Origin of the sequence: Kluyvera genomosp. 1, from assembly GCF_001266615.1 — a bacterium.
Taxonomy (GTDB): Bacteria; Pseudomonadota; Gammaproteobacteria; order Enterobacterales; family Enterobacteriaceae; genus Kluyvera; species Kluyvera cryocrescens_A.
Genome location: NZ_LGHZ01000004.1, coordinates 1 through 57,106, shown reverse-complemented (window position 1 = coordinate 57,106; position 57,106 = coordinate 1). Strand labels below are relative to the sequence as shown.

The window sequence follows — 57,106 nt, the reverse complement described above, 5'->3', positions numbered from 1 at the left end:
AAGCCCAGCGTCGCGGTTACGAACTCCACTATATGGAGATGAACGACCTGTATCTGGAGAACGGCGTGTCTTACGCCCGCACCCGTCTGCTGAGCGTTGAGCAGAACTACGACAAGTGGTACGAGTTTGGCAGCGAACAAGAGATTAAGCTCGCCGATCTCGATGTCGTTTTGATGCGTAAAGATCCGCCATTCGATACTGAATTTATCTACGCGACCTATATTCTTGAGCGCGCAGAAGAACAAGGCACGCTCATCGTTAACAAACCGCAGAGCCTGCGCGACTGTAATGAGAAGCTGTTTACCGCCTGGTTCTCCGACCTGACGCCGGAAACGCTGGTCACCCGTAATAAGGCACAGCTGAAAGCCTTCTGGCAAAAACACGGCGACATCATCATGAAACCGCTGGACGGCATGGGCGGCGCATCGATCTTCCGCGTGAAGGAAGGCGATCCGAACATTGGCGTCATTGCCGAAACGCTGACCGAGCTGGGTAGCCGCTACTGCATGGCGCAAAACTACCTGCCAGCTATCAAAGATGGCGACAAACGCGTGCTGGTGATTGACGGTGAACCGGTACCTTACTGCCTGGCGCGTATCCCACAGGGCGGCGAAACGCGCGGGAATCTGGCCGCAGGCGGCCGCGGTGAACCGCGCCCATTAAGCGAAAGCGATTGGGCTATCGCCCGTAAAGTCGGACCAACGCTGAAAGCAAAAGGTCTGATCTTCGTTGGCCTCGATATCATCGGCGACCGTCTGACTGAAATTAACGTCACCAGCCCAACCTGCGTGCGAGAAATCGAAGCGGAATATCCGATTTCCATCACCGGCATGTTGATGGACGCTATCGAAAAACGTCTGCAAAAATAAGACGTTGTCTTTAAACGGCGGGAGGGAACCCGCCGCCAGCCAGGTTTCTCGCCTGTCCTGCAAGTGGGCAAGCCTGGTGACAGCAGTGCGCTTTCCCCTCATACTGGGCGCTGCTGCTTTTTGAAACAGGACAGAACCTCTGATAATGAATTTACAGCATCATTTCCTCATTGCTATGCCAACCCTTCAGGATCCTATCTTCCGTCGTTCCGTGGTCTACATCTGCGAATATAACGATGACGGCGCGATGGGGATCATCATCAATAAACCACTGGATAATTTGCAGATCGAGGGGATCCTCGAAAAGCTAAAGATCACGCCTGAACCTCGCGATCCCGCCATTCGCCTGGATAAACCGGTGATGTTGGGTGGTCCACTGGCCGAAGATCGTGGTTTTATCGTGCATACGCCTCCATCTTCATTCTCGTCCAGTATCCGCATTTCCGACAACACCATCGTCACCACGTCACGCGACGTGCTGGAGACGCTGGGCACTGAACGCCAGCCGTCGGACGTACTGGTTGCTCTGGGATACGCATCCTGGGAAAAAGGCCAGCTTGAGCAAGAGATCCTCGATAACGCCTGGCTGACTGCCCCGGCCGATCTTAATATCCTGTTCAAAACCCCGATTAGCGATCGCTGGAAAGAAGCAGCTAAGCTTATCGGTATCAATATCCTGACCATGTCAGGCACTGCGGGGCACGCATAATGAGTGGAACACTGCTGGCATTTGATTTTGGCACTCGCAGCATTGGTGTGGCCATCGGCCAGCGTATCACCGGTACCGCTCGCCCGCTGACGGCCATTAAAGCGCAGGACGGCACGCCAGACTGGAATATTATTGGCCGTCTGCTCAAGGAGTGGCAGCCGGAAGCGGTGATTGTGGGTCTGCCGCTGAATATGGACGGCACCGAGCAGCCGTTAACCGCCCGAGCACGTAATTTTGCTAATAAGATCCACGGCCGCTTTGGCGTGGCAATTACGCTGCATGACGAAAGATTAAGTACTGTGGAAGCGCGTGCGGGGTTGTTTGAGCGCGGCGGATTCCGCGCGCTAAATAAAGGCAGCGTAGACTCAGCGTCTGCGGTGGTCATTCTGGAAAGCTTTTTCGAGCAGGGTTTCTAGTCTGGCTGCCCCCGGGAATGACTTCCCGGGAGCTCGCCACAATCGCGATACTCGCCCTGCTTCTGATTGCAAGTCACTTGGCGATACTAGTTTACCCAACTCACTGATTTAAATTAGTCTCATCAGGATTATCTCGCGTATCACCGTCCTACAACACGCATTATTCAGAGCATGACTTATCGATTAGTGACGTAGATTTTCGTTCGCCCAGCTCACCGCCTGGGTTCTGTTTTTCACGCTCAGTTTGCGGAAAACATTATACAGATGAGTACGTACGGTATTTTCACTAATGAACAAAGCTCGTGCAATATCCATATTGGTGGCACCGTGGCGCAGTTCATTCAGAATTTCACACTCACGTTCGGTCAGCGGTACGCTATCATTGGTATCAGGAGTTTGCTCAACCGCATACATTGCCGGGTGCATCACGCTCAATTCAGCCGTCTGCTCGCCGTTTAAGACCGCTTTGACGCCCTCAATTAAGCGCGATTCTTCGTCGTCGTGACGGAATACGCCGTACAATGCTGGCCACTGTGCCATTTCGTATAATTCATACTTCTGTGCGCTGTTAATAATCAACAGACGCGGGGAGTCAAACTGTGTACGAATAATATCGCGCCAAATACCGTTGAGTTTTTTGTTGGAAACAGCAATATCGAACAATACCACAGAGCCCTTACTCAGGCGCTGTACCAGTGGCTTGTTGATGTTATGAACATCGACAGAAACTGAAAGCAAATCAGTAAGGTAGTTTGCAAACGCGTTTGCTTGCACGGACGGATGGGTGATTAAAATAATTTTACGGGAATTAGATACACTCTCTGTCACTTCAAACATTTTGAAACTCTCCATAGTTCATATCCACCATCATGGTGATTAAATAAGTCAAAGCAAAGGCAAACCTAATACCATTAATAATAAGAACTTCTCAATATGTGAAACTTTATTTCATAAGATTAGTCCTAATTACACAAATAGGATAGAACGAAGACCTTGGAAGTGTCAAAAGAATATCAACCTTTTTTTGTAAGCCTACGCAACATAATGTAATTAGTTAATGACATTAATCTCATCCATATGGTTTAGCTCACCATAACCCTATTAGAATAAATGTCGTAGGAAGTTTTGTTTCCGCCTAATAAAAAATCACTCTATAATTACAAAAAAATACATTCACGCAACAGTGATAAAAATAAAGTTTACAACTTTTAGTTAATATTTGGATTATTAATTCAATATTAACGCCAAAACAAAACGCTCATCACATTACTTACCGATTCGATATGCTAGCACCAAATTCATCATAGTGAACCGATGTTTCAATATTATACATGACAGATTCGCCTGAAATTTAAACGCTACCTGACTTTCGCAACATGCCCGCCTTTATACGCTGCTGATAGCTTTGACTAAACGTCTGCATCCCGGATTGTAGACCCGTCTGCATCACGCCGGTCAGCTGGTGCGTTTTACCTTCCCGAATGAGGTTACCTACCGCCGGTGTGTTTACCAGCATTTCAAATAGCGCCAGCCGCCGCCCCTCACCATCAGGCTGCAGCTTTTGCGCCACTACCGCCGTCAAGCAATTGGCCAGTTGGTTACGCACCGGTTCTTTCTCCTGAGCGGGAAACACATCGACCAAACGCTCGATAGCCTGCGCCGCGTCGCGAGTATGCAGGGTAGCCAACACCAAATGCCCGGTCTCTGCCGCCGTCAGCGCAAGACGAATAGTTTCGCTGTCACGCAGCTCACCAAGCAGTATCACATCAGGATCCTGACGCAGAGCTACCCGCAGCGCCTGTGCAAATGACGAGGCATGCTGGCCGACTTCACGCTGCGAAATGAGGCAGCTCTGGCTGTTATGGATAAACTCCACCGGATCTTCAAGCGTCAAAATGTGCCCACAGAGATGTTGATTGAGGTAATCCACCATCGCCGCCAGCGTTGTCGATTTCCCGCTTCCCGTCGCTCCGGTCACCAGAATCAACCCACTTTCTTCATGTAATAACTCCACCAGCGCAACCGGCGTGTGCAGCTCGGCAAGCGTTGGGCAGCGCGTCGGCAACAGTCTTAGCACCAGCGATACGCCACCTGTGTGCGCATAGGCACTGGCACGCAGACGCGGACATGCCTCAAGGGACAGGGAAAAATCCAGCTGTCGGCATTGCAGCCACTCCTGCTGCTGCGCATCAGTTAGCCATATAGACAATAATGTCTCCGGCTCCGGCGTCGTAAACGGTGCCGTTTCCAGACTCCCCACTCGACGCCAGCGCGCAGCTCCGCCGCTACACAGGTGTAGATCCGAGACGTTATGCTTTACACTAAGCGCCACGATTTCTTGTATATCCATAGACCCACCAGAACATATGAACGATATTGCGCATAACCTGGCACAGGTCAGGGAAAAAATCTCAGCAGCGGCAACACGTTGCGGCCGGGGTTCAGAAGAAGTTACGCTACTTGCCGTGAGTAAAACTAAACCTGCGAGCGCCGTCGAAGACGCGATAGCCGCAGGCCAAACGGCATTTGGTGAAAACTATGTCCAGGAAGGGGTGGAAAAAATCCTCCACTTTCGTGAAAAGGGCGAGACGGGGCTGCAGTGGCACTTTATTGGCCCGCTGCAGTCGAATAAAAGTCGCCTGGTTGCCGAGCATTTTGACTGGTGCCATACCGTCGACCGCCTGAAGATTGCGGCACGGCTCAGCGAACAGCGACCGTCGGATATGCCGCCACTTAACGTGCTGATTCAAATCAACATCAGCGATGAGCAGAGTAAATCGGGTATTGCGCCAGAAGAGCTGGATACCCTGGCGGCCGAAGTCTCGGCATTGCCAAACCTGTGCCTGCGCGGCCTGATGGCCATACCGGCACCGGAGCATGAGTACGACAGGCAGTTTGCCGTGGCTAGCCAAATGGCGGTAGCATTTGCGCGGCTCAAAGCAGACTACCCAACCGTAGACACCCTCTCTTTGGGCATGTCTGACGACATGGAAGCCGCGATTGCGGCAGGTAGTACAATGGTACGCATCGGCACCGCGATTTTCGGTGCGCGTGATTACACAAAAAAATAAGGGACCTCAAGAAACGCCATGAAGACGTTGACCTTCCTGCTCTCGACAGTCTTAGAACTGTACACAATGGTGCTACTGCTGCGCGTCTGGATGCAGTGGGCTCGCTGCGATTTTTACAACCCGTTCTCACAGTTCGTGGTGAAGATTACCCAGCCGATCGTCGGGCCACTGCGTCGTATTATTCCGCCAATGGGGCCGCTGGATAGCGCCTCGCTGCTGCTGGCCTTCATTCTGTGCGTGGCAAAAGCCATCGTGCTGTTTATGGTCATCACTTTCCAGCCGATTATCTGGATCTCCGCCGTTCTTATCCTGCTTAAAACCATCGGCCTGCTGATCTTCTGGGTGCTGCTGCTGATGGCAATTATGAGCTGGGTCAGCCAGGGCCGCAGCCCGGTTGAGTTTGTGCTGATGCAGCTGGCCGAGCCGCTGCTGCGCCCAATCCGCCGTCTGCTGCCATCGATGGGCGGCATCGACTTCTCACCGATGGTTCTGGTTCTGCTGCTGTATGTCATTAATATGGGCATCGCCGAGGTGCTTCAGGCCACCGGCAATATGCTGCTGCCGGGGCTGTGGATGGCGCTATGAGTGCCGTCACTCCCTGTGATGATGGGCTGGTTCTGCGGCTGTATATTCAGCCAAAGGCCAGCCGTGATGCGATTGTCGGGGTACATGGCGACGAGCTTAAAGTCGCCATCACCGCTCCACCCGTTGATGGGCAGGCAAATGCCCATCTGGTGAAGTTTCTTGCCAAACAGTTTAAGGTCGCCAAAAGCCAGGTCATCATTGAGAAAGGTGAACTGGGGCGACATAAACAGGTTAAAATTATTCATCCGCAACAGATCCCATCGGGCGTCGACGCCCTGACAAATTAGGATATCCCATGCAAAAAGTTGTCCTCGCTACCGGTAACGCCGGTAAAGTGCGCGAGCTCGCCTCGCTGCTCGCCGATTTCGGTCTGGATATCGTCGCCCAGACCGAGCTTGGCGTTGAGTCCGCTGAGGAAACCGGACTGACCTTTATTGAAAATGCCATTCTGAAAGCACGTCATGCCGCTCAGATGACCGGCCTGCCGGCGATTGCCGATGACTCCGGCCTTGCGGTCGATGTACTCGGCGGCGCCCCGGGAATTTACTCCGCGCGTTATTCCGGCGAAGACGCGAGCGACCAACAAAATCTTGAGAAGCTGCTGAATGCTCTGAAAGATGTACCAGACGAACAGCGTCAGGCGCAGTTCCACTGCGTGCTGGTCTATCTGCGCCATGCTGAAGATCCAACACCGCTGGTGTGCCACGGTAGCTGGCCTGGTGTCATCGCTCGCAGCGCCGCGGGCACCGGTGGCTTTGGCTACGACCCTATCTTCTTCGTGCCGTCTGAAGGTAAAACGGCAGCCGAATTGACGCGTGAAGAGAAGATTGCCATCTCTCACCGCGGGCAGGCGCTGAAGCTGTTACTGGAAGCCTTACGTAATGGTTAATCTACCGCCGCTGAGTCTCTACATTCATATTCCGTGGTGCGTGCAGAAATGCCCGTACTGCGACTTCAATTCGCACGCGCTGAAAGGTGAAGTACCGCACGACGACTACGTGCAGCATCTACTAAGCGATCTGGATGCTGATGTCGCCTACGCACAGGGACGTGAAGTGAAGACCATTTTTATCGGTGGTGGGACGCCGAGCCTGTTATCCGGCCCGGCGATGCAAACCCTGCTGGACGGCGTGCGTGCGCGCCTGACGCTGGCTGACGATGCGGAAATTACCATGGAAGCCAACCCGGGAACGGTGGAAGCGGACCGCTTCGTGGAGTATCAACGCGCGGGCGTTAATCGCATTTCCATTGGCGTACAAAGTTTCAGCGAAGCTAAGCTCAAGCGTCTGGGTCGCATCCATGGCCCAGAAGAAGCCAAACGCGCCGCGCGGCTGGCAACCGGCCTGGGACTGCGTAGCTTTAACCTTGATTTGATGCACGGGCTGCCGGATCAGTCGCTGGAAGAGGCGCTGGACGACCTGCGTCAGGCTATTGAACTGGCGCCGCCGCATCTCTCCTGGTATCAGTTGACCATTGAGCCGAACACTCTGTTTGGTTCGCGCCCGCCAGTTTTACCTGACGATGACGACCTGTGGGATATCTTTGAACAGGGCCATCGGTTACTGACTGCCGCAGGCTATCAGCAGTATGAAACCTCAGCCTACGCCAAGCCCGGTTACCAGTGCCAACACAACCTCAACTACTGGCGGTTTGGCGATTACCTCGGTATCGGCTGTGGTGCACACGGTAAAGTGACGTTCCCAGACGGCCGTATTCTGCGTACGGCGAAAACTCGCCACCCTCGCGGCTATATGGAAGGGCGCTATCTGGAACGCCAGCATGACGTGGAAAACAGCGATAAGCCATTTGAGTTCTTTATGAACCGTTTCCGCCTGCTGGAACCGGCACCTCGCGCCGAATTTAGCCTGTATACCGGCCTTGATGAAAGCGTTATCCGCCCACAGCTTGATGAGGCGCTGGCACAAAACTATCTCACCGAGTGCGAGCAGTACTGGCAGATAACCGAACACGGTAAGCTGTTTTTAAACTCCCTGCTGGAGTTATTTCTCAGCGAATAAACCTTAATAATAATTCGCTATTACCGAATAATAGTAATAGCGGACTATATCACTCGACTATCCCGAATCATTCCCAACACTCTTTTCGAATAATAACCAATAAAACATTTCATTTAAATATTAATAGCCAATTACGCATGAGCTATTAATATAACCCAGCGCACAAAAACCACATTAATTACGCAGATAATGCAAAAATGCACGCCTGACTGCGTAAAGTTGTCGGACAACCAGGTTAATATGTCATACAGAAAAACAAATTACTTCGATAGATATATACCGCGATCATCAATGTGCATGGAGCCTATTAATGAAACCTCTCTCTTTTACAAAATCTCTGGTTTGTGCGTCCCTTCTCGCTTTGCTATCAACCGGCACCTCTGCGGCAGAAAAAGTCACACTGAAACTGGCCCATAACCTCGAGCGCAGCCACGTGGTGCACCAGGCGTTTGAGGCGATGGCCAAAGAAGTTAAACAGCTTTCCGACGGCAAAATGACGATTCGAATTTATCCCAGCAGCCAAATGGGCAGCGCGCGTGAAACCATGGAATTATTACAAAATGGGGCGCTGGATATGACTAAAGGCTCTGCCAGCGATCTTGAGTCTTTCGATAATGTCTACGCAATATATAATTTACCGTTTCTATTCAAAGACCAGAATCACTTTAATAACGTAGTATTTGGTGCGGTCGGTAAAGAAATTATGGACTCAACAAAAGAGAAAGGTTTCTTTGCGCTTTCAGCCTATGTTGCTGGCACCCGGAGTTTTTACGCGAAAAAACCGATTACGAAACCTGAGGATTTAAAAGGTTTAAAAATTCGCGTTCAGCCAAGCCCGACCACAATTAAAATGATTGAATTAATGGGGGGTTCTCCAACGCCTATTTCATTTGGTGAGGTTTATACCGCCATGCAGCAGGGCGTGGTCGATGGTGCGGAAAATAACGTCCCATCATGGGTTCAAACCCGCCATATTGAAATCGCCAAAGTTTTCTCCGAAGATGAACACGCCTCTATCCCCGACTTCCTGGTTATCTCGACCAAAACTTGGGACAAACTGACCCCAGAGCAGCAGCAAATCCTCGCGAAAGCGGCGACCGCATCAGAAGCCTATCAGCAGACGCTGTGGGATAAAATTGACGCCGACACCCGCGCCCAAGCCAAAGCGATGGGTGGCGAAATCATCAAAGTTGATAAAGCACCGTTCCGTGCGGCCGTCCAACCGCTGTTCGATGATTTCAGCAAAGATCCTAAACAGGCCGCGCTGCTGGCCAAATTTGAAGCTGTCGCCCAGTAAAACCTTTTCGGGCCAGCTTTTGGCCCGCTTTCACCAGGATATCTCATGAGACTTTTTTCCCGCATTAAACAGGCGGTGGACCGCCTGATCGCCGCATTCTCGGTGGCGGTGATGGTCGCGCTGGTCGTCTGCGTTGTGTGGCAGGTTTTCAGCCGCTACGTCTTAAACCAGCCCAGCACGCTCACTGATGAGCTGGCGCGCTTTCTGATGATCTGGGTAGGTCTGCTCGGCGCAGCCTATACCGTCGGTGCACAGCGTCATCTGGCTATCGACCTCTTGGCTATGTCGATTACGCCACGCAAACAGCAGATGCTAGCGGTAGTGATTAACCTGCTGATTTTCATCTTCTCCGGCGCGGTGATTGTCACCGGCGGCGTGAAGCTGATTGCCAAAACGCTGGCCACTTCCCAGGTCTCCGCCGCGATGCAGATCCCGATGGGCTACGTCTACCTGATCCTGCCGCTAACCGGTCTCATCATGATGTTTTACGCATTATGGTTTATCACCAACGGCTTACGTAGCCTGAAACAGCCCGAAGGAGCTTGCTGATGGACGGGTATATTGCATTAACGCTTTTTGGTTCGTTTTTCGTGCTGGTGTTTATCGGCGTGCCTATCTCCTTTTCTATCGGTATCGCCACCGTCGCCTCAATGCTGCTGATGTTCCCCTGGGATATCGCGGCGATTACCGTAGCCCAACGTTTGGCCAACGGGCTCGATAACTTTGCCCTGCTGGCAATCCCGTTCTTTATCTTTGCCGGCACGCTAATGAACAGCGGCGGTATTGCGATACGCCTGATAAACCTGGCACAGGTGATGGTCGGCCGCGTGCCCGGCTCGCTCGGCCACGTGAATGTGCTGGCTAATATGATGTTTGGTTCCATTTCCGGCTCGGCTGTTGCCGCCGCTGCGGCGGTCGGCGGCACCCTGCACCCGATTCAGACTAAAAAAGGCTATGACCCGGCGTTCTCCACGGCGGTCAACGTGTCGTCATGCATCACCGGGTTGCTGATCCCACCGTCTAACGTGCTGATTGTCTTCTCTCTCACCGCAGGCGGCGTGTCCGTGGCATCGCTGTTTATGGCCGGGTATCTGCCGGGGATTCTGATGGGGCTGGCGATAATGATTGTCTGCGCCATTATCGCCAAACGTCGTGGCTATCCAGTCTCCGAACGCCCGACCTGCGCGCAGGCGGCAAAAGCGTTCTTCGACGCGCTGCCAAGTCTGCTGCTGGTGATTATCGTCATGGGAGGGATCTTAGGCGGCATCTTTACCGCTACCGAAGCGTCCGCTATCGCGGTGGTCTACACCTTCATTCTGTCCGTTATTATCTACCGGGAAGTGAAGTGGCGTGATCTGCCTAAGCTGATTCTGGAGTCGGTAGTCACTACCTCTATAGTCCTGCTGCTGATCGGTTTCTCCGTCGGAATGTCGTGGGCGATGACCAATGCAGACATTCCTTACATGATAAGCGACACGCTGATGGCGATCTCTGAGAATCCAATCATCATTCTGCTGCTTATCAACATCGTGCTGCTGATTGTCGGCATCTTCATGGACATGACGCCAGCAGTGCTGATTTTCACGCCAATCTTCCTGCCGATGGCCGAAGAACTGGGCATGAATCCGGTACATTTCGGCATCATGATGGTCGCCAACTTGTGTATCGGCCTGCTAACGCCGCCGGTCGGCAGCGCGCTGTTTGTTGGCTGCTCGATTTCCGGCGTGAAGATCCAACAGCTGATTAAACCGCTGCTGCCGTTCTACTTCGCCTTGTTGGTGGCGCTGATGATGATTGCCTACATCCCGCAGATTTCACTGTTTATTCCGCAGCTGCTGGGGCTGATGTAATCCAGCTGAAGGAAGGTGATTTTGGCTACCTGTAGAACACAGGTAGCCGATAAGAGCTTATTTCAGGGTACCCACCAGCGCTTTACGGCTGTCTTCGAGCGACACCACGCGGCTGCAGACATCCTTACCGAAGGCCTGGAAATCCGCTTCCTGGTTTTTCCACTCGTTTTGAATGGCGGTTTGCAGGCCGCCTAAGCTGCCCAGTACGCCCTGCAGCGGGTTACCGCCGCCTTTGAGCACCGCTTTAGCACCCATTTCATTGATGCTGTCCTGCAGGATACCGCCCATCGCCTGGTTCACCAGCTGCTGCCCATCGGCGCGCACCTGATCGATAGCTTTGTAGTGGAAGGTTAAGCCATCGGTACGATGTTCGATAATACGATTCATCTGCTGTTTGAGCTGGGCATCAAGCTTGGTCAAACGACCGCGCATGTTGCTGCTTTCACCCACCTCTTTGGCGATAATTTTATCCAGCGCCACGCGACCTTTTTCGACGCGATTACGGGCACCTTCGTCAATCCACGGCAGCGCACTGCGCAGCTCCGTTTGATAATCTTTCGCCTGCTCGCGCTGGGCGGCGGTGAGCGTGTAGGCCTTACCGTTGAAGGTAACGTCACCGTTTGGGGTAATGACCAGATTGCCGTTCTCGCCCTTCACCTGCACCGTTTGCGGGTTGAGGACAACATCATCACGGGGGGTGACGCTGCACTGGTAGTCAGCATGGGCGGCCATCGTCGTGAACGTGAGAACTGCCGTGAGCAGCGTTTTGCGCATCATTACTTTCCCTCAAGACAAATCGGGCCAGCAAATGCTGGCCCCGTATAGGCTATTAGTCCCACCAAACGTCGAAAAGTTCGCTGGTGCGTACTTCTTCGAACTTGTGGTCTTCCAGCCATTTACGTACCTGAGCCTGGTGCTCCTCGGTACACTTGCCGATTTCCTGGGTGCAAATCAGACCTTCCCATGCCAGGTAGCCACTGCCGTCAAACGCCAGTTTGTTCGGCTCGATAACTTCATCGATGAACTGATCAACGGTCTGGTCGATCTGCTCTTCGCTGGTCCCTTCCGGGAAACGCCATGCTACGGAGAAACCGATCTCCTGGAATTCATCGATGTGCATTTTTTTACGCAAACGACGGCTACGATTCTTTGCCATTTATTTCACCCTCTCGAACATTAAGTCCCATACGCCGTGGCCAAGACGATGGCCACGCTGTTCAAATTTGGTTACCGGGCGCGATTCCGGGCGCGGTACATAATCCTTACTCTCAGACAGGTTCAGATATCCGTCCAGCGAGGACATCACTTCCAGCATGTGCTCCGCGTAGGCTTCCCAGTCGGTCGCCATGTGGAACACGCCGCCCAGCTTCAGTTTGCTTTTCACTAGCTCAGCAAACGGAACCTGAACGATACGGCGTTTATTATGACGCGCTTTATGCCATGGGTCAGGGAAAAAGAGCTGAACCATGTTCAGAGAGTTGTCAGGGATCATCTTATGCAGCACTTCAACCGCATCGTGGCACATCACGCGCAGGTTATCGACACCCTCTTCATGGGCCGATGCAAGGCAAGCGCCAACCCCAGGGGAGTGCACTTCAATGCCGAGGAAGTTTTGATCCGGGCGCGCTTTCGCCATCGCCACCAGCGATGCCCCCATACCGAAACCGATCTCCAGCGTCGTCGGCGCATCACGGCCAAACAGCGCAGCAAAATCGACAGGTTCTTCGCTGAACTCAACGCCCATCACCGGCCAGTAGTTTTCCAGCGCGTGTTCCTGCCCTTTGGTCAGTCGCCCCTGGCGACGAACAAAACTACGAATACGGCGCTGTGGGCGGCCGTTCTCATCAAATTCCGGTGAAATGACGTCGTTCTTCATAAAAATAAGTCTGCTTGTGAGAGTGTTCGGGAAACGGGCATTATCCAAAGTTAGTTGCCGGATGCAAGCACCGGAAAGTTCCTGTTTACAGCATAGTGCCGCTGTGCTGCAATTTGGCCCCTCATTAGAACGATGGTGGAATCCCTGCTTTGACCATGCAAGCCGCGCAATTCTCAGCCCAGGTGCTGGACTGGTACGACAAATACGGGCGTAAAACTCTGCCCTGGCAAATTGAAAAGACGCCTTACAAAGTATGGCTGTCTGAGGTCATGTTGCAACAAACGCAGGTTGCCACAGTTATCCCCTATTTTGAACGGTTCATGTCACGCTTTCCTACCGTCACCGATCTGGCCAACGCGCCGTTAGATGACGTACTGCATCTGTGGACGGGGCTTGGCTACTATGCCCGCGCGCGTAACCTGCATAAAGCCGCGCAGCAGGTCGCCACGCTGCACCATGGGCGCTTCCCGGAAACCTTCGAGGAAGTGGCGGCACTACCTGGCGTAGGCCGTTCTACCGCGGGGGCGATATTGTCACTCTCGCTCGGTAAACATTTCCCGATCCTCGACGGCAACGTTAAGCGCGTGCTGGCCCGCTGTTATGCGGTGGACGGCTGGCCGGGGAAAAAAGAGGTCGAGAAAAAGCTATGGGAATTAAGCGAACAGGTGACGCCAGCCGAAGGCGTCTCGCGCTTTAACCAGGCGATGATGGATCTGGGCGCGATGGTCTGCACCCGCTCAAAACCTAAGTGTACGCTGTGTCCACTGGACAACGGCTGCATTTCATCGGCGAACGGTAGCTGGGCGCAATATCCGGGTAAAAAGCCAAAGCAGACTATCCCAGAGCGTACCGGCTATTTTCTGATGATGCAGCAGGGTCGCGAGGTGTTTTTACAGCAGCGTCCGCCAAGCGGTCTGTGGGGCGGTCTATACTGTTTCCCGCAGTTTGCCGATGAGCAAGCGTTACGCGACTGGTTGAGCGAACGACAGATCCCCGCCGATAAGCTGACCCAACTTACCGCGTTTCGCCATACGTTTAGCCATTTCCATCTGGATATTGTGCCAATGTGGCTTAGCGTGTCCTCATTTACGTCATGCATGGATGAAGGCAGCGCTCTCTGGTATAACTTAGCCCAGCCACCCGCCGTCGGGCTGGCCGCACCGGTTGAGCGCCTGTTGCAGCAGTTACGCGCCGATTCACTCGTGTAGAGTTTGGCGCCATAAGAGGATTGATTATGAGCAGAACGATTTTTTGTACTTACCTGCAACAAGAAGCCGAAGGGCAGGATTTTCAGCTGTACCCAGGCGAACTGGGCAAACGTATTTATAACGAGATCTCGAAAGAGGCCTGGAAACAGTGGCAGCACAAGCAAACCATGCTCATCAATGAAAAGAAACTCAATATGATGAACGTGGAACATCGCAAACTGCTGGAAGAGGAAATGGTCAATTTCCTGTTTGAGGGTAAAGATGTGCACATTGAAGGCTACACGCCACCTGAAAAACAGTAAGGCCTGACGGCCTTTCTAAGACCACAACAACACGCGCTCCCGGAATGATGAAAAAACTATTTGCTCTGGCGTTGATAGCGCCGCTGCTTGTCTCCTGCTCCTCGAATAAAAAGGGTGATACCTATAACGAGGCGTGGGTAAAAGACACCAACGGTTTTGATATTTTGATGGGGCAGTTCGCCCATAATATTGAAAACATTTGGGGCTTTAACGAGGTTCTGATAGCCGGTCCGAAGGACTACGTAAAGTATACCGACGGCTACCAGACGCGCAGCCACATTAACTTCGACGACGGTACGATTACCGTTGAGACCATCGCCGGCACTGAACCTGCTGCGCGTCTGCGTCAGGCCATTATCACCACGTTGTTAATGGGTGACGATCCGGGTTCAGTTGACCTCTACTCCGACGCCGACGATATCCAAATCTCCAAAGAGCCGTTCCTCTACGGTCAGGTCGTGGATAACAACGGCGAAGCCATTCGCTGGCAGTGGCGCGCAGAGCGCTTTGCGGATTATCTGCTGCAAACGCGGCTGAAAAAACGCAGCAGCGGCCTGCACATTATCTACAGCGTAACCATCAACCTGGTCCCCAACCACCTCGATAAGCGTGCGCATAAATATTTAGGTATGGTGCGTCAGGCGTCGCGTAAGTATGGCATTGATGAATCGCTGATTCTGGCCATTATGCAAACCGAATCCTCATTCAACCCATATGCGGTGAGTCGTTCCGATGCGATGGGTCTGATGCAGGTCGTCCAGCACACCGCCGGGAAAGATGTATTCCGCTCGCAGGGCAAATCCGGTACGCCGAGCCGAAGCTTCCTGTTCGATCCGGCCAGCAACATCGACACCGGTACGGCCTATTTGGCAATCCTCAATAACATCTACCTGGGTGGTATCGATAACCCAACCTCACGCCGATACGCGGTCATCACCGCCTACAACGGCGGCGCGGGTAGCGTGCTGCGCGTCTTCTCCAACGATAAGGTACAGGCGGCGAATATCATCAACAGCATGGCACCGGGCGACGTCTACCAGACGCTGACCACCCGCCATCCGTCGGCTGAATCGCGCCGCTACCTCTACAAGGTGAACTCCGCCCAGAAGGGCTATCGCCGCAAGTAACCATTGCCACAATGCAGACCATCTGACCTCTAATTATCTGGAGGGAAGATGGTCTTCCCCACCTTTTCCGCGCAAAAATGTTACGTTTGTCACTATTTCGTTGTGCAAAGTGAAAATAATTGCAATTTTATGCGGTGCTTAACAATGTCCCCTCACACCCATTGCTAGAATCGCCACAAACACCACCTCTTAATGTTATTAAAAAAACATAATCCCGCCATTCTTGTGAGGAAAACAACATGAATTTAAAGCTGCAGCTTAAGATATTGTCGTTTCTGCAGTTCTGCCTTTGGGGGAGCTGGCTGACAACGCTAGGTTCATACATGTTTGTGACGCTGAAGTTCGACGGGGCTTCTATCGGTGCAGTTTATAGCTCACTGGGGATTGCCGCCGTCTTTATGCCTACACTTTTAGGCATCGTCGCGGATAAATGGATCAGCGCCAAATGGGTCTATGCCATCTGCCACCTGGTCGGTGCCGGAACGCTATTTATGGCTGCCGAGGTCACCACGCCAAGCGCCATGTTTATGGTTATCTTGCTGAACTCATTGGCCTATATGCCAACGCTCGGCCTGATTAACACCATCTCCTACTACCGCCTGAAATCAGCCGGTATGGACATCGTGACCGACTTCCCACCGATTCGTATCTGGGGCACCATCGGCTTTATTCTGGCAATGTGGGCCGTGAGCTTTGCCGGTTTCGAACTGAGCCACATGCAGCTGTATATCGGTGCTGCGCTCTCCGTGGTGCTGGCGCTGTTCACGCTGACGCTGCCGCATATTCCGGTCTCAAATCAGCAGGCAAAACAGAGCTGGAGCAGCATGCTGGGTCTGGATGCCTTCGCGCTGTTTAAAAACAAGCGTATGGCGATCTTCTTTGTCTTCTCCATGCTGTTAGGCGCGGAGCTGCAGATCACCAATATGTTCGGCAACACCTTCCTGCACAGCTTCGATAAAGATCCGCTGTTCGCAACCAGCTTTATCGTGCAGCACGCCTCGGTGATGATGTCGATTTCACAGATCTCCGAAACACTGTTCATCCTGACCATTCCGTTCTTCCTGAGCCGTTATGGCATTAAGAACGTGATGCTGATCAGTATCTTCGCGTGGATGCTGCGCTTTGGTCTCTTTGCTTATGGCGACCCGTCAGCTTTCGGCACCGTACTGCTGGTGCTGTCGATGATTGTTTACGGCTGTGCCTTTGACTTCTTCAATATCTCCGGTTCCGTGTTCGTGGAGAAAGAAGTGAAACCGGAAATCCGCGCCAGTGCGCAGGGTATGTTCCTGATGATGACTAACGGCTTCGGCTGCATCCTCGGCGGTATGGTCAGCGGAAAAGTGGTTGAGATGTATACCGTTGACGGTATTACTGACTGGCAGAGCGTGTGGCTGATTTTCGCCGGCTACTCTCTGGTTCTGGCCGTAGCGTTTGTTGGTCTGTTCAAATACAAACACGAGCGTGTCGCTCCTGGTGCGGTGCCGGTCACGCACTAAGGCGTCCGTCCCCTCTCCCTGCAGGGGAGAGGGGGAAAGACATCACGCTACTGTTAAATACCGTACCTGGCAGTACCTTCTCCCCCACGGGGAGGACAACATTCGATATATTACAGTTCAAAAACGCACCTGACTGTCCCCTCTCCCCTTCGGGGAGAGGGTTAGGGTGAGGGGGGGATGCCCGACAGCACCCATCCCACCGACAGCAAATCCGCGCTGCCGCCGGGGCTTAAATTCCGCTCAATTAGCGCCTCATCCATCGCTGCTAAATCTCGTTCATCCCAACCCTGAGCCAACAACCGCTGGGCGTACCCTTGCACATAACGTAGCCCACTCATACCGCCGCGCGACACCAAATTACTGTCTGGATTCACGGCCATTAAGCGCAGCAACAGCGTATGTAGGCCACGGCGATTCCAGTTGGGCAACACGCGCCGCACCGTGGCAAAGCCGCTCTGGGCCTCACCACGCGCACCGGTCAGGCCAAACTGATGAAACTGGCGCTCCCCGGCCGTTGCCCGCGAGCGTTGTGTCGCCAATTCTCGAGCCACCAGCCCATCACAGATAGCACTCACTTCGCGGCATAGACTCGACTGGCTCACTTCCTCCAACCGCCCGGCCGCAAAGCACAAGAGTCCCAGCGCAAAAATGCCGCCTTTATGCGTATTCACACCGTTTGTTGCCCGGTACATGGCCTGTTCACAGGCCATACCCATCGGCCGGATAAGCCGTAGCTGCTGGTCTACCGGCAAATGAGCGTTGCTCTCACCCAGCTCGGCAAAGCGTCGAAACCACGGGCTAATCGCCTGAATACTGCGGACGAACAGCGCGTGATCCATATCCCGGTGCGCACCGTTGTTGAGCTTATCCACCAACCCCGGTTTTGGCGTCAGCTCCAGTTCCTGCCACAGCGCCTCTTCCGCCAGTGCCGGGACATCAACCGTGCGGGGTTTAATCGCGATTAAACCAGTCATCAATCATCTTCTCCACGCAGGCCACCACCTCATCAACCGGATGCTTACGCGAGCGGGAGCAGGCGTGCGCAGGTTCATCGCAAATCAGGCAGCGCCGCAGATGTCGCCCGAGGGACAATCGCCCAATGTGACCCGCCTGCGGGCAAATCACATCCAGATCCCACAGACGCCCCAGCGGATGCGTCTGCTCTAGCGCCGCACAGTGCGCTTTTATCTCTGGTGCCTGATGCGCCACGCACCACATCGCTTCCGGCCCGGTAGGCAGCCACAAGACCTGGCGATCACGCACCGACCAGCCGTTTTGCCACAGCATTTGATCGCACATTTGCAGCGCCACGCCCATCGTATTGCGATAGCGCGGGCTGTTTTTAATCGCTCCCGGCGTCACCAGGGTGAGTGAAATTACCGGTTGTTGATAGTGGGTTAACCAGTCAGCCTGACGCGCCGCGCGGTTCTCTTTTGCCGCCAGTAGCGCATCAAGGCTGACACCCATTTTCACGGGTGTCATTGTCGTCATCACGTTACTCCTTCACCTGCCGTACGGTATCAATCACGCTACCATCGCGGTAACGAACGACGCCGACGATTTTATCGGTGAACTCAATCGGTTTAGGCATACCGGTCAGCGAGACCGCACGGGCATACAGCGCTTCGATATCGACGATTTTCAGCCCTGCCGCGACCAGCCGTTCACGGATTTCCGGGCGTGCCGGGTTGACCGCGATCCCGTGGTCGGTAACCAGCACATCGATACTTTCCCCCGGAGTCAGCCGCGTCGTCACGCGTTTGACCACCGTCGGAATACGGCTGCGTAGCAGCGGCGCGACCACGATGGTCAGGTTAGCGGCGGCCGCCACGTCACAGTGGCCACCGGATGCACCGCGCATCACGCCGTCGGAGCCGGTAATCACGTTCACGTTGAAATCGACATCAATTTCCAGCGCGCTGAGGATCACCACATCAAGCCGGTCACAGCTCGCCGCTTTGCTCCCCGGATTGGCGTAGACATTGGTAGAGATCTCCACGTGATTGGGGTTACGCGCCAGCGATGCCGCCGCCTGCCCGTCAAAACATTGGGTATCGAGCAGTTTGCCGATCAGCCCTTTTTCATGCAGATCCACCAGCCCGCCGGTAATACCGCCCAGCGCGAAGCTTGCCGTCACGCCGCTGCGCTCCATTTTCTCTTCCATAAAGCGCGTACAGGCGGTTGCCGCCGCGCCGGAGCCGGTCTGCATCGAGAAACCAGGAACAAAGTAGCCGGAGTGTTCAATCACATCTGCCGCATAGCGGGCGATCATCAGCTCGCGTGGGTTGCTGGTCACACGTGCCGCGCCGACGCTGATTTTTGCCGGGTCGCCAACGCTCTCAACCTGCACGATATAGTCCACCTGATCCTGCACCAGGCTGGCGGGCATATTGGGGAACGGCACCAGTTCTTCGGTGAGCAACACGACCTTGCGGGCAAAGTGGGCATCCACCATCGCGTAGCCCAGCGAACCGCAGCACGATTTGCCGTGCGTGCCGTTGGCATTACCAAATTCATCGCTGCACGGTACGCCCAGAAATGCCACATCGATATTCAGCTCGCCGTCCTGGAGTAGCTTCACGCGGCCTCCGTGGGAGTGAATTTGTACCGGCTCATCCATCAACCCATGGGAGATCGCATCCGCCAGCTTGCCACGCATACCGGAGGTGTAGATGCGGGTAATCACACCACTTTCGATATGCTCAATCAGCGCATCGTTACAGGTCATTAGCGAGCTGGACGCCAGGGTCAGATTTTTGAATCCCATCTGCGCAAGCTTCGCCACCACACTATTGATCACCCGGTCTCCTTCGCGGAACGCGTGGTGAAACGAGATAGTCATTCCATTTTTCAGTCCGCAGCGTTCAACCGCCTGTTCAACGGTGTCGCAGAGCTTACGATGATATTTCGCGTCCAGATCGGACAGCCACGGGGTGGCATGATGAGCCGAGTCAAATGGCTTAAGTTCCCGTAAATGGGGAAAATTGAGGTGCAGAAGTTCAGTCTGATTCATTGTTTTTATCCTTAACGACGTACGCCAGAAGCCGCCGCGCGTTCAAGTACCCTTTGCGCGTGGTCAATGATTGGCGCATCCACCATTTTTCCGTTGAGCGATACCACGCCCAAACCGATACGCGCGCCCTCTTCCGCCGCTTCAATCACCCGCTGGGCGTGGTCGACTTCCTGTTGAGTTGGCGCGTAGGCGTTGTGGAGCAAATCAATCTGGCGCGGGTTAATCAGCGATTTGCCGTTGAAGCCCATCTTGCGGATCAATTCCACTTCGCGCAGGAATCCGGCTTCGTCATTAACGTCGGACCACACTACGTCGAAGGCATCGATACCGGCCGCGCGAGCCGCGTGCAGCACCGCACAGCGCGCGTAGAACAACTCGGTGCCGTCACCGCGTTCGGTCTGCATATCCATCACGTAGTCAAACGCCGCTAGCGCGATACCGATGAGGCGCGGTGAGCTGCGGGCAATCGCCACGGCGTTAATCACGCCAATCGCCGATTCAATGGCCGCCATCACGCGGGTAGAGCCCACCTCGCGGCCGCACTCTCGCTCAATACGCGCAAGATGTCCTTCCAGCTCGTCGATATCTTCCGGGGTGTCGGTTTTTGGCAGACGGATAACATCAACACCGCCGCGCACCGCTGCTTCCAGGTCGAGCAGGCCAAACGGCGTATTCAGCGGGTTAATGCGAACAACGGTTTCAATATCCTGATACATCGGGTGCTGCAACGCGTGGAAGACCAGCAGGCGGGCGCTGTCTTTTTCACGCAGCGCCACCGCATCTTCTAAATCGAACATGATGGAGTCCGGACGGTAGATGAACGCGGTTGAAAGCATGGCGGCGTTGGCCCCCGGCAGGAACAGCATACTGCGGCGAAGCGTACTCATTGCAGCGCCTCCCACGTTATCTGTTGGGTCTCAGCTGCGCGCAGAACCGCGCTTTGCAAACGGGCGCGAATCACACAGTCCAGAGCGCCCTTATCTTCGACAATAATCAGCCCCTGATGTACTGCCATCGCCTGCAATGTCTCTTCCACCACCTGGCGGATTTGTTCACCAAACTGCTTCATCACTTCACTGTGGATGACAATCTCCAGCTCGCCGTCGGCGGGGGCGATTTTCACCATCAGGTCGCTGGACTCCTGCGTTCCGGCCAGCGCCTCCCTTACGATTTTCATGATAATGTCCTGATAGTTATGCAACTTCTGCGCTGTAATGCATTTCGAGATGCGCGAAAGTCGATTCCGGGACAATGTCCCGAATACGAGAAAACTGCTGTGTTTTAAGTAAGCGGCGGACTTCCGATGCCGAAATGGCGCTCCCCATCATTTTGATGCGCGGAATTTCCACCACAGCCACGCTGCCGGCCAGCAGCGCGTGCAGCGTCTGGTTGTACTGATGAGTGACGGCGCAAAACGGCTCTGAGCCAATAAAGCGGTTGGTGATCCCCAGCGCTGGCGCGATGTAATTGCGGAAAATCAGCACGTCGATTTCGCTCCACGCCTGCTGCACCTTGCCGGACTCTTTGAGGAAATAGGCCGGGAAAGTGGCGCGAGAAATGATGTATTGCGACCCTTCATGCACGGTGACGTTGCGCAGATGCGCGACGCCAGCACGAACCATCTCCAGCCGTGCACGAAATGGGAAGAACGACGCGTCTTCCCGCACCACGAACAGGTGCAGCCAGTCACATTGGCTTGCGGCCTGCTCCACCAGGTGACGATGACCGAGGGTGAACGGGTTGGCGTTCATCACAATGGACCCGACGATGTTTCCCGGCTGGCGTTTCATGCCCAGCATGCGGCAATAGCGTTCGATACCCTGCGGGGTGTTTTCCATCAGTACCGCGTTATTCCCACTTTGCGCAATTGGCCAGAAACCACTGCGGCCAAAGCGCTCTTTATTACAAGGGCGAGTGCAGAGAAAGAGATGGAAATCGCCGCGCGCCAACGCGACGTTTTCCACTTCCGCCAGCAGGCGTGCGCTCAGATTGGCGCCGCGCAGACGCTCATCCACCGCGACGCATTTAATGACGTTAGCCGCCAGCCCCGCGCATCCCACCAGCGCCGTATCGGCCCAGGCTTCCACAAACAGCGTGATATCGCTGTCCATCCCCAGCCCGCTATCCACCAGCAGTGAACGAATCTGTGCGAGCCGTTCCGGGTGTTTCGCCACCAGAGTGACTCGAAAGTCGATTGGGAGTTGCGTGTGCATCGTGCCGCCTTACTTAGTGCGCTGCCGTCAGCGTGTTCGCTGGCGCTTCCATGATGATGTTGCTGAGATGGCCGATGTGCTCAATCTCCACTTCAATCCGGTCCCCTTCCTGCATAAACAGCGGCGGGTTACGCTTTTTACCGACGCCACCAGGCGAGCCGGTAATAATGACGTCGCCCGGGCTTAAGCGCGTGAAGGTGCTGATGTACTCAATCAGCTCAGCCACTTTGTGGATCATGCTGCTGGTGTTATCGTCCTGCACCATTCGCCCGTTAAGCCATGTGCGGATAGCCAGCTGGTGCGGGTCGGGGATTTCATCGGCGGTCGCCATCCACGGGCCAAAGGCCCCGGTCTGACGCCAGTTTTTGCCCGCGGTAAACCACGTGTGCTGCCAGTCGCGCGCCGAGCCGTCCATGTAGCAGCTATAGCCCGCCACATGACGCAGCGCCTCTTCGCGGCTGATGTTCTCACCGCCCTTACCGATAATCACCGCCAGCTCGCCTTCATAGTCAAACTCGCGAGAGTGGCGCGGCTTGAGTACCGGTGCGTTATGCGCCGTCTGCGAGTCCGGGAAGCGGACAAACAGCGTGGGCGCCGGGTTATGCTGGTCAAACTCTTTGCGTTTTTCGGCGTAGTTCATGCCCACGCAGAGGATTTTTTCCGGGTGCTCAATCACCGGTAAAAAGGTCACCGCGTCCATTGGCACATCAGCCGCGTCATGGAGATAACGGGTGGCATCCGCCAGCCCGTTGCCCTGTAACAGCGCCTTAAGGTCGCTGTAGCGGTCGCCAAGACGGCGACCTAAATCAATCATCCCTTCCGCATTCACGATGCCGTAGCTGCGAACGCCCTGATAGATAAAGCTTGCGAGTTTCATTGTTAATCCTGAATACCATGTTTAAACAAGGAAGTTGCCCAGCACCAGAAGCGAGATGGAGACATTAATCGCCCCACCGATACGGGTGGCAATCTGCGCGAACGGCATCAGACTCATACGGTTGCCGGCGGTCAGAATCGCCACGTCACCGGTACCGCCCTGGCCGCTCTGGCAGCAGGAGACAATGGCGACATCAATCGGGTGCATACCGATTTTTTTACCGACGAAGAAGCCGGTCGCCACCAGTGCAGAAACGGTGCTGACGATGACCAGCAGGTTGCTGAGGGTGAAAGCGTTAACCAGTTCTTGCCATGGGGTGATAGCCACGCCGACGGCGAACAGAATCGGGTAGGTCACCGAGGTCTGGAAGAATTTGTAAACGACCTGCGAGCCTTCAAGCAGACGTGGAGAAGCGCCGTTGCACAGTTTCACCAGCACCGCCATAAACAGCATGCCAACCGGTGCAGGCAGGCCAATCAGCTTGTGGCCCAGCATCCCCAGCATGTACAGCAGGACCGCCAGCAGTGCACCAGAAGCAATCGTGGTGACGTCAGTTTTGCCAGAGAACGCGGGCTGCGAAGATTGGCTATCCGCGTTGTTACGGTTTGGCATCAGTTGACCTTCACCGGTCAGATGAGGGAAACGCTTACCGAGCTGGTTCAGGCAGCCGGAGATAATGATGGCGGTGAGGCCGCCGAGCATGACCATCGGCAGAACACGACCCAGCGCAACGCCCTGATCCATATGCAATATCGTGGCGTAACCGATCGACAGCGGGATCGCCCCCTCTCCCACACCACCCGCCATGATCGGCAGAATGATAAAGAAGAAGATCTGGAATGGTTCGAGGCCCAGCGCCATACCGACGCCCATACCGACAATCATGCCGACGATTTCACCGCATAACATCGGGAAGAAAATGCGCAGGAAGCCCTGAATCAACACGGTACGGTTCATGCTCATGATGCTGCCGACGATGATGCAGCAGATGTAGAGATAAAGAATGTTGGTCGATTTGTAGAACTTGGTGGTCGACTCGACAACGACATCCGGCAACAGGCCGTAATAGACCATCGCGGAGGGGATAAAGGTGGCGCAGATGGCCGCCGCCCCCAGCTTGCCAACAATCGGCAAACGTTTGCCGAATTCACCACAGGCAAAACCAAAGAACGCCAGCGTTGCCACCATCACCACGATATCGCTCGGCAACTTGCCGCCCAGACAATCAATGGCGATCAGCGCCCCCGCTAACACAAACAGCGGCAGAGGAATAATACCAACTTTCCACGTATCCATAATATGCCACCAGCGCTCTTTGAGTGCCGGGCGTTGAATTTCGATCGGTTCATGGGTTACAGAGAATGAATCATCAGTCGTGCTCATAATGAAGCCCTTTAGTTATTTTGTGGTTTTAGCTTAAGGGCCTAAAGGCTTACTTTATGTGAGTGAAAGCATATTAAAACCGAAGTTTTAATGGTACCTATGGTTTTAATGGTTTCTTTTATTTAATGTGATTAACGCCTTATTTATAAGCGTGGTTTTTATGGTTTCTTTTCTAAATTGAACAAATAAATAACATTTATTAATTTAACCTTAATTGAACCTGTTTTTCAGAAAAATCTCTTTCTAAACCTTGCTGTGCAAGGGATCACAAGTTTCCGGCAAACCGGAAGCCCCAGAAGAAAAAGATGATATATTGCTAGCTTCCGTTGCTGCCGTGCGTGAGAGTAATGAAAGTATCATTTCAAATAAAACTATTTATTTCACTGGTTCTCTTTTTCTCCGTGCTGTTTGCTTTGCTCGGTAGCTATTATTATATCGATGTGGGTAAACAGCTATATCAGGAGATGAGCGGACGGGCAAAAATACAGGCAGAAGAAATAGCCATCATCCCTAGCCTACGTAAACAGGTAGCGGATAAAAACATCCCTGCAATCCATGATTTTATGCAGAAATTAGCCGCCCGCAGCGACGCCAGCTTTATCGTGATTGGCGATAATAAAGGTCTGCACCTCTATCATTCCGTATTTGACGATCGGGTGGGTAAAACGTTGGTTGGCGGGGATAACGCGGAAGTGCTGCAGGGAAAAAGCACCACCACGATTCGCCAGGGCGGTCTTGGCATTTCGCTACGCAGCAAAGCGCCTATCTTCAATGACAGTGGCCAGGTGGTGGGCATTGTCTCAGTCGGCTATCTCACCAGCTATCTCGATACCATTACCGTCAGTAAAGTGGTCAATATCCTGATTGCCGCCGTGCTTCTACTCGTCGCGCTGTTTATTTTCTCGTGGTTTTTCACCCGCAGTATTAAAAAGCAGATTTTTTCCCTCGAACCCCGTGAAATCGGCCTGTTGGTACGACAGCAAAAAGCGATGATGGAGTCAATTTACGAAGGGGTCATCGCCATTGACGATAATCTGCGTATAGAGGTGATAAACCAGGCGGCGAGAAAGCTGCTCGGGCTTAGCCTGCCCGCACGCGAACTGCGCGGGCAATTGATCGATGAAGTGATAGCACCTGTGCCCTTTTTCTCCCGCGGGACCATGCTACGACAGGATACCCACGATGAGATCTGCCACTTTAACGATCTGACGGTGATCGCCAGCCGCGTGCGGATCATGTTGGAAGATTCTCTGCAGGGCTGGGTCATCACTTTCCGCGATCGCAACGAAATAGATTCGCTCAGCGCGCAGCTAAGCCAGGTCAAACGCTACGCCGATAACCTGCGCATTATGCGCCACGAACAGCTGAACCGGATGACGACGCTTTCAGGTTTATTGCACATGGGCCGCTATGATGAGGCGATTCGCTATATTCAGGCGCAGTCTGAGCACGCCCAGGAATTGCTGGACTTTATCTCCTCGCGCTTTAGCTCGCCGACACTGTGCGGCCTGCTGCTAGGGAAAGCCGCCCGCGCCCGCGAGAAAGGCGTGGCGCTGCGCTTCGACCCGGGTTGTTCGATGAGAGAGGCGTTTACGCCGCTGGCGGAATCTGAGGTCATTTCGATTATTGGTAATCTGCTGGATAACGCCATCGAAGCCACGCAGCGGGCGCCGCTGCCCCATGAGCCGGTAGAGGTGTTGATCCTGCTGAATGAAAGAGAGCTGATCATCGAAGTGGCGGATCAGGGGATTGGCATTAAACCGGAGATCCGCGAGCGGATCTTTGAGCGCGGTGTGACCACCAAAACACAGGGCGATCACGGTATCGGGCTGTATCTTATCGAAAGTTACGTCACCCAGGCTGGCGGTCTGATTGAAGTGGCCGATAACACCCCCCATGGCACCATTTTCTCACTGTTTATTCCCGTCACGGGAGATGCCCGGTGTACCTCACAGGAACTGGAAGATATCGACTATGCAACATGAACTTATCGATGTACTGATCGTAGAAGATGAAAACGAACTGGCGGCGCTGCACGCGGAGCTTATCAGCAAACACCCGCGTCTGCGGCTGGTGGGGATTGCCGCGTCGCTTGCTGACGCCCAGTCGCAGCTGGAAAGTAAACAGCCGCAGCTGATGCTGTTGGATAACTATTTGCCGGACGGTAAGGGGATTACGCTTATCAGCAATCCAATGTTGCTGCGCGCCAACTGTTCGGTCATTTTCATCACCGCAGCCAGCGATATGGACACCTGTAGCCAGGCCATTCGCAACGGTGCGTTTGATTACATCTTAAAACCAGTGTCGTGGAAACGCCTTAGCCAGTCGCTGGAACGTTTCGTCCAGTTCGCCGAGCAGCAGCGGGTATGGAAAATAGTCGATCAGCAAAACGTCGACTCACTCTACCAGCTACAGGCAAAAAACTATCGCCAGGACAACGGCAGCAAAGGGATTGAGGAAAATACGCTGGCGCGGGTCCAGAAGCTGTTTAACGATAAAGTGACGCACTGTTTTTCAGTGGATGAGGTGGTCAGTGAAACCGGGCTCAGCAAGACCACCACTCGCCGATATCTGGAGCACTGCGTAGAGGCCGGTTTTCTCAGCGTCGAGATGCTGTACGGTAAAATTGGCCACCCGCGCAGAATGTATCGCCGCAACGACGCATAATCCCCCATCCCCAGCGGATGGGGGAAACCGCACGGGTTACTTCAGCACGTAGCCAAACAGCCGCATAATGCCGTCAGCATCTTTCTCACTGTACACACCCTGTAGCTCCGGCGAGAAGCCGGGCAGCAGGTTGACGCCCTCTTCCAGCGCCAGGAAGTAGCGCTGCACCGCGCCACCCCACACTTCACCCGGCACCACGCACAGCACGCCCGGCGGGTACGGCAGCGCGCCCTCGGCGGCGATACGCCCTTCTGCGTCGCTGATTCGCACCAGCTCAACGTTGCCGCGAATAAACTCGCTATTGGCATCCTGTGGGTTCATCGCTACCGCTGGCAGGCTCTCTTTGCGGAACATCGCTTTTTGCAGATCTTTCACGTCAAAACTGACGTACAGATCGTGCATCTCCTGGCACAGTTGACGCAGGGTGTAATCACGATAGCGCACTGGATATTTGTTGTAGATAGTCGGCAGCACATCCGCCAGCGGCGTGTCATCTTCAATATGCTGCTCAAACTGGCCCAGCATCGCCACCAGCTGCGCCAGTTTTTCCGGATTTTCGGCCGGGGTCAGCAGGAAGAGAATCGAGTTCAGATCGCACTTCTCCGGGACAATACCGTTCTCGCGCAGATAGTGGGCCAAAATGGTCGCCGGAATCCCGAATTCGGTATAGCGCCCGGTTTGGGCGTCGATCCCCGGCGTAGTCAGCAGTAGTTTGCACGGGTCGACAAAGTACTGATCCTGCGCGTAGCCGTCAAAGCCGTGCCAATGTGCACCCGGTGCAAAGCTAAAGAAGCGGCGTTCGCGGGCGATCGTTTGAGTGGGATGATCCTGCCACGGACGACCATCAACGATCGGCGGGATAAACGGCTGGATCATTTTACAGTTCGCCACAATAGCCTTGCGCGCGTCGACCCCTAATTCCACACACTCCGCCCACAGCCGGCGGCCGCTTTCACCCTGATGAATTTTGGCGTTGATATCCAGCGCCGCGAACAGCGGGTAAAACGGGCTGGTTGAGGCGTGCAGCATAAAAGCGTTGTTCAGCCGCTTATGCGGGCAAAAACGTGCCTGACCGCGAATATGGTTATCTTTTTTGTGGATCTGCGAGGTCTGCGAGAATCCGGCCTGCTGCTTGTGTACGGACTGCGTCACAAAAATGCCCGGATCGTTTTCATTCAGATCCAGCAGCAGCGGCGAGGTATCCGCCATCATGTCGATAAACTGCTCGTAGCCTACCCATGCGGAGTCAAAAAGGATGTAGTCACACAGATGGCCGATTTTGTCCACCACCTGACGCGCGTTGTAGATGGTGCCGTCGTAGGTGCCCAGTTGAATAATTGCCAGCCGGAATGGCCGTGGTGCATCGGCCTTTTGCGGCGCCACTTCACGGATAAGTTCACGCAGATAACCATCGTCAAAACAGTGCTCGTCAATCCCGCCGATAAATCCGAACGGATTACGCGCAGCCTCCAGATAGACCGGCGTCGCCCCAGCCTGAATCAGTGCACCGTGGTGGTTGGACTTATGATTGTTGCGGTCAAACAGCACCAGATCGCCACGGGTCAGCAGCGCGTTAGTCACCACTTTGTTGGCCGCCGAGGTGCCGTTGAGCACAAAGTAAGTTTTGTCAGCATTGAACACCTTCGCTGCAAACTTTTGTGCGTGCTTGGCCGAGCCTTCGTGGATCAGCAGATCGCCCAACTTAACGTCGGCATTACACATGTCGGCACGAAAAACGTTCTCACCGAAAAATTCAAAAAACTGACGGCCAGCCGGGTGTTTTTTAAAGAATGCGCCGTGCTGATGCCCTGGGCAGGCAAAAGTACTGTTGCCCATCTCAACATATTGGGTCAGCGTGTCGAAGAACGGCGGTAACAGCGCGTCTTCATAACGGCAGGCCGCGGCTTCCAGCTCGAGCCACTCTTGCTCTTTACCGGTAATGACCGCATCAACCCCTTCTGGGGCCGCGATACTGTCCGTCGTCAGCACGAATACCGGCAGATGAAAACCGGTACGTTTGAGAAGTGCCAGAATGCCGCTGTGGCTATCGGCCACCGTAATGACGACTGCTGCCACATCGGTAAAGTCGGTGCTATCCAGCGCCACTACGCCGCGGTGGGTGGAGAGACGAGAGACCAGTTCACGACTGGCAGCAATATTCATTGATTTCATAAGCGCAACGACCCGTAGAGGGTGAATAAAAGCCCCGGGCAAAGCCTCAAGCTTTGCCCCACGAAGCGTCTGGGTGCAGCTGAATACAGCTCCGACCGCCAGACATCAGTAAAAGCAGACGTCGTCTAATCTTACTGTTGTCCTGCAGTGAGCGTGCGTTGCCGTCACCGCATGGTGAGCGGAGAATTCAGCACAAAGGAACGGGAGAGCCTTCGCAAGCCAGCGAAGCGGCATTGGCGATGTAATGGCAAGAATGTCATTGCAGGCTGCCCCCTATCAGGAAAGGAGAAAATTCGCGCAATCATTGCACCTTTATTCAGAGGGTGCAAGACGAAATCTTTATGCATTTACTTCAAGGAAAATAGCCACTGAACCGATTAATCAGTCCATAATAATGCAGGATTCAGCGATAAATAACAGGAGTGAATGTGGTTATTGGACCTTTTATCAATGCAGGCGCGGTGCTGGTGGGCGGGCTTCTCGGCGCGCTGCTGAGCCAGCGGTTACCGGAACGAGTCCGCGTTTCCATGACCTCTATTTTTGGTCTGGCCTCGCTGGGTATTGGTCTGCTGCTGGTGATCAAATGTGCAAACATGCCGGTGATGGTGCTGGCAACGCTGGTCGGCGCGCTGATTGGCGAGTTTTGTTTCCTGGAAAAAGGCATTAACAACGCTGTCTCTCGCGTACAAAAGCGGATGAGTAAACCCGGGCAAAGTAGCCAACAAGAGAACTTTATTCAGAGCTTCGTTGCCATCATCGTGCTGTTTTGCGCCAGCGGCACCGGGATTTTTGGTTCGATGCATGAAGGCATGACCGGTGACCCCACGATTCTGATTGCCAAATCCTTCCTCGATTTCTTTACCGCGATGATTTTTGCCTGCTCGCTGGGTTTTGCCGTCTGCGCCATCAGCGTGCCGATGCTGATTATCCAGCTCTCTTTGGCATTCTGCGCTTTCCTGATACTACCGCTCACCACCCCGGCGATGATGGCCGATTTTACCGCCGTTGGCGGGCTGTTACTGCTGGCAACCGGCCTGCGCATCTGCGGCATCAAGATGTTTGCAGTGGTCAACATGCTGCCCGCGCTCCTGCTGGCTATGCCGATTTCCGCCGCCTGGACGGCATTTTTTGCCTGAAAAGTAGTGCTAACTGCGTGAAGTGGTGATAGATTGTGCAACTCGCCGCAAATTTTATAAATTTCGTTGACGAGTCGAGGCGATTACGGTTTAATGCGCCCCGTTGCCCGGATAGCTCAGTCGGTAGAGCAGGGGATTGAAAATCCCCGTGTCCTTGGTTCGATTCCGAGTCCGGGCACCACTATTTAGAAGCCCCAAAATCGTGAGTTTGAGATTGAGAGACCCGGCGTTTCCCCTAATCGCTTTGATTAAGTAAATGGTGTTCGCCATTCAAGACACCAGGGAAAATAGCGACTTACAGCATAATCAATACGTTAAATACCTGGCTGATAATTTTAAGCCGAAAAATGAAAAAGCCCCAGCGATAAAACACCGGGGCTTTTAAGATACTTTCAAATTAAGGTTTAACATTAATCAACTTAGTTATTTGATTCTACTGCTAAAGATGTAGATATTTACAGGATATTTCAGCACTTCAGATATTGCTAGCCTCCTGAAATCCTATTAGAAAAATTTCTATCCTGTTTTTTTTATTAAGAATTATCATTACGATTTTTCTCAATAAATACATCACCCGCGCGATATATACTCTTTGATGCGTTGCCTTACTATCTTCGCCGTTTTGAGATGCCGTATCGGCCATCAACCCAACCGCGAAATAACCATCAACAACAAGGCGTTACATCATCGCGCCATCGTCCACATTATGCGATTGTAGAGCTTTACTACATGGCCTTAAAACCTCTTCGCACAGAGACTCAATTTTCTGCTCAATGCTGAAGAACCCAAACAAAAGACATTTCATGGCCTTTATCGCATCTTACTTTGCCTCGTAAAGGCATATCGGTTAGGAACACTTAACTTAATTCCTTACTCCCGATAAGGCCAATCTACTCGTTATAAACCGCCTGTCAATACTGTATTTAAGTACAGTATAAATCATGTTATCCCTGCCTGTATTACACGTAATAATAACGACTTACTGACTTTTTGTTTTACGCATACGGGTAAAGATTATTTGTATTAACCTGGGTCAAATCAGACTCGTGTTTTGATAATTACTGTGTCCCCGATTCAATTATTCGCCGCGCAGCAACTCATCGCCAAAACTAGTGCGCGATATGAATTCGCTTCTTAATATCCTTCAAAAAAAGTGTGATGGTAAACGTCATCATCACCAACATTGACCACGCGCCCCATTTCCCCACATGCACGGTCGCCCACGCTCCTATCTGATTCGGATACTGCCAGACACCAAACAGCGTACCGAGATTTTCAGCGAGCCAAATAAAGAAGCCAATCAGAATAAAAGCCACCAGTAACGGCATACGGTAAGGTCTGTCATACGGTGTAAAAATAACGCTGGAGCGAGCATAAAGCCCTACGGCCACGCAGGCGATATACCAGCGATAATCACCGATGAAGTGGTGAGAAAAGAAATTGACGTAGATAGCCAGGGAGAGCAGAACGGCGAAGAGAATAGGAGGATGGTGGCGAATCTTCAGATCGAAAAGACGCCAGCATTGAATAATGTAGCTGCCAACGGCGGCGTACATAAACCCGCTGAATAATGGCACGCCCCCCAGTTTGCTCCATCCCGCTTCAGGGTAATGCCATGACCCAATTGCCGACGACGTTTTGAAGAGTTCAAGCCCAAAACCAAGAATGTGGAAGAGCGTAATCGCCTTCAGCTCATCCCATGTTTCCAATCGGGTTGCCACCATAATGAACTGGATAGCCAGCGCAATCAGCAGCAGAAGATCGTAGCGAGCAATCCCCAGCAGACCTGTACGAGGGACGCAGAATATCGCAAAGAAAAACAGGCCAGCGAAAAGGCAGGCACGGAGTTCTTTGATACCAAACCAGAGAAACTCAAGCCCGCCACGCCTCATCCCAACGAGGTGAGTGACAGGAGGGCTTATCAAAAACGAGTCGATGCGATTGAACACGCAAATGTCCTCAAAACGGCTAATAATCCAGGACCTGAAACATAGCATGATTTTACCGCAAGAGAATGTCTGCTAGCGCTTAACTGCCTGTCTTATCTTGGTAAATTACCCTTACCCTCCTCCTGCACCAACCCGGTAAGCAGGTTCAGATTTGCCCCTTCAACTGACATAAGGTGCTCATTTTCTCAGCGTCGGGGATACCCCATCACTGATACACAAACGTCACCCCAATAATCGACTGCACGTTGCCCGCCGTCACCTGCCCCTGCGTGCGCGCATAGTTTGCCGTTAAGCCCAGGCTCACCGCCGAGGTGCTGACTGTACCGAGCGACACGGTGCTGTTTGCTGGTAAAATGCTGCCATTACGCGTCAACTGCACGCCAACCCCCTGCGCGGGTGCCGCTGAGGCGGTATTGGTGAAGATAGAGTTTGCGGAATCTGCCGTCGTACCGGAAAGGTAATACGCCAGCTTCTGGCTCTGCGCGCAGTAAACCGTCAGCGGAATGGCCGTGGAGCCGGGATAATCTGGCAGCGTCACCGTCACATTACGCGCCGAGACGTCGCAGCCGCCGGTAGGCACCACCACGTTATTGTTGGCATAGATGTTCCACACAAACTGAAAGTCATCGGCGTCTTTATTGTTGGTCTGGCGAAGAATCAGTACTGCGATGAGCGTGCCGGCGGTAATCGCCACCCCGCCCGCAGAACTGATTGGCGTCAGGTAAAGTACCGTAGGCCACGGCTTATCTGTTTTTGAGTTGTAGGTGAGTCGCGCAGTTTCCGTCGTCGTCGGGAACGGATAGCTCACGCCGTTGTATTTCACCGTACCGGAGAAGCTCGCCAGAATACCGCCATAGGCTGAACCACGCTGAAGCGTCACGTAGTCGGTGATGGTTTCCGGGTAGTCGTTATGGCAGAAAATCTGCGTCGAGAGATCGACCACTAGGTTTTGCCCGACGCTGACCGCTGGCGCCAGATCCACGTAGACATTGGCGCTACCACCGCCAATCGGAATCGTTGCCCCACTCGCCGTTTTACAGGCGAAAGACCAGGCGTTCAGCGACCAGCCCATCAGCAGTAGCGTGGTCAGCAGGGTTATCATTTTTTTCATCAACGTTCTCTCCTGGTCAGGCGTAGGTGTAGGTGACATTAATCACCGCCTGAATGGTTCCCTGGGTCGCGCCGCCGTTAACCGACAACGCTCTAACCTGCAGCGGGAAATGTGCGGACTGCGACGCCTCATCAACTTGTACCGTCGTTGTGGCACCGGTATTCAGGGTATTGCCGCTGTTATCCTGTAGCTCCAGTTGGATATTTCCGGCGGTGCCCTGGTTTTTGTAGTAACCGGTACTGTCCGAGGTTCCGCTAAAACTGGCGGTGACCCGCGAAGTCCCCACCGGGCAATTGCTGAGATCGAGACCGACGGTATGCCATGACGAGGACGATCCTGCGGCTGTCAGGCTGAAAGTGTAGAGATCGCCAAGCTCGACGGTAGCGTTGACGGTGGAGACCGTGCAGGGTTTTGCTACCACCTTGCCGTTGACGGTGATCGTCACGTCGGCGGCCCGTGGCGCAGAACAAAAAACGCTGAGTGCGGCCGCTAATAGCCATCCGATATGAAACCGTTGCATCAAAGCCTCCGCTTACTGAAACTCAAGGGTAAAGGTTGCCGTAGCGTTCACATGGCCCGGCGTCACCGGTATCTGCGTTGCCATCAGGCGGGCGTAGAAATTGAGCGTGTTGCTCTGGCCCGGCGTCAGCGTGGTCCATGGAATGGACGATGAGGCGGCGTTGATGGGCAACGTGGTTTGCTGCCCGTTCATGACTTCAATCCCCATTCCCGCTGCCGCCGAGGTACCGCTATCCAGTTTGAGCAAGCGCGTATTTTCGTTATCGCTAATGCCAATAAAGCCAACCTTTACCGCCGTGACCGAATTGCCGCACGGTGAAAGCACAATGCGAAACGGCACTGGCGGCGTAGTCGCTCCCACCGAGCCAAACTGCTTGGCCGCGTTGTCCATCAGATCGACGGTAAAATCTTTGGATTCACCCGCCACGGCACAGCCGTTATCTTTGACGTAGCCGCTGATGGTAATGGTACTGTCAGACGCACTGGCATTTGCTGCTGCCAGCGCGAGGAAAACGCCCGGCAGGAAACCGATTTTGCTCATGAGCCTCTCCTTAGTGGCACACCGCTGAAAGCTGGGTAAGCAACTGTTGCTGGCTTTGCGGTGGGACACGGTAGCTCGCCGTACAACTGCCTGCTGCGCCCTCCCCCCATTTAACCCGCACCTTCCCTTCCGGCGGCATACCGCTGAGATAGACCTGGCCGTTATCCGCCACGATGCTGGTGTTTTGGTTATTTTCGGCACTGACCATTGCGCCAAACGGCACCGGTTTACCGCCGCGAGTTAGCGTCATCAACAGCTTCATCCCGACCTGCGCCTTGAACTCCGCACGCACAATCGCACCGTGGGTCGGCACCACGTTGACCACCGCATCGTCCAGATCGACGTTATCGGCGAGGCTATTGGTGTCGAGCGCCACGCGGTTCTCGCGGTATTCGGTGGCATAAGGCAGCACCGCATAACCGCGCCAATCGGTCCGTACCCCGGTCTGGTTTTCCACTTTGGTCCCTTCGGCACCCGGCGCTTTAATCAGCACTACGGTATCGTTAAGCGGTTGACCAAAGGTAATGCCGTTGGCGTGGGCAAGTACGCCGCCGCTCATGCCGTAATAAACTTGTTTGATACCGTCGCTATGGCTATAGCCAACGTTGGCGTTGCCGTAGCCACCGCGGTAGTTCAGCGCGGCATAGCCCGAGCCACCGCTATTGCCCTCGCCGCCTCCCGCGTAACCGGTCTGTACGCTGTAGCTGAGGTTGTTGTCTTCCAGCACGGTGCCATACAGGCCAGCCAGATTGGTCATTCGCCCTTTCATATCATTGGACATGCTGTAGCTGGCGCTGGCCTGGCGCCACGCGGAAGTGTTATCCGAACGCATCCAGTGGCTGAACGGGATATTCACGTTCACCGCCAGCATCTGATCGCGGCCCTCTTGCCAGGCGCTTTTGGTCAGGCTGTAGCTTAAGGTCCAGTTGATGTCATCGACGGCAGTATTCAACCCCACCTGAAGTTGCTCATCCGCGCTGTTGCTTCCCCAGTAGGTCTGATGACTACCGCTCACGTATAGCGTCGCCGTACGCCCAAGCTGCTGCGTCACGCTGACCTGAACTTTGCCGCGTTTGCTGTAAGCAAGGTTGTAGTAATCGGTATATTTCGGTTTCACCTGGATAACCCCATCCTGGGTTTCCACGTCATAGCCACTCATTCGACGGTAGGTGGTGTCGGCAAAACTAAAATAGCCGCGAGTGGAATAGCGATAGCCCACCAGCTGAATGTTGGTGCCAAGTTCGCTGAGCGATTTGTTATAGAGGAAACGCACCGACTGCCCCTGGTGTTGGCTGTCATCGGGAAGCGTGGCATTGGCCTGGGTAATATCCATCGACAGCGCGCCCCAATCCCCCATATTTTTCCCCAGCCCCATGTTGAAGGCGCGATAGCGATCCGCCAGCTGCGTGCCGCCATACAGCGTCCATCCCGCCGGAAGCCCGTGCAGTAATGTGCTTTGGAAGAACGAAGGCTCTTCTTGCTGATCGTTACCACTGCGATATTCTCCGGCGGTAATGGCATAGCGGGTGTGACCTTCGCGCTGTAATACCGGCACCGAGGAGTAAGGGACGGTGAAGTTCTGGCTGCTGCCATCCGCTTCTTTAATCGACACCTGCAAGTCGCCGCCGTTACCTGCGGCGTAGAGATCGTTAATGGTGAAAGGGCCCGGCGGAACCGTGCTGTGGTAAATTTCGTAGCCGTTTTGTTTCACCGACACCTGCGCCGTTCCGCGCGCAATGCCGTGAATCACCGGCGCAAAGCCTTTCTGACTATCTGGCAGCATGTTGTCATCGGAGGCCAGCTGCGCACCGCGAAAGTTAATGCCGTCAAACACGTCACCGTTGGTATAGCTATCGCCCAGCGTCAAACGTGAACGTATCGGCGTAATATCGCGTTCAAGCCAGGTGTTAACGTGCTGCCATTTATTCTCGTTGCTCGAGGCGCTGCCGCCGCTGGTATAGCTCCAGGTCGAGTTATCCCGCAGCCGCCAGGCCCCGAGATTGACGCCGCTTTGCAGGTTCAGGTAGGCATACTGGCTGCTGCCGCCGATATCATTGCGGACATTGTTGCCGGTAAAGTTGTAGTTCAAAAGCCCGGCAGTGATCCCGTTATCCCACAGCTCCGGCGGGATATAGCCGCGCGCCTGATTACCCATAAAGGCCTGAGGGATGGTCAGATACAGCCGCTGCTGGCCCACGTCTAAACGGATTGTGGCATCTTTAATCATCTCGGTTATCGGTACACAGGTTTCGCTGGCCAGCGCGTTAATGCCGCTGACGGCCGCCGTATTCAGCCCCATGCTGACGAGCTGCCCGCGCGTCAGGCACGGCATTAAGCCATGGCCTTTTTCACCCGCGCTGAAGGTGACATCGCGGGTGGTCATATAGCCATCATTCATGTAGATGTCGACGCGGTAGGTTCCCGGCGGCAGTTCCTGTCCCTTCTCAAAGCTAGAAAGGTCAGCCACCGCTGCCGGGTCATCGGCGAGAAAACGCGGGTTAAAATACAGCTCCGCCTGAACCGGAAAGATTGATGTCGCCAACAAAACCATCAGCAGGCTCTGGCTACCGGCTGAAAGTGAAGCGGAGCGCTGCATGCGCAAGGACTCCAAATGGGCGAGTCCAAATTTCAGATATGACATGGTCCCTCCGGTTCGAAAACGCCCGGCTGTCAGTTCTTATTTTATTAATGAGGAAGACTGGGTTCCTCTTCGTTATTGCACGATACCTTTCATACGCGCGGTGAGCGCGCCATAGTCATTGATGGTCTTGTAGGTAATGTCACGACCGGCATCAGCCGGTAATTTCACCTGGGCTTCCCCCATCGGTGGTACCAGCGCGTTTTCCAGCACACGCGTGCCCGCATTCAGTTCGGTTACCGTCAGGTAATATGGTGTCGGGTTAACCAGCGTGAGCGTGCCCGCTCCACGACGGAACGTCAGTTTTTCCGCTGCCTGATCGGACGACAGCGCCAGTTTGGCCGGGCGATAATAAAGTTTGATACGGCTGATAATGGCTAACTGCAGCGTGTTGTCACCGAGCTTCGACTTGTCCATCGACGGAATGGCTTTTACGTTCATCCAGAACAGGCTTTCCCGGTCCTGAGGCAGTTGGTTGTTAGTGGCATCAAGAATACGTAGGGTGTTTTCTTTCTTACCCTGCATAGCGAAAAGCGGTGGCGTCACCACAAAGCGCCCATCTTTCACGCCATCGGCATTCTCAACCCATGACTGAATCAGATACGTACTGCTGTCATCATTGTTGGTGACCGCCAGCGGAACCTGTTTTTGTCCGGCTGGATAAATCACGCGAGTTGCGCCCAGCGCCACTCCGGCTTCTGCACGCGGCGCCATTCCAATGGCGGCTATCATCAGCACGCCGGCCAGTAAGCTGCGTACCGTTGCCCCTGTGTTTTTCATGTTTACCCTTGTTGTACTCACCGTTATTTCCTGTCTTCGGTCTGACTGCTGATTAATTATTGGTAGGTCAATGAAAACCAGGCCTGCGCATTCGCAACACCGCCGGTGACCTGCCGCTCCGTCGAACGATATTTCGCGACAAAATGCAGCGTGGTCGGGCCGTCATAAAGCTTTGCCCAACGTGTTGGTTCGCCGTTCAGCGGTATCAGGCTGCCTTCGCTATCAAACAAGGCGACGCCGATACCAGTGGCAATTCCGGCCCCTTCACCCACCGAGAGCACATCGGGGTCCTTGCCATCAGCAACCCCTTGAAAAGACACACCAACGTGCTGACTGACTTCCGTGTTGCAGTCCACGAGATGGATATCAAACGGAACCGGGCTAGCATCTTCCCCAGCCGCTCGAAAGCGTTGGCTGCTGATTTGCCCCATATTGACCGTCATCAGACGATCGCCCGCATCGACGCTGCAGGCTTCGGCAATAATCTGCCCTTGAAAGCGCATTCCTCCGCCTGGAACCGTGACGTTCCAGCGATTTCCCGCCAGTACGGCCGTTGGGAGCAACAGTAAAATCAGCCCCGACTTCACCCTTCCCATTGCTATCACCTCCGTTCCATCGCGGATAACGAGCCATCCTGGCTCTGAGGGCTTCCTTGCCAAATCAATTACTCGTACTGAACTTTGAAGGTCGCATCGGCGTTAGCGGTACCGGCAGTGGCAGCACCCGTTGCGTAGTAGCGAGCCTGGAACGGAATGACGTTAGTGCCATCGTTCAGCGTGGTAGCGGCGCTGAAGGTTGCGCCATCGAGTGCCAGCGGGGTGCCTTTGTTATCGAGGATCTGCACGCCAACGTTGGTTGCGCTGCCTGCCGCAGAACCCTGCAGAGCCAGTACGGTGTTGTTGGTGGTATCTACCGCATTACCGGAGAATGCTACGGACGCTTTGGTAGAAACGCTGGTGTCGCAATCATCCAACTGAATGTTGAAGCCAACGGATGAACTGGTGCTGCCAGCCGTTGCCAGTTTTGCGGAACGAACCTGGCCCATCTGTACAGTCTGATCGACAGAGCCTGCATCCACCGCACAGGCGGCGTTGACGACTTCACCTTTGAAATGCACCGTACCGCCGTTGACCGTGGTAGGATCCGCAGCCAACGCAGCCGTCGAAGCCAGGGACAGAGCAGAGATGACAACCAGCGCAGCTTTATTAATTCCCATGAAACCAACTCCTTGTTAATTGAAATTGAGAATATTATTCTCGTTTTTTGAAAAGCAATGCTGGGCCGTGACGGCAGATAAATTATCTGTCGCACATAATTGACCAATGCGAGAAAACTGCCGCCAATAGCAATTCAGTCTGGATATCAGATGGTGGAATCACCACCTGCGGTTAAGCTTAGAAATATCCATATAAAATGACATGGTGGCTGCGTTATTACCCCTCAGGCCAAACATTTTTTTCGTTTTTTGTCTTAAGTAATAGATATGCTTTTCGTTGAACCCTGCCATTTCATTTATTTGTGATACAGAATACCCCTCACAAAAATAACGAAAGACAATACGCTCCCTCTCAGAGAATTCTCTCTGATTGAAAATAGTTTCACTTGCCTCGCACAGGCATGAGTACAGCTCCGTAAAGCCTATTTTCTCAGGAATTAGCCATGGAAACGGCCCCTGAAAAACATATCCGGAAGAAACATCCATCTTGTATAACAGTATGATTCGGCAATGAGAATCTCGTGAAGCTAATAAACTGAGTATGCGATGTCTTTCTACGATATCAGAGATATAAAGCACAATTACATCACTGACGGAAGTTCGTAAGTAACATTGCGACTGCAATTGCCAGGAGTGGATTATTGCAATATTACCATCCTGAATAACTTCATCATCTTGTAATGCCAAAAGGAAAAAACTGTTATCCGAGATAATACACTGCCTCATATATTACCCCAACATCCTGGTCAGACCTTATTTAGCATCCGTTTCTCATAATGCTAAAACCGTACTATCCAAACTCGGGACGATTATATACACAGCAGTATTGCATCGTCAAAAACGATCAATTTATTGTTACTGATAGATATTGTCTATTAATTTAATGAATATGGATCGTCTTGATCGATCAATTATTTAATAAAAACAGGTAGATCAAGCAAATAGACATTTTGCTTTTAGGATTATTCTAATAATAAGAAATTACTCGTATTGATGTGCATCAACACCAAATTGTAATGTTATGTAAACATCATGTTCAGCTTCATGATTTAACTTAATTGTTACACATTGGTTAATTGATTTAAATCAATTAACGTGCCCGGCATCAAAAATAGGAAAATTGACCTTAAGAGGTTCATCATCAATAAAATAGTCATTTAGAGGTAATATTGTCTTCTGATAGATACTCTACAGAGAGTACAAAATGCGCTTACAGGCGGGAGAATATGAAGAAGGGTCGCTCAGAAAGGAAAACGGGGCGGCATGCATCTCTGCGATACCCCCCTCTGACGATAGCGAAAAGCGGCTTTGAAGCGCCCGGTGAATCCGTTTGTTAACAACTCGCTCTTGTTGGAGAGAGTGCGAGACTACGCTTTGCGGATGATAACCGGCGCGCTCTTATACGCTGGTGTCAGGCTTTGTCTGTCCACTGCATCCAGCGATAACAACACGTTAGCCTCCGGCAGATAGGCACCGATTGACCCTGCGGCCATGCTGTAGACCACTACCGTTAGCCCGTACATAGCACGATTCGCATCCGGCTGGCCGTTATCATCCAACGCCAGCAAATTAATCACATCGCCTTCAACCAAGCCGCGCGCATCGGTTTCTGCCTGGCTTAAAAACACCACGTCACGACGCCCGGTGATCCCACGATAGCGATCGTTCATCCCATAGATCGTGGTGTTGTACTGATCGTGACTGCGCAGCGTGGCCAGTACCAGCGCCCCGGCGGGCTGCTTGTCGCGTTCAACGGCTTGCTGTCGGCTGACTACAAAATTGGCTTTGCCGGTGGCGGTATGCCATTCCCGGCGTGAGGCTGGGGTATCCATCCGAAAACCGCCGGGGCGAGCAATGCGCGCGTTATAGTTGGCAAATGCCGGGATGACGTCAGCTATCGCTTCACGGATAAGATCGTAGCTGCCGCACAGCGCCTCCCAGTTTACCGGCGAATTCGGCAGCGTCGCCCGCGCCAGTTCCGCCACAATAGCGGGTTCCGACTTCAACCACGGTGAAGCCGGCTTCAGCGCGCCACAGGAGGCATGCACCATCGACATGGAGTCCTCGACGGTGACTGATTGGATCCCACTGGCCTGCAAATCGCGTTCGGTACGCCCCAGTGCAGGCAGCAGATAATTGTGCTTTGCCAGCAGCAGATGTGAGCGATTCAGCTTGGTCGCCACATGAACCTGTAGATCCAGCTTTTTCATCGCCTCAAAAGTGCGCTGCGGTTGCGGCATCGCTACCGCCAGATTGCCGCCCATGCAGATAAGCGCTTTCGCTTCTTCTCGCTCGATGGCGCGAATACTCTCTACGCTTGAGCGTCCATGTTTACGCGACACGTTGATATTGAAGCGGGCTTCAAGACGCAGAAGAAACGTTTCCGATGCGGCTTCGTTAATACCCACCGAGCGATCGCCCTGCACGTTGGAATGGCCGCGCAGCGGACAAATCCCCGCACCGCGCTTACCCATATTGCCTTTTAACAGCAACAGATTAACCAATTGCTGGACGTTCTCGGTACCGTTCTTATGCTGAGTGATCCCCAAACCGTAGCAGACGATCGTCGCCTTCGATTTATCGTAGCGGTACGCCAGATCTTCCATCTGACTGCGCGTCAGCCCTGAATCATTCTCCAGATCCGCCCAGCGGCACTGGTGCAAATCGTCATACAACGCCTGATAGCCATCGGTGTGCTGAGTCAGAAACGCGCGGTCGAGACACGGCGCCTCCCCCAGCAAAATTCTGGCCTCATCCATCTCAATCAGCGCTTTCATCACCCCTTTGAGCAGCGAAGCATCACCGCCCATTTTGACCTGATAGTAATCGTTGCTCAGAACGGTGGAATGACCTTTGAGCATATCGGTGGGGCTTTGCGGAAAACTAAAGCGCTCAAGCCCCCGCTCAGCCAGCGGATTGATGGAAATAATTCGCGCGCCGCGCTGCGCCACTTCCCGAAGCGTCGTGAGCATGCGCGGATGATTAGTACCCGGATTATGGCCGATACAAATCACCAAATCGCAGTGCTCAAAATCCTCCAGCTCGACGGTGCCTTTGCCCATGCCAATTGACTCAGTCAGTCCGGCGCTGGTCGGCCCATGGCACATATTAGAGCAGTCGGGGAAGTTGTTACTGCCGTATTCGCGGGCAAACAGTTGATAGAGGAAGGCCGCTTCATTGGAGGTACGCCCGGAGGTATAAAACTCTACCTGTTCCGGAGAATCATAGCTGCGCAAGCGCTCACCGATTTCCGCAAACGCCTGCTGCCATTCCACCGCCTGCCAGCGGTCGGTAGCGCGGTCATACTTCATCGGATGCGTCAGGCGGCCAATATTCTCTAGCTCATAGTCGCTGTAATTCCAGAGTTCAGCCACCGAATGCTGACGGAAAAACGCCGGCGAGGCCTTTTTGCTGGTCGTTTCCCAGGAGACGGCCTTCACACCATTTTCGCACAGTTCCATGGGTGACCGATGCCCAGGGTCAGGCCACGCGCAGCCCGGACAGTCGAAACCTTTAACCTGGTTCATCCTGAACATGGCAATAATATCGCGCGCGACGGCCTTCTGAGAAAATACCGACGCCGTCACTGCTTTGACCGCGCCCCATCCACCCGCCGGCCCTTGATAGCCGTTTACACCCTGAACACCCTGACTCATTTTTACCGCTTATTCTGTAGGCTATTTCAATACTGAATACGGTAGCAATTTCGTTGGGTTAAAGATTTCCTCTTCACGGAGTACGCGCGCTCTACGCTGTACGGGTTAGACGGCCGCTCCCTGCAGGTGGCATATCCCATCACCCAAAGCATGCGCTAAACAGGCGGTCCCACACGAAAAAAGGGGTTGATCTGATACGAACAACCTCTTATTTTCATCGCTGATTTTTCACCTGGGCCCTACGATGTCGACGATGAGTAAAGCGCACGCGTTAGTGAACAGCAGAATAATAAGAACAATAAGCTGAGGATTTGGTTATGTGGTTATTTATTGGCACCGCCGCCGTCGCCATTCTGGCAACGCTGATGCTGGTTTGGTTAGACGATAGAATTGCCGATCCGGAATAACAACGGATAAGGTTCCGCGCCAATAAATGGCGCGGAACATAGCGTATTACAGTGACTTCGCCAGACGTTCTACCGCGGTCATCAGCCCTTCTTCAGAGACAGTCGAGTAGGATAAACGCAGAGTGCGGGTATCCGGATTGTCGTTGTAAAACGCTTCGCCCGGCACGTACACCACGCCATTTTCCAGCGTCTTATTCAGCCACTGCATAGTATCAAACGGATAGCGGAAACGCGCCCACAGGAACATCCCCCCCTTTGGACGACTGAACTCCAGATGTTCACCCAGACGGCTTTCCAACGCGTTAGCCAATGCATTGCACTTCTTACGATAGTCTTCACGAATCAGCGCAATCTGGCTCTCCAAACGATTCATGCTGAGGTACTCAGCGGTGATCACCTGCGACAGCATGTTGGTATGCAGATCGGCGGCCTGCTTGACGATCACCGTCTGCTGCGCCAACCAGTCCGGCATGACGATCCAGCCAATACGCATCCCTGGCGCCAGGATCTTGGAGAAGGTTGAGGTATACACCACCTGATCTTCGCAGCCCAATTCTACGGCGTGCTGATACAGCGGGCGCTGCACTTCATCGGTAAAGCTGATCTCACCGTACGGATCGTCTTCGATGATCACAAAATCGTGCTGCTTAGCCAGTTCGACCAGGCGACGGCGACGATCGTCGCTCAGAGTCTTACCGCCAGGGTTGCCGAAAGTCGGTACCAGATAGACCGCTTTAACGGTGGTGGTGGTCAGCAGCTCAGCGAGCTGTTCGACCAGCATGCCATTGTCATCGGTATCGACGCTGAGAATATTGGCCTGCGCCAGCTGGAAAACCTGCAGGGCCGCCAGATAGGTTGGACGTTCAACGACAATCGCATCGCCCGGATCGAGCAGCGTGCGCGCCACGATATCCAGCGACTGCTGTGAACCGGAAGTGATGTACAAGTGACTCGCCTGACAGGCCACGCCGCGTGCCTGACACAGCTCGCTGACGGCTTGACGCAGCGGCGGATAGCCTTCGGTCAAACCATACTGGAACGCGTCGTTGAAGCGCTCGCTCATCACCTTCTGCACCGCCAGCTCCAGCCCTTCGGTATCAAAAAGCTCCGGGGCCGGAATACCGCCACCAAGAGAAATCACGCCGGGTAATTTACTGTGCTTTAAGAGTTCGCGGACGGCGGAGGGCTTGAGTTCACCCGCGCGGACGGCGAGGCGCCGATCGTGCATAGTATTTTCCTTTTCTGTCTTGTTGTTGTGTTTATTGCCAGCGGATTTTTAAAAGTAGCCCGGTCAAACGCAGCGACGTCGGGCTACTCATCCGCATTTATTCGTTATCTTTAATGACGACCAGCGGTTCGATATCGCTCTCTTTTTTAATCACCAGAGAGTCATCGCCCCGCAGGCAGGTGCCGCCATAGTTACCGCCAACGGTAAAGGTACATACCTGAATATATTTTCCCGCCACGTTTGGCAAGCACCAAAGTTGCTGGTAAATATTTTTTCGGTCGACAAATTTACCGCTGGTCTGATCCAGCAGCTGATCGTGACCGCTGACCAGATCGATGTTGCTGCCGCAGCGGCCGGAGATCGGCTTCACGGCGTAGCCGGTTTTCGCCAGATGTTCACTGACCTCAAAATCGGTATCCAGCAGATACGGGTGGTTCGGGAACAGCGACCACAGCACCGGCAGGATTGCTTTGTTGCCAGGGATCACCGTCCACAGCGGCTCAAAGACCATGACTTCCGGTCGTAGCAGAACATCAATCAGGCGTACTTCGTTATCCGGGTGACCGGTACGAATCGGCACTGCCGCGTACTCGCTTTCACTGACTTCACGCACCTGTTCGATGGCGGTTTCCCATGCCCAGGTTTTCCACACGCAGTTCACCAGACGTCCATCGCCATCTATCAGCTGGCCTGCCGCATCCCAGCGCAGCTCATCAAGGCCGTAAAGAATTTTGCATTCAAAGCCCGCCTGGGTCAGCGCACGCTGCATAAACTGGGCGTGATAGTTCTCTTCAAGATCTTTGTCCTGCATGATGTGCACGAATGGTCTGGCGAGGCTGTGTTTCCACGCTCCCACCAGCTCACTCAGCAGCTCTTCCGCCGGGTTATGGCCGGTGCCCTGATAGCCTGTTTTCAGCCACTGTTCGAGGATCAGACCACCTTCCGTATGACAAGACGCGGAGTCGGCATTGTATTCATAAACCTTCAGCCCACGCTCATCCATACAGAAATCCATCCGCCCGGTGATCATGTCGTGGCGGCGGCGCTGCCATGATAGACGCAGACGCGGCCAGAGGATTTTCGGAATATCAAACAGCGCCAGCAGATTGTCATCACGCATCACTTTGTCGGTGGCGTGGAGATACATCAGATGCATCTCGTTGGTCGCTTTAATCAGCTCCTGTTCGGCGCTTTCCGTCATGGTGAAATATTGGTACGGGTCGCGGTTAATCACGTGACCGTTCGCCGCGACGTAGGCTTTTTGCAGCGAGTCGCACTCATCCAGCCACTCGCCATCAAACTGTCCATGGTTATCCAGACGCGCCCCGCCCAACTTCAGCGCCTCACCGGCAATCGCTGGCTGCGGCAGGCTAAAGCGAGCGTCGTCGGTCTGAATCATCCAGCCGAGAATGTTGGTATCGTCGAATGTGTCATGCAGAATGTAGTGACCGTCTTTGACTTCAAGCGTTAATTCACGGGTCCACTGTTGGCCTGCAGGCAGCGGCGAGTGCAGCACGTTTTGCTCGGCGATGCGCACCTTGTTGCCAAGCAGCTGGGTAATGACCGCAACGTGGCCGGTTTCGTTGAACTCGCCGCCCTTCTGCCAGATAAGCAGCGAGCCGACGAGCGGCGGGCGACGGGAACCGTTGGCGAAAGCCTGCAGCGGGAGAATGGCATCGTTCACCACCTGGCGCAGATAGCGTAGCGAGAAGATCTCGTAGGCCATGCCGACGTCGGTGAAGACAAATCCGTAGGTGATAAACAGGAAGCGGCGGGCAAATTCGACACATTGCCACTTGTAGCCCATGTATTCGTTGTCGATGTAGCTGCGAAACGATGCGTCGTCAGGCATGTCGCCTGGCTTTAAGCTGCTGTAATTCGAAGAGTAAATGGCTACGCCACCCGGCGCATACCCCAACAACGTGCCAAATGGGGCGTCACTATTGGTACTTCCCGTATTCATGAACCTTCCTCAAACATACCGTGCGATTGACTCGCCTGAACGTTGAAATTTATCCGACAAAAGTGGATTAATCATACACCCGAGTATGCGAGGATGACCTATCGCAGGGAAAAATAATCCTCCGAAAAATCGACATCAATGACATCAGGAGTCCGCATGAGTTTACAGGCACAACCGCTGGTTTGGGGCCACGGAGCGCGCACGTTCGAGGTGTTTCTGGAACCCACCTGCCCATTTTCCGTCAAGACTTTCAATAAGCTGGATGCGCTGCTGGCGCTGGCGGGTGAAGATAAGATCAGCGTAAAAATTCGTTTGCAGTCGCAGCCGTGGCATCTGTTTTCCGGCGTGATTGTCCGCTGCATTCTTGCCGCTTCGACCCTGCAGGACGGCAAAGCCGCTGCGCATAAGGTAATGCAAGCGGTCGCCGACCATCGCGAGGAGTTTGAATTTACCGATCACTGCAGCGGCCCCAATATGCAGGCTACGCCGCAGGAGATTATCGAGCGTCTGGAACGCTATAGCGGCGTGCCGCTGGCGGAAGCCTTTGCCCAGCCCGAGCTGCAAAAAGAGATTAAATGGCACGCCCGCTATGCCCGGCAAAATGGCGTTCACGTCTCGCCAACCTTTATGGTTAACGGTCTGGTGCAGCCAGATTTGGGCAGTGGCGATGACGTCAGCATCTGGGCGGCACGGATTTTTTCCTGAGGCTGCTACACTTTCACCCTCAACACATCATCAAAATAAGGCGAGCGATTATGTCAGAGAACACCTATCAGCCACCCAAAGTCTGGGAGTGGACGCAAAGTAGCGGCGGCGCATTTGCCAATATCAACCGTCCTATTTCCGGTGCCACCCACGAGCAGGCGCTGCCGGTAGGCCATCACCCACTGCAGCTCTACTCTCTGGGTACGCCAAATGGTCAGAAAGTGACGATTATGCTGGAAGAGTTACTGGCGGCGGGCTTTAAGGAAGCGGAGTACGACGCCTGGCTTATCCGCATTGGCGAGGGCGACCAGTTCTCCAGCGGCTTTGTCGAAGTGAACCCAAACTCAAAAATCCCGGCGCTCAGCGATCACTCCACCACGCCGCCAACCCGCGTGTTCGAGTCCGGCAATATTCTGCTTTACCTGGCAGAAAAATTTGGTCACTTCCTGCCAAAAGACCCGGCAGGACGCACCGAAACGTTGAACTGGCTGTTCTGGCTGCAGGGCTCGGCGCCGTTCCTCGGCGGCGGTTTCGGCCATTTCTATAACTATGCGCCGGTCAAAATCGAGTACGCGATCAACCGCTTCACCATGGAAGCCAAGCGTCAGCTTGACGTGTTGGACAAACAGCTGGCACGCGGTCGCTATGTGGCGGGAGAGGAGTACACCATCGCTGATATGGCTATCTGGCCGTGGTACGGCAACGTGGTGCTGGGGAATGTGTACGGCGCAGACGAGTTCCTCGATGCGCAAAGCTATCAAAACGTGATGCGCTGGGCGCAGGATATCGCCAGCCGCCCGGGCGTGAAGCGCGGCCGTATCGTCAACCGCACCAATGGCCCGTTGAATGAACAGCTGCATGAGCGTCATGCTGCCAGCGACTTCGACACCAACACCGAAGATAAGCGTCAGAAATAAGCGTATTCAGCCGGGTGCCAGGCACCCGGTTTTACTGCCCTTCCAGGCGATAGCCCGCCATAAAGTAGCGCACGGTGGTGCTGGAGTCGTGTTCTTTGAAGAAATCCATCACCATGTCTTTATCCAGCCCGTAGCGGCGCGTCAAAATCCCCGCTTCCCAGGCGCTAAGCTGGCGATCGCCGGTTTTCTCAAACATACGGTGCGAAAAGCCCAGCACGAAACCGCGCTTATAGTCCGCGCAAAAGCCGACAACTTTCTGTGCGCTATCGGCATAAGGTGCCTTCATGCCCGCAATCAGCCCTTTGCCAAAATGGTTGTCCATCGTTCGTCTCCCCAATCGTTATATATAAAATTATATAGCGATATTTTGAGCGATGGCTAGCGCTATTTAACGGCTACCCATAAAGAGGCACCACGCGCAACACCGTTCACTTAAATAAAGCAATTAGGGGAAACATCGGGATGTGGTTCCCGGAGGGACGCCAAACCCGGTGGTCGCCCCGGGTATCTCAATCTTAAACTCAGGGCATTAGCGCAGCGCAGGCTTTTTCCACCGGTGTGATCTCTCCAACGGGCATGGCCCGCGAAACCACGTATGGTAGAAACAGCGTTTTAAAAAAACTAAGGAGAAGTTATGGCCTGGCAAGCAAACCCAGCCCGTTATGAAAGTATGCAGTATCGCTACTGCGGCCGCAGCGGCCTCCAGCTTCCCGCGCTGTCCCTTGGTCTATGGCACAGCTTTGGTCATATCCACGCGCTCGACGAACAGCGCGCGCTGCTGCGCAAAGCCTTTGACTGCGGGATGACTCATTTCGACCTCGCCAATAACTACGGCCCACCACCGGGCAGCGCCGAGGAAAACTTTGGCCGCCTGCTGCGGGAAGATTTCGCCGGTTATCGCGATGAGCTGATTATCTCAACCAAAGCGGGCTATGACATGTGGTCAGGGCCTTACGGTTCCGGCGGTTCGCGTAAATATCTGCTGGCCAGCCTCGACCAAAGCCTCAAGCGGATGGGACTCGATTACGTTGATATCTTCTACTCGCACCGGGTCGATGAGAAAACGCCAATGGAAGAGACCGCCGCCGCGCTGGCGCAGGCAGTACAGAGCGGCAAAGCGCTGTACGTGGGTATCTCTTCCTATTCGACCGAGCGCACTCAGGCAATGGTTGAACTACTGCGCGAATGGAAAATCCCTCTGCTAATCCACCAACCCTCTTATAATCTGCTAAACCGCTGGGTGGATAAGAGCGGCCTGCTGGATACCCTTGAACACAACGGCGTGGGCTGCATTGCTTTTACGCCACTGGCGCAAGGGCTGCTGACCGGTAAATACCTTAACGGCATTCCCGACGGTTCACGCATGCAAACAGAAGGTAAAAAGGCGCGAGGCCTAACGGAAAACATGCTGAGCGAAAGCAATCTGAACAGCTTACGCTTGCTCAATGAGATGGCGCAGCAGCGTGGGCAGTCGATGGCGCAGATGGCCTTAAGCTGGCTGCTTAAAGACCCTCGGGTAACATCGGTACTGATTGGCGCGAGCCGGCCGGAGCAGATTGAAGAGAACGTCAACGCACAGGGGAATCTGCATTTTTCCGCAGAAGAACTCGCGCAGATTGATCAACACGTGGCAGATGGGCAGCTGAATTTGTGGCAGGCATCGTCAGATAAATAAACATTTTGTTAGCAGGCCTAACCGGCCTGCTTCACGATGAAATCAGCCTTTTTTCGCGCGGGTCACGCTATCAAGATAACCCATCACAAACGCGGACAGTACAAAGGTCAGGTGGATAATCACGTACCACATCAGCTTGTTGTCCGGGACGTTTTTGGCGTCCATAAACACCCGCAGCAGGTGGATAGAAGAGATAGCAACAATCGACGCCGCCACTTTATTTTTCAGCGAGGTGGCATCCATCTTACCCAGCCAGTTCAGCTTCTCTTTATGAGTGCTGATATCCAGCTGTGAGACGAAGTTTTCATAGCCCGAGAACATCACCATCACCAGCAGTCCGCCGACTAACGTCATGTCCACAAGCGACAGTAGGGTCAAAATCAGATCGGCTTCGGCCAGGCTGAAGATATTCGGCAGAACATGAAAGATCTCCTGAAAGAACTTGATGGCTAATGCCAGCAGCCCCAGCGAAAGGCCAAAATAAACCGGGGCCAGAATCCAGCGCGATGCATACATCATATTCTCAAAAAAGCGTTCCATAGTGTCCTGTTGATAAGTCAAATCCGGCTGAGAGTATATCGCAACTATGCAACATAATATCAACAGCAAAAATCACACATCATGAGGACGGATGAACGGCCGCTGGAAGTCTGGCCACACCAGCGCAACCAGTTCGGGGTACGCTTCCTGGGCAAATTCCTGGTAGCACTGCTGAAGGGTTGTGACGACCGGGTCGCCGAGTGTGACCTGTTCGCCCTTCAGGCAGCGCCTTTTGATCTCGTCGTAATATTCGTAGACGGCGCCATTGAGATCGCGGCAGCGTTCCTGCGCTTCAAACAGGCCTGGCGTTTCTTTTAATTCATCAATCGACATCCGTTTAATCGTCGACTGGAGAAAATCGATATACTCATGATTAATACGCCAATACCATGGCGGAGTAATGGTACTCATCAAGCTGGCGAAATGATTTTCACCTTCATCTTTGTTCAACGGCGTAGCAACTGCTGGGGTAACAGTTTCATTCTCAGTATCAGAGGATTCGTTATTTTGGCCATACATGAAAAATAAAATAATGACGGTGAGTAACAGCAACACCATCACAAAATAAATAATACCGCTCATGGTTTTCTCCACTTTTTTTGATTTTAAAAGTGCGCCATGATAATGTCAACGAAGCTCACTATAATAAAAACCATGCGCCTGCCAATTGAATGATGACACTAATATGATAGCTGAAACCCTTATCCCAGCCCGCTTTTGCATCTCAGCCGTAGACGCTGAGAGCACTGATGTGAAGCCGCTTCAGCTCGTTGAGCCGGAGAGGGCTACGCTTGCCGATTGGCAGGATGAGATATTGATTAGCGGTGGCCAGTCCCGTAACCCATTGCTGGAAGAACGCGATCGTCATATTAAAGATAGATTATATCGAGTGGCTAAAATTGAAGCCTTTGCCCTTATGCTAAATAATCTAGTCGTACAGGGGGAGATCTCTGCACTGGAGTTAAGTCAAATTATTGAGTTAAAAACCCAGGACATTAATGAAGATGGTAATAAAATCTGGCTTAATTTAATGACCCAGGAAAGAACGACGCCGTTGTTTTATAATCTGACGGATAAGTAGTATGAAACTTGTCGATGTTACTGAGGCTAATATAACGTTAAGCCCACAGATAAGTGATGAAACGCTTCTCCAGCGAAATCTGCAGGCGCTTCGTGATGAAAAAAATGCCGAGGGCCGCCGCATCTCCAGCCCTTCGTCTGCGCCCATTCCTGCGGCGCTGGTCAAAATGAAGTGGCAAAATCGCCGCGAAATTTATGCCTACCAGGTCAAAGAAGAGATCTTTGGTTCTGCGCTGTGCGAAGTCATGGCGCGTTACCCCCACCTTAGAGACAAAATCCTCGCGCACACTGAAGCCTGCTATCAGCACGTGCTCAGCCGGGAGACTGCGACCCTCGAGATCAGCCGCGGCCTGGCCGACGGGGATTACCGGACCTCAAATGTCATTCTGAAAATGGAGAAAGAAGACGAAAAACGCCCGGAGCAGCCGGTCATCTCCAGAGCGAAATAACCCCTCGCGACGGCGCAGCGAAAGCGACAGTCGCCCCGTTAATCCTGAATCTCTTTACCTTCCATTAATGGCTTGGCCGCCCGAAGCATTGCCTTTTAATTTGCCCTCTCACACCAGGCGGAAAACAGAGATGGCCGACTTCAGTTCGCCGGTATGCTGCTGTTGCTCATGCGCCACCTGAATGGTCTGCGCCACGTGCCGGACGTTCTCCTGCACGCTGGCATCAATATGCGCGATACTGCCCTTCATTTGCAGCACGCTGGTACGCTGCTGGTCGCTCATTGATGACAGCACATCCACGCAGGATTGAAGGCTGTCGATGTTATCGATAATCGCCGTCATCGTCTCTCCCGCGCGTTCAACCTGCTCAGCCCCTTGATGGGTGCGTTCAACGGAGGTGGCAATCAACTGACGGATATCCCTTGCCGCGCCCTCACAGCGCAGCGCCAGGGTGCGCACTTCAGCAGCCACCACCGCAAAGCCCTTACCGTGAGCGCCGGCACGCGCCGCTTCGACTGAGGCATTCAGCGACAGAATATTGGTCTGGAAGGCAATACCGTCAATTAACTCAAGAATGCCGTTAATTTTTAATGACTCATCGCGAATATGCGTCATTGAGGCCATTGCCGAGCGAATATTGTCACCGCCCTGTTGGGCTACATCGCTGGCCTGCAACGCTAGTTTACGCGCCTCGCTAGCCTTTTCGCTGGTCAGCGAAGCGGCACTGGCCAACTGCTCCATCGCACTGGCGGTAACTGCCAATGAACGCGCCTGGTTGTCGGTACGCTCAGACAGCGCGGTATTACGCTGCAGCAGCGTCTGTGAGGCCTCCAGCAATTGCGAGACGTTACCGCTCACCTGTTCCAGCGTGTTACGCATCGCGTCCAGCGTCAGGCTGAAAGTACGGGCAAACGGCGAGCGGCTAGTTTCCGCATCACGCGCCAGCGTCAGGTAGCCAGACTCCCGGTTAATGACCGCCGCCAGCTTCGCCACCTCACTGGCGGAACGTGCGTCCTGCTCCATACGAACCGCCAGAAACACCAGAAATACGGTCTGCGCCACCACGTACAATCCGTGCATGATCACCATGTGCAGGCCGGTGTGCATAAATACGGTAATATTAAACAGGCCATACTCCTGCAAATAATTAAACACCAGATGATGAACCGCAATGACCCCTGCCCCCATAATTAATGGCCGCCAATCCCGCCATGCCAGCAGCGCTGAAAGCAGGACAAAAACCGAAAAATGGTATTCTGTTTCACCATTACCGAGCTGAATAAGCAGCGCCGAATAGGCCATTAAAATAAAGGCGTACACCAAGCGGGTTGCCAGCGTGCCGGAAAACAGCAAAGTCATCAATGAGCCCAGCGCGGATAGCGTCGTCGCAACCAGTAGCGCAAGATGGAGATTATCGTTCATCCAACCAACGCCCAGCGAAATCGCCCACATGACCCATGCCAGCACCAGCAACAGCCTGTCGGCTCTTCGGCGAATTGAGGATAATGAAAACAGATCGCGATGCACTCCATCGGCATCGCGCAAAGCCGTTATGGTGATCATATATTCCGCCCGCTGCAGGTGAGATTATTTATGCTTATATTGTTGTTAGCGTTCAGAATTAAGCGTAGGAAGGTTATTTCAGGCTAGCCACTTTAATACTAGAAATATATTCAATAAATTAAGCTGGGCTTAATAACAGTTAAATTTAATTCTATTTTAAGTTAAATAATAAGACTTAAGGAAAATATTTTATACTACGGGGAGAATATAAAAGACGAATGGCGCAGAGTGCGCCATTCGGGGTGATTATTTTTTCGCGACGGTCTCTTCGCCAACCAGACCAATCTTCAGATAGCCTGCCTGATGTAGGGTATCCATCACCTTCATCATTGTTTCGTAATCGACCGTCTTATCAGCACGGAAGAAGACGGTGGTATCTTTCTTACCTTCCGTCAGCGTTTCCAGCGCGGAGACCATGTTGTCTTCGGTAATAGGATCATTGCCGAGGAACATGGACTTATCCGCTTTCACCGACAGGTAAACCGGTTTTTCCGGACGCGGCTGTGGCTGGCTTGATGAAGCCGGCAGATTGACTTTGACATCAACAGTTGCCAGCGGGGCCGCCACCATAAAGATAATCAGCAGAACTAACATAACGTCGATAAACGGCGTTACGTTGATGTCATGCATTTCGCCGGTATCGTCCAGATTTTCATTAAGACGCATTGCCATGGGGCATTAACCTACTCGTAATTTCTGGGCGGTACGAACCGGATGTACGCCGCTGGCGCTAAGATCCAGATCGCGGCTCTGCAGCAGCAGCACCTGGGCTGCAACGTCACTGAGGCTCGCTTTAAAGCCGCCGATAAGACGTGCGAAGACGTTATAGATAACTACCGCAGGAATCGCAGCGAACAGACCAATCGCGGTCGCCAGCAGCGCTTCGGCAATACCCGGGGCAACGACCGCCAGGTTGGTGGTTTGCGTCTGTGCGATACCAATGAAGCTGTTCATGATGCCCCATACGGTACCAAACAGACCGACGAACGGGGAGATTGCACCGATAGTCGCCAGGAAGCCATTACCACGTCCCATGTGACGCCCTACCGCCGCAACGCGACGTTCGAGACGGAAACCGGTACGTTCTTTAATGCCTTCGTTATCTTCCGAACCTGCAGAGAGCTCAAGCTCGTTCTGCGCTTCGTTGATGAGTTGGCTGCTCAGGCTACGCGCATCGAATGCCGCGGCCACTTCACTCGCCTGGTTCAGAGAACGAACGTCCCCTAACAGCTTTTGTTCGCGCTTGAGGCGGCGCTTATGGGCGAGAAGCTCGGCACCCTTACTGAAGAAAATAGCCCAGGTGACGACGGAGGCCAGAATCAGCCCAATCATGACCACTTTAACCACGATGTCGGCATGATGATACATACCCCAAACGGAGAGATCCGCCTGCATCAAATTATTACCCACTGTGTATCTCCAGGACATAAATCACAAAATCTGAGCACAATAATATCAAAAAAACGTCGAATTGATAGTAGTTCTCATTAGTATTTGCATATTGACCTAAATCACACTTATTTTCCTTGCGCTTACGCAGTAAAAAAGTTTTCTCCGCGCAATACGGCAATATTTTCTGCTGTATGTGCAGGAAACGCTACACCCTGCTGACAATCGTGATAGTTTAGACGTCCAGACGTATAAAAACAGGTATGACAGACATGGCAGATAAGCACCTCGATACCGCGCTGGTTAACGCCGGACGCAGTAAAAAATTTACCCAGGGTTCGGTGAACAGCGTGATTCAGCGTGCTTCTTCGTTGGTCTTTGAAACGGTAGCCGCTAAGAAACACGCGACCCATAATCGTGCCAACGGCGAATTGTTTTACGGGCGTCGCGGGACGCTGACCCATTTCTCGTTACAAGAAGCAATGTGCGAGCTGGAAGGCGGCGCCGGCTGCGCTCTTTTCCCGTGCGGTGCGGCGGCTGTCGCCAATACGATTCTGGCGTTCGTCGAACAGGGCGATCACGTGCTGATGACCAACACCGCCTATGAGCCAAGCCAGGACTTCTGCACCAAAATTCTGGCCAAACTCGGCGTCACCACCAGCTGGTTCGACCCGCTGATTGGCGAAGAGATTGCCACCCGTATCCAGCCCAATACCAAAGTGGTGTTTCTTGAATCTCCAGGATCGATAACGATGGAAGTTCACGACGTTCCGGCCATTGTTGCCGCCGTACGTCGCGTTGCGCCGGACGCCATCATCATGATTGATAACACCTGGGCCGCCGGTATTCTGTTTAAAGCGCTGGATTTCGGCATCGACATTTCTATTCAGGCGGGCACCAAATACCTGATTGGCCACTCTGACGCGATGGTCGGTACGGCCGTGTCTAATGAACGCTGCTGGCCGCAGCTGCGCGAGAATGCCTATCTGATGGGCCAAATGCTTGATGCCGACACCGCCTATATGACCAGCCGTGGTCTGCGTACGCTGGGCGTGCGTTTACGTCAGCACCATGAAAGTAGCCTGAAAATCGCCGAATGGCTGGCACAGCATCCCCAGGTCGAGCGCGTTAACCATCCCGCCCTGCCGGGCAGCAAAGGCCATGAGTTCTGGAAGCGTGACTTTACAGGCAGTAGCGGTCTGTTCTCCTTCGTACTGAAAAAACATCTGACCCAGGACGAACTGGCAAACTACCTCGATAACTTCTCGCTGTTCAGCATGGCGTACTCTTGGGGCGGTTTTGAATCATTGATTCTGGCAAACCAGCCGGAGGAACTGGCCGAAATCCGCCCGGACGGCAAAATCGATTTCGCCGGCACGCTCATTCGCGTCCATATCGGTTTAGAAAACATTGACGATCTGATTGAGGATTTAGCGGCAGGATTTTCCCGCATCGTGTAACATAGCCACGGCCCGGCGGCGTAAGGTGTCGGGCAGGTAAATTTATTTATTTGGGCGCTCCGAGTGGCGCCCCAACGATGTTGAGAGCAGTCGTCTCCCGAATCGATACACCCGCACCGGGCGTAAACAAATGACGCGTTGTTGTCAGTAAATCAGAACAACGCCGCTTCATTTGTTGCGTACGCGATCAAGGTGTTCTTAATCATTCGGGCGTACAATGTGTGAAAACGCTGTTCCACAGGAATGTTCATGGTCGTTATTCAAGAGATTGTCGCCGCGCTTTGGCAGCACGATTTTGCTGCTCTGGCGAATCCGCACGTCGTGGGGATCGTTTATCTGGTCATGTTTGCCACTCTGTTTCTGGAAAACGGCCTGCTTCCCGCCTCATTCTTACCCGGTGATAGCCTGCTGCTATTGGCGGGAGCGCTCATTGCTAAGGGCGTGATGGGCTATGTCCCGACTCTTGTGATCCTCACCACGGCTGCGAGCCTGGGCTGCTGGCTGAGCTATATTCAAGGGCGCTGGCTTGGCAACACGCGCGTGGTGAAAGGCTGGCTGTCGCAGCTGCCGGATAAATATCATCAGCGGGCAACCTGCATGTTTGACCGCCATGGTCTGCTAGCCCTGCTGGCTGGGCGCTTCCTGGCGTTTGTGCGCACCCTGCTGCCAACAATGGCGGGTATTTCCGGCCTGCCAAACCGCCGCTTCCAGCTGTTTAACTGGCTGAGCGCACTGCTGTGGGTAGGCGTGGTCACCAGTCTAGGCTATGCCCTGAGCATGATCCCCTTCGTCAAACGCCATGAAGATCAGGTGATGACCTTCCTGATGATTCTGCCGATATTCCTGCTGGTTGCCGGCCTGTTGGGTACAGTCATTGTGGTGATTAAGAAGAAGTACTGCGACGCCTAATTGGCGTATTCACTTGGGCGCTTTTACCGCGCGCATCTTGTGAATTATCTGAAACCCGGCAAATACCTAACACCGTTCACGTAAGCTAAGTGATTAGGGGAAACACCGGGATTTGGTTCCCGGAGG

At 53.5% G+C, this 57,106-nt stretch carries 56 protein-coding genes and 1 tRNA gene (1 of these 57 cut by a window edge); 26 read left to right on the top strand and 31 right to left on the bottom strand.

What is annotated here, in order from left to right:
- The 3 genes from gshB to ruvX all read left to right on the top strand — a co-directional run.
- Positions 1-869 carry the 3' portion of a glutathione synthase gene (gshB, locus tag KP80_RS02195; RefSeq protein ID WP_052281947.1) on the top strand. 79 nt of this gene lie to the left of the window's left edge, so 869 of the gene's 948 nt are visible here — the last part of the coding sequence; its start codon lies beyond the left edge, outside the window; it ends in the stop codon at positions 867-869.
- A gap of 145 nt (positions 870-1,014) precedes the next feature.
- Positions 1,015-1,578, top strand: a complete 564-nt coding sequence (locus KP80_RS02190; RefSeq protein ID WP_052281946.1) for a YqgE/AlgH family protein — start codon at positions 1,015-1,017, stop codon at positions 1,576-1,578.
- Entirely contained in the window at positions 1,578-1,994 is a 417-nt protein-coding gene (gene ruvX, locus KP80_RS02185) for a Holliday junction resolvase RuvX (protein WP_052281945.1), read from the top strand. Before KP80_RS02190 ends, ruvX begins: the two co-directional genes overlap by 1 nt.
- Before the next feature lie 183 nt (positions 1,995-2,177).
- Here ruvX and KP80_RS02180 read toward each other — a convergent pair whose 3' ends face one another.
- A complete protein-coding gene (locus KP80_RS02180) occupies positions 2,178-2,831 on the bottom strand; it encodes a LuxR C-terminal-related transcriptional regulator (RefSeq protein ID WP_052281944.1) in 654 nt (217 codons plus the stop codon).
- A gap of 514 nt (positions 2,832-3,345) precedes the next feature.
- Positions 3,346-4,344, bottom strand: a complete 999-nt coding sequence (locus KP80_RS02175) for a type IV pilus twitching motility protein PilT (RefSeq protein ID WP_052281943.1) — start codon at positions 4,342-4,344, stop codon at positions 3,346-3,348.
- 16 nt (positions 4,345-4,360) lie between these two features.
- Here KP80_RS02175 and KP80_RS02170 point away from each other — a divergent pair, with 16 nt between their 5' ends.
- The 8 genes from KP80_RS02170 to KP80_RS02135 all read left to right on the top strand — a co-directional run bounded on the left by KP80_RS02170 (position 4,361) and on the right by KP80_RS02135 (position 10,815).
- Positions 4,361-5,065 (top strand): YggS family pyridoxal phosphate-dependent enzyme, encoded by a 705-nt coding sequence (locus tag KP80_RS02170; RefSeq protein ID WP_052281942.1) that lies wholly within the window; start codon positions 4,361-4,363, stop codon positions 5,063-5,065.
- A gap of 18 nt (positions 5,066-5,083) precedes the next feature.
- The gene (locus tag KP80_RS02165; RefSeq protein ID WP_052281941.1) at positions 5,084-5,650 is read left to right on the top strand and encodes a YggT family protein; all 567 of its coding nucleotides are present in this window, start codon (positions 5,084-5,086) and stop codon (positions 5,648-5,650) included.
- A complete protein-coding gene (yggU, locus tag KP80_RS02160; RefSeq protein ID WP_052281940.1) occupies positions 5,647-5,937 on the top strand; it encodes a DUF167 family protein YggU in 291 nt (96 codons plus the stop codon). Before KP80_RS02165 ends, yggU begins: the two co-directional genes overlap by 4 nt.
- Positions 5,938-5,945: 8 nt before the next feature.
- A complete protein-coding gene (locus KP80_RS02155) occupies positions 5,946-6,539 on the top strand; it encodes an XTP/dITP diphosphatase (RefSeq protein WP_052281939.1) in 594 nt (197 codons plus the stop codon).
- Entirely contained in the window at positions 6,532-7,668 is a 1,137-nt protein-coding gene (hemW, locus tag KP80_RS02150) for a radical SAM family heme chaperone HemW (RefSeq protein ID WP_052281938.1), read from the top strand. The genes KP80_RS02155 and hemW overlap by 8 nt, the downstream gene beginning before the upstream one ends.
- A gap of 310 nt (positions 7,669-7,978) precedes the next feature.
- The gene (locus KP80_RS02145) at positions 7,979-8,965 is read left to right on the top strand and encodes a TRAP transporter substrate-binding protein (RefSeq protein ID WP_052281937.1); all 987 of its coding nucleotides are present in this window, start codon (positions 7,979-7,981) and stop codon (positions 8,963-8,965) included.
- 45 nt (positions 8,966-9,010) lie between these two features.
- Positions 9,011-9,514 carry a TRAP transporter small permease gene (locus tag KP80_RS02140; RefSeq protein ID WP_052281936.1) on the top strand — a complete coding sequence of 168 codons (504 nt, stop codon included), beginning with the start codon at positions 9,011-9,013 and terminating at the stop codon, positions 9,512-9,514.
- Positions 9,514-10,815 (top strand): TRAP transporter large permease, encoded by a 1,302-nt coding sequence (locus KP80_RS02135; protein WP_052281935.1) that lies wholly within the window; start codon positions 9,514-9,516, stop codon positions 10,813-10,815. The genes KP80_RS02140 and KP80_RS02135 overlap by 1 nt, the downstream gene beginning before the upstream one ends.
- Before the next feature lie 57 nt (positions 10,816-10,872).
- Here KP80_RS02135 and KP80_RS02130 read toward each other — a convergent pair whose 3' ends face one another.
- The 3 genes from KP80_RS02130 to trmB are packed head-to-tail and all read right to left on the bottom strand — an operon-like array spanning position 10,873 to position 12,691.
- A complete protein-coding gene (locus KP80_RS02130) occupies positions 10,873-11,592 on the bottom strand; it encodes a DUF2884 domain-containing protein (protein WP_052281934.1) in 720 nt (239 codons plus the stop codon).
- 52 nt (positions 11,593-11,644) lie between these two features.
- Entirely contained in the window at positions 11,645-11,971 is a 327-nt protein-coding gene (locus KP80_RS02125; RefSeq protein WP_052281933.1) for a YggL family protein, read from the bottom strand.
- Complete coding sequence (gene trmB / locus KP80_RS02120; RefSeq protein WP_052281932.1) at positions 11,972-12,691, bottom strand: tRNA (guanosine(46)-N7)-methyltransferase TrmB; 720 nt, start codon at positions 12,689-12,691, stop codon at positions 11,972-11,974.
- Positions 12,692-12,846: 155 nt separating this feature from the next.
- Here trmB and mutY point away from each other — a divergent pair, with 155 nt between their 5' ends.
- From mutY to KP80_RS02100, 4 genes are all read left to right on the top strand, one after another.
- Positions 12,847-13,899 carry an A/G-specific adenine glycosylase gene (mutY, locus tag KP80_RS02115; RefSeq protein WP_052281931.1) on the top strand — a complete coding sequence of 351 codons (1,053 nt, stop codon included), beginning with the start codon at positions 12,847-12,849 and terminating at the stop codon, positions 13,897-13,899.
- A 26-nt stretch (positions 13,900-13,925) separates the two neighbouring features.
- The gene (locus KP80_RS02110) at positions 13,926-14,201 is read left to right on the top strand and encodes an oxidative damage protection protein (protein ID WP_052281930.1); all 276 of its coding nucleotides are present in this window, start codon (positions 13,926-13,928) and stop codon (positions 14,199-14,201) included.
- Positions 14,202-14,248: 47 nt separating this feature from the next.
- Entirely contained in the window at positions 14,249-15,328 is a 1,080-nt protein-coding gene (gene mltC / locus KP80_RS02105; RefSeq protein ID WP_082221708.1) for a membrane-bound lytic murein transglycosylase MltC, read from the top strand.
- 239 nt (positions 15,329-15,567) lie between these two features.
- Entirely contained in the window at positions 15,568-16,824 is a 1,257-nt protein-coding gene (locus tag KP80_RS02100) for a nucleoside permease (RefSeq protein ID WP_052281928.1), read from the top strand.
- Positions 16,825-16,985: 161 nt separating this feature from the next.
- Here KP80_RS02100 and citG read toward each other — a convergent pair whose 3' ends face one another.
- From citG to KP80_RS02060, 8 genes are read right to left on the bottom strand one after another with little or no spacing between them, the layout of a single operon-like run.
- Positions 16,986-17,798 carry a triphosphoribosyl-dephospho-CoA synthase CitG gene (gene citG, locus KP80_RS02095; protein ID WP_052281927.1) on the bottom strand — a complete coding sequence of 271 codons (813 nt, stop codon included), beginning with the start codon at positions 17,796-17,798 and terminating at the stop codon, positions 16,986-16,988.
- A complete protein-coding gene (citX, locus tag KP80_RS02090) occupies positions 17,776-18,315 on the bottom strand; it encodes a citrate lyase holo-[acyl-carrier protein] synthase (RefSeq protein WP_052281926.1) in 540 nt (179 codons plus the stop codon). Before citX ends, citG begins: the two co-directional genes overlap by 23 nt.
- Positions 18,316-18,319: 4 nt before the next feature.
- A complete protein-coding gene (citF, locus tag KP80_RS02085; protein WP_052281925.1) occupies positions 18,320-19,837 on the bottom strand; it encodes a citrate lyase subunit alpha in 1,518 nt (505 codons plus the stop codon).
- 11 nt (positions 19,838-19,848) lie between these two features.
- Positions 19,849-20,724: a citrate (pro-3S)-lyase subunit beta gene (gene citE, locus KP80_RS02080; RefSeq protein WP_052281924.1), complete on the bottom strand. Its 876-nt coding sequence runs from the start codon at positions 20,722-20,724 to the stop codon at positions 19,849-19,851.
- Entirely contained in the window at positions 20,721-21,014 is a 294-nt protein-coding gene (citD, locus tag KP80_RS02075; RefSeq protein ID WP_052281923.1) for a citrate lyase acyl carrier protein, read from the bottom strand. Before citD ends, citE begins: the two co-directional genes overlap by 4 nt.
- Positions 21,015-21,030: 16 nt before the next feature.
- The gene (gene citC / locus KP80_RS02070) at positions 21,031-22,050 is read right to left on the bottom strand and encodes a [citrate (pro-3S)-lyase] ligase (RefSeq protein ID WP_052281922.1); all 1,020 of its coding nucleotides are present in this window, start codon (positions 22,048-22,050) and stop codon (positions 21,031-21,033) included.
- 13 nt (positions 22,051-22,063) lie between these two features.
- Complete coding sequence (locus tag KP80_RS02065) at positions 22,064-22,927, bottom strand: fumarylacetoacetate hydrolase family protein (protein WP_052281921.1); 864 nt, start codon at positions 22,925-22,927, stop codon at positions 22,064-22,066.
- 21 nt (positions 22,928-22,948) lie between these two features.
- A complete protein-coding gene (locus KP80_RS02060) occupies positions 22,949-24,310 on the bottom strand; it encodes a 2-hydroxycarboxylate transporter family protein (protein ID WP_052281920.1) in 1,362 nt (453 codons plus the stop codon).
- Between the two features lie 347 nt (positions 24,311-24,657).
- Between KP80_RS02060 and KP80_RS02055 the strand changes: the two genes are divergently transcribed.
- Both KP80_RS02055 and KP80_RS02050 read left to right on the top strand, forming a co-directional pair.
- The gene (locus KP80_RS02055) at positions 24,658-26,295 is read left to right on the top strand and encodes an ATP-binding protein (RefSeq protein WP_052281919.1); all 1,638 of its coding nucleotides are present in this window, start codon (positions 24,658-24,660) and stop codon (positions 26,293-26,295) included.
- The gene (locus tag KP80_RS02050; RefSeq protein WP_052281918.1) at positions 26,285-26,977 is read left to right on the top strand and encodes a response regulator; all 693 of its coding nucleotides are present in this window, start codon (positions 26,285-26,287) and stop codon (positions 26,975-26,977) included. Before KP80_RS02055 ends, KP80_RS02050 begins: the two co-directional genes overlap by 11 nt.
- A gap of 36 nt (positions 26,978-27,013) precedes the next feature.
- On the opposite strand, the gene KP80_RS02045 is transcribed toward KP80_RS02050, so the two are convergent.
- A complete protein-coding gene (locus tag KP80_RS02045; protein ID WP_052281917.1) occupies positions 27,014-29,149 on the bottom strand; it encodes an ornithine decarboxylase in 2,136 nt (711 codons plus the stop codon).
- 428 nt (positions 29,150-29,577) lie between these two features.
- On the opposite strand from KP80_RS02045, the gene KP80_RS02040 reads away from it, so the two are divergent.
- Together KP80_RS02040 and KP80_RS02035 are read left to right on the top strand one after the other, a co-directional pair.
- Positions 29,578-30,285: a DUF554 domain-containing protein gene (locus KP80_RS02040; protein WP_052281916.1), complete on the top strand. Its 708-nt coding sequence runs from the start codon at positions 29,578-29,580 to the stop codon at positions 30,283-30,285.
- A gap of 105 nt (positions 30,286-30,390) precedes the next feature.
- Positions 30,391-30,466 (top strand) — tRNA-Phe (locus tag KP80_RS02035).
- 928 nt (positions 30,467-31,394) lie between these two features.
- Here KP80_RS02035 and KP80_RS02030 read toward each other — a convergent pair.
- From KP80_RS02030 to gss, 11 genes are all read right to left on the bottom strand, one after another.
- The gene (locus tag KP80_RS02030; RefSeq protein WP_052281915.1) at positions 31,395-32,234 is read right to left on the bottom strand and encodes a DUF817 domain-containing protein; all 840 of its coding nucleotides are present in this window, start codon (positions 32,232-32,234) and stop codon (positions 31,395-31,397) included.
- 205 nt (positions 32,235-32,439) lie between these two features.
- Positions 32,440-33,345 (bottom strand): fimbrial protein, encoded by a 906-nt coding sequence (locus KP80_RS02025; RefSeq protein ID WP_052281914.1) that lies wholly within the window; start codon positions 33,343-33,345, stop codon positions 32,440-32,442.
- A gap of 16 nt (positions 33,346-33,361) precedes the next feature.
- Positions 33,362-33,850, bottom strand: coding sequence for a fimbrial protein (locus KP80_RS02020; protein WP_197276138.1), 489 nt, complete (start codon positions 33,848-33,850; stop codon positions 33,362-33,364).
- 27 nt (positions 33,851-33,877) lie between these two features.
- On the bottom strand, positions 33,878-34,405 hold the full coding sequence (locus KP80_RS02015; RefSeq protein ID WP_052281912.1) for a fimbrial protein: 528 nt from the start codon (positions 34,403-34,405) through the stop codon (positions 33,878-33,880).
- Between the two features lie 10 nt (positions 34,406-34,415).
- Entirely contained in the window at positions 34,416-37,046 is a 2,631-nt protein-coding gene (locus tag KP80_RS02010; protein WP_052281911.1) for a fimbrial biogenesis usher protein, read from the bottom strand.
- Between the two features lie 72 nt (positions 37,047-37,118).
- Positions 37,119-37,823: a fimbria/pilus periplasmic chaperone gene (locus KP80_RS02005; RefSeq protein ID WP_156315557.1), complete on the bottom strand. Its 705-nt coding sequence runs from the start codon at positions 37,821-37,823 to the stop codon at positions 37,119-37,121.
- Between the two features lie 56 nt (positions 37,824-37,879).
- A complete protein-coding gene (locus tag KP80_RS02000; RefSeq protein ID WP_052281909.1) occupies positions 37,880-38,419 on the bottom strand; it encodes a fimbrial protein in 540 nt (179 codons plus the stop codon).
- 68 nt (positions 38,420-38,487) lie between these two features.
- Positions 38,488-39,039, bottom strand: coding sequence for a type 1 fimbrial major subunit FimA (gene fimA, locus KP80_RS01995; RefSeq protein WP_052281908.1), 552 nt, complete (start codon positions 39,037-39,039; stop codon positions 38,488-38,490).
- A 1,367-nt stretch (positions 39,040-40,406) separates the two neighbouring features.
- Positions 40,407-42,695, bottom strand: coding sequence for an FdhF/YdeP family oxidoreductase (locus tag KP80_RS01985; protein WP_052281906.1), 2,289 nt, complete (start codon positions 42,693-42,695; stop codon positions 40,407-40,409).
- A 453-nt stretch (positions 42,696-43,148) separates the two neighbouring features.
- Positions 43,149-44,330, bottom strand: coding sequence for a PLP-dependent aminotransferase family protein (locus KP80_RS01980; RefSeq protein WP_052281905.1), 1,182 nt, complete (start codon positions 44,328-44,330; stop codon positions 43,149-43,151).
- A gap of 97 nt (positions 44,331-44,427) precedes the next feature.
- Positions 44,428-46,293 (bottom strand): bifunctional glutathionylspermidine amidase/synthase, encoded by a 1,866-nt coding sequence (gene gss / locus KP80_RS01975; RefSeq protein ID WP_052281904.1) that lies wholly within the window; start codon positions 46,291-46,293, stop codon positions 44,428-44,430.
- A gap of 156 nt (positions 46,294-46,449) precedes the next feature.
- Here gss and KP80_RS01970 point away from each other — a divergent pair, with 156 nt between their 5' ends.
- Both KP80_RS01970 and yghU read left to right on the top strand, forming a co-directional pair.
- A complete protein-coding gene (locus KP80_RS01970) occupies positions 46,450-46,998 on the top strand; it encodes a DsbA family protein (RefSeq protein ID WP_052281903.1) in 549 nt (182 codons plus the stop codon).
- Positions 46,999-47,048: 50 nt separating this feature from the next.
- Positions 47,049-47,915, top strand: coding sequence for a glutathione-dependent disulfide-bond oxidoreductase (gene yghU, locus KP80_RS01965; RefSeq protein ID WP_052281902.1), 867 nt, complete (start codon positions 47,049-47,051; stop codon positions 47,913-47,915).
- 31 nt (positions 47,916-47,946) lie between these two features.
- Here the strand turns inward: yghU and KP80_RS01960 are convergent, their stop codons facing one another.
- Positions 47,947-48,237, bottom strand: coding sequence for a DUF2623 family protein (locus KP80_RS01960; protein ID WP_052281901.1), 291 nt, complete (start codon positions 48,235-48,237; stop codon positions 47,947-47,949).
- Between the two features lie 312 nt (positions 48,238-48,549).
- Here KP80_RS01960 and KP80_RS01955 point away from each other — a divergent pair, with 312 nt between their 5' ends.
- Positions 48,550-49,590, top strand: a complete 1,041-nt coding sequence (locus KP80_RS01955) for an aldo/keto reductase (protein ID WP_052281900.1) — start codon at positions 48,550-48,552, stop codon at positions 49,588-49,590.
- A gap of 42 nt (positions 49,591-49,632) precedes the next feature.
- Here KP80_RS01955 and KP80_RS01950 read toward each other — a convergent pair whose 3' ends face one another.
- Positions 49,633-50,130, bottom strand: coding sequence for a TIGR00645 family protein (locus tag KP80_RS01950; RefSeq protein ID WP_052281899.1), 498 nt, complete (start codon positions 50,128-50,130; stop codon positions 49,633-49,635).
- A gap of 72 nt (positions 50,131-50,202) precedes the next feature.
- Positions 50,203-50,712, bottom strand: a complete 510-nt coding sequence (locus KP80_RS01945; RefSeq protein WP_052281898.1) for an ESA_00282 family adhesion-associated protein — start codon at positions 50,710-50,712, stop codon at positions 50,203-50,205.
- A 103-nt stretch (positions 50,713-50,815) separates the two neighbouring features.
- On the opposite strand from KP80_RS01945, the gene KP80_RS01940 reads away from it, so the two are divergent.
- On the top strand, positions 50,816-51,211 hold the full coding sequence (locus tag KP80_RS01940; protein ID WP_052281897.1) for a hypothetical protein: 396 nt from the start codon (positions 50,816-50,818) through the stop codon (positions 51,209-51,211).
- A gap of 1 nt (position 51,212) precedes the next feature.
- Positions 51,213-51,659 carry a hypothetical protein gene (locus tag KP80_RS01935; RefSeq protein WP_052281896.1) on the top strand — a complete coding sequence of 149 codons (447 nt, stop codon included), beginning with the start codon at positions 51,213-51,215 and terminating at the stop codon, positions 51,657-51,659.
- A 108-nt stretch (positions 51,660-51,767) separates the two neighbouring features.
- Here KP80_RS01935 and KP80_RS01930 read toward each other — a convergent pair whose 3' ends face one another.
- The 3 genes from KP80_RS01930 to exbB all read right to left on the bottom strand — a co-directional run bounded on the left by KP80_RS01930 (position 51,768) and on the right by exbB (position 54,632).
- Entirely contained in the window at positions 51,768-53,222 is a 1,455-nt protein-coding gene (locus KP80_RS01930; protein WP_052281895.1) for a methyl-accepting chemotaxis protein, read from the bottom strand.
- Positions 53,223-53,468: 246 nt separating this feature from the next.
- On the bottom strand, positions 53,469-53,894 hold the full coding sequence (gene exbD / locus KP80_RS01925) for a TonB system transport protein ExbD (RefSeq protein WP_052281894.1): 426 nt from the start codon (positions 53,892-53,894) through the stop codon (positions 53,469-53,471).
- Positions 53,895-53,900: 6 nt separating this feature from the next.
- Positions 53,901-54,632, bottom strand: coding sequence for a tol-pal system-associated acyl-CoA thioesterase (exbB, locus tag KP80_RS01920; protein ID WP_052281893.1), 732 nt, complete (start codon positions 54,630-54,632; stop codon positions 53,901-53,903).
- Positions 54,633-54,883: 251 nt separating this feature from the next.
- On the opposite strand from exbB, the gene metC reads away from it, so the two are divergent.
- Positions 54,884-56,071, top strand: a complete 1,188-nt coding sequence (gene metC / locus KP80_RS01915) for a cystathionine beta-lyase (RefSeq protein WP_052281892.1) — start codon at positions 54,884-54,886, stop codon at positions 56,069-56,071.
- Between the two features lie 249 nt (positions 56,072-56,320).
- A complete protein-coding gene (gene yghB / locus KP80_RS01910; RefSeq protein ID WP_052281891.1) occupies positions 56,321-56,980 on the top strand; it encodes a DedA family general envelope maintenance protein YghB in 660 nt (219 codons plus the stop codon).
- Positions 56,981-57,106 lie beyond the last annotated feature (126 nt).

What these genes read in the sequence shown, in the direction of transcription:
- mutY (WP_052281931.1), top strand. Translation starts at nt 12,847, where the DNA reads ATGCAAGCCGCGCAATTCTCAGCCCAGGTGCTGGACTGGTACGACAAA.
- KP80_RS02005 (WP_156315557.1), bottom strand. Translation starts at nt 37,823, where the DNA reads ATGAAAAACACAGGGGCAACGGTACGCAGCTTACTGGCCGGCGTGCTG.
- citF (WP_052281925.1), bottom strand. Translation starts at nt 19,837, where the DNA reads ATGAATCAGACTGAACTTCTGCACCTCAATTTTCCCCATTTACGGGAA.
- ruvX (WP_052281945.1), top strand. Translation starts at nt 1,578, where the DNA reads ATGAGTGGAACACTGCTGGCATTTGATTTTGGCACTCGCAGCATTGGT.
- trmB (WP_052281932.1), bottom strand. Translation starts at nt 12,691, where the DNA reads ATGAAGAACGACGTCATTTCACCGGAATTTGATGAGAACGGCCGCCCA.
- KP80_RS02010 (WP_052281911.1), bottom strand. Translation starts at nt 37,046, where the DNA reads ATGTCATATCTGAAATTTGGACTCGCCCATTTGGAGTCCTTGCGCATG.
- citC (WP_052281922.1), bottom strand. Translation starts at nt 22,050, where the DNA reads ATGCACACGCAACTCCCAATCGACTTTCGAGTCACTCTGGTGGCGAAA.
- KP80_RS01960 (WP_052281901.1), bottom strand. Translation starts at nt 48,237, where the DNA reads ATGGACAACCATTTTGGCAAAGGGCTGATTGCGGGCATGAAGGCACCT.
- KP80_RS01940 (WP_052281897.1), top strand. Translation starts at nt 50,816, where the DNA reads ATGATAGCTGAAACCCTTATCCCAGCCCGCTTTTGCATCTCAGCCGTA.
- KP80_RS02155 (WP_052281939.1), top strand. Translation starts at nt 5,946, where the DNA reads ATGCAAAAAGTTGTCCTCGCTACCGGTAACGCCGGTAAAGTGCGCGAG.
- KP80_RS01930 (WP_052281895.1), bottom strand. Translation starts at nt 53,222, where the DNA reads ATGATCACCATAACGGCTTTGCGCGATGCCGATGGAGTGCATCGCGAT.
- mltC (WP_082221708.1), top strand. Translation starts at nt 14,249, where the DNA reads ATGAAAAAACTATTTGCTCTGGCGTTGATAGCGCCGCTGCTTGTCTCC.
- yggU (WP_052281940.1), top strand. Translation starts at nt 5,647, where the DNA reads ATGAGTGCCGTCACTCCCTGTGATGATGGGCTGGTTCTGCGGCTGTAT.
- KP80_RS02170 (WP_052281942.1), top strand. Translation starts at nt 4,361, where the DNA reads ATGAACGATATTGCGCATAACCTGGCACAGGTCAGGGAAAAAATCTCA.
- yghU (WP_052281902.1), top strand. Translation starts at nt 47,049, where the DNA reads ATGTCAGAGAACACCTATCAGCCACCCAAAGTCTGGGAGTGGACGCAA.
- KP80_RS02135 (WP_052281935.1), top strand. Translation starts at nt 9,514, where the DNA reads ATGGACGGGTATATTGCATTAACGCTTTTTGGTTCGTTTTTCGTGCTG.
- gss (WP_052281904.1), bottom strand. Translation starts at nt 46,293, where the DNA reads ATGAATACGGGAAGTACCAATAGTGACGCCCCATTTGGCACGTTGTTG.
- KP80_RS02060 (WP_052281920.1), bottom strand. Translation starts at nt 24,310, where the DNA reads ATGAGCACGACTGATGATTCATTCTCTGTAACCCATGAACCGATCGAA.
- KP80_RS02045 (WP_052281917.1), bottom strand. Translation starts at nt 29,149, where the DNA reads ATGAAATCAATGAATATTGCTGCCAGTCGTGAACTGGTCTCTCGTCTC.
- citE (WP_052281924.1), bottom strand. Translation starts at nt 20,724, where the DNA reads ATGAGTACGCTTCGCCGCAGTATGCTGTTCCTGCCGGGGGCCAACGCC.
- yghB (WP_052281891.1), top strand. Translation starts at nt 56,321, where the DNA reads ATGGTCGTTATTCAAGAGATTGTCGCCGCGCTTTGGCAGCACGATTTT.
- KP80_RS01945 (WP_052281898.1), bottom strand. Translation starts at nt 50,712, where the DNA reads ATGAGCGGTATTATTTATTTTGTGATGGTGTTGCTGTTACTCACCGTC.
- citD (WP_052281923.1), bottom strand. Translation starts at nt 21,014, where the DNA reads ATGAAAATCGTAAGGGAGGCGCTGGCCGGAACGCAGGAGTCCAGCGAC.
- KP80_RS02000 (WP_052281909.1), bottom strand. Translation starts at nt 38,419, where the DNA reads ATGGGAAGGGTGAAGTCGGGGCTGATTTTACTGTTGCTCCCAACGGCC.
- KP80_RS02110 (WP_052281930.1), top strand. Translation starts at nt 13,926, where the DNA reads ATGAGCAGAACGATTTTTTGTACTTACCTGCAACAAGAAGCCGAAGGG.
- KP80_RS01955 (WP_052281900.1), top strand. Translation starts at nt 48,550, where the DNA reads ATGGCCTGGCAAGCAAACCCAGCCCGTTATGAAAGTATGCAGTATCGC.
- citG (WP_052281927.1), bottom strand. Translation starts at nt 17,798, where the DNA reads ATGACTGGTTTAATCGCGATTAAACCCCGCACGGTTGATGTCCCGGCA.
- KP80_RS02015 (WP_052281912.1), bottom strand. Translation starts at nt 34,405, where the DNA reads ATGAGCAAAATCGGTTTCCTGCCGGGCGTTTTCCTCGCGCTGGCAGCA.
- KP80_RS02140 (WP_052281936.1), top strand. Translation starts at nt 9,011, where the DNA reads ATGAGACTTTTTTCCCGCATTAAACAGGCGGTGGACCGCCTGATCGCC.
- exbD (WP_052281894.1), bottom strand. Translation starts at nt 53,894, where the DNA reads ATGGCAATGCGTCTTAATGAAAATCTGGACGATACCGGCGAAATGCAT.
- citX (WP_052281926.1), bottom strand. Translation starts at nt 18,315, where the DNA reads ATGACGACAATGACACCCGTGAAAATGGGTGTCAGCCTTGATGCGCTA.
- KP80_RS02100 (WP_052281928.1), top strand. Translation starts at nt 15,568, where the DNA reads ATGAATTTAAAGCTGCAGCTTAAGATATTGTCGTTTCTGCAGTTCTGC.
- KP80_RS01935 (WP_052281896.1), top strand. Translation starts at nt 51,213, where the DNA reads ATGAAACTTGTCGATGTTACTGAGGCTAATATAACGTTAAGCCCACAG.
- KP80_RS02175 (WP_052281943.1), bottom strand. Translation starts at nt 4,344, where the DNA reads ATGGATATACAAGAAATCGTGGCGCTTAGTGTAAAGCATAACGTCTCG.
- fimA (WP_052281908.1), bottom strand. Translation starts at nt 39,039, where the DNA reads ATGGGAATTAATAAAGCTGCGCTGGTTGTCATCTCTGCTCTGTCCCTG.
- KP80_RS01980 (WP_052281905.1), bottom strand. Translation starts at nt 44,330, where the DNA reads ATGCACGATCGGCGCCTCGCCGTCCGCGCGGGTGAACTCAAGCCCTCC.
- KP80_RS02025 (WP_052281914.1), bottom strand. Translation starts at nt 33,345, where the DNA reads ATGAAAAAAATGATAACCCTGCTGACCACGCTACTGCTGATGGGCTGG.
- KP80_RS01985 (WP_052281906.1), bottom strand. Translation starts at nt 42,695, where the DNA reads ATGAGTCAGGGTGTTCAGGGTGTAAACGGCTATCAAGGGCCGGCGGGT.
- KP80_RS02130 (WP_052281934.1), bottom strand. Translation starts at nt 11,592, where the DNA reads ATGATGCGCAAAACGCTGCTCACGGCAGTTCTCACGTTCACGACGATG.
- KP80_RS02050 (WP_052281918.1), top strand. Translation starts at nt 26,285, where the DNA reads ATGCAACATGAACTTATCGATGTACTGATCGTAGAAGATGAAAACGAA.
- KP80_RS02165 (WP_052281941.1), top strand. Translation starts at nt 5,084, where the DNA reads ATGAAGACGTTGACCTTCCTGCTCTCGACAGTCTTAGAACTGTACACA.
- KP80_RS01970 (WP_052281903.1), top strand. Translation starts at nt 46,450, where the DNA reads ATGAGTTTACAGGCACAACCGCTGGTTTGGGGCCACGGAGCGCGCACG.
- KP80_RS02125 (WP_052281933.1), bottom strand. Translation starts at nt 11,971, where the DNA reads ATGGCAAAGAATCGTAGCCGTCGTTTGCGTAAAAAAATGCACATCGAT.
- KP80_RS02065 (WP_052281921.1), bottom strand. Translation starts at nt 22,927, where the DNA reads ATGAAACTCGCAAGCTTTATCTATCAGGGCGTTCGCAGCTACGGCATC.
- KP80_RS01950 (WP_052281899.1), bottom strand. Translation starts at nt 50,130, where the DNA reads ATGGAACGCTTTTTTGAGAATATGATGTATGCATCGCGCTGGATTCTG.
- KP80_RS02055 (WP_052281919.1), top strand. Translation starts at nt 24,658, where the DNA reads ATGAAAGTATCATTTCAAATAAAACTATTTATTTCACTGGTTCTCTTT.
- metC (WP_052281892.1), top strand. Translation starts at nt 54,884, where the DNA reads ATGGCAGATAAGCACCTCGATACCGCGCTGGTTAACGCCGGACGCAGT.
- KP80_RS02180 (WP_052281944.1), bottom strand. Translation starts at nt 2,831, where the DNA reads ATGTTTGAAGTGACAGAGAGTGTATCTAATTCCCGTAAAATTATTTTA.
- KP80_RS02145 (WP_052281937.1), top strand. Translation starts at nt 7,979, where the DNA reads ATGAAACCTCTCTCTTTTACAAAATCTCTGGTTTGTGCGTCCCTTCTC.
- KP80_RS02190 (WP_052281946.1), top strand. Translation starts at nt 1,015, where the DNA reads ATGAATTTACAGCATCATTTCCTCATTGCTATGCCAACCCTTCAGGAT.
- hemW (WP_052281938.1), top strand. Translation starts at nt 6,532, where the DNA reads ATGGTTAATCTACCGCCGCTGAGTCTCTACATTCATATTCCGTGGTGC.